Origin of the sequence: Stenotrophomonas testudinis (assembly GCF_024499815.1) — a bacterium.
GTDB lineage: Bacteria > Pseudomonadota > Gammaproteobacteria > Xanthomonadales > Xanthomonadaceae > Stenotrophomonas.
Window position 1 is genome coordinate 1 of record NZ_JAMOKY010000032.1, and the last position, 45,361, is coordinate 45,361.

Genomic DNA, 45,361 nt, shown 5'->3' on the forward strand with positions numbered 1-45,361 from the left:
CCCCCCCCCCCCCCCCCCCCCCCCCCCCCCCCCCCCCCCCCCCCCCCCCCCCCCCCCCCCCCCCCCCCCCCCCCCGCCCCCCCCCCCCCCCCCCCCCCCCCCCCCCCCCCCCCCCCCCCCCCCCCCCCCCCCCCCCCACTCTACAGAAAGAGCGCCGGGTCGTGCCCGGCGCCTCCTTTACTTCGCGATCAACGCATTGCGGCGGCTGTACAGGAAGTACAGCACCAGGCCGACCACGTTCCACACCAGGAAGTACAGCTGGGTGGTGTGCGGCAGGCTGAGGAACAGGTAGATGCAGCCCAGTGCGGCCAGCGGACCGACCACGAAGGCCAGCGGCGTGCGGAAGGTACGGGCACGGTCCGGTTCGCGCAGACGCAGCACCACCAGGCAGATGCCCACGGCGGTGAACGCGGCCAGGGTACCGGCGTTGGCCAGAGCCGCGATCTCGTCCAGGCGTGCCACGCCGGCCAGCGCCGACACCACCACTGCGGTGAACAGCGTGGTCGCCACCGGCGTGCCGGTGCGTGCGTTGACCTTGGACAGGCCACGCGGCAGCAGGCCGTCGCGGCTCATCACGAAGAAGATGCGGCTCTGCCCGTACAGGAAGGCCAGCAGCACGGTCGGCAGGGCGATGATCGCGATCACGCCGATCACCATGGCGGCGGTCGGATGGCCGAGCTGGCGCATGATCAGGGCGAGCGGTTCAGCGCTGTGGCCGAACACTGCGTAGCTCATCGCACCCACGGCGGCCAGCGCCACCAGCACGTAGACGATGGTGCAGCCGATCATCGAACCGATGATGCCGATGGACAGGTCACGGCCCGGGTTCTTGGTTTCTTCGGCCGCGGTAGAGATCGCATCGAAGCCGTAGAAGGCGAAGAAGATGATTGCCGCCGCCGCCATCACGCCATGCTCGACGCCATCAGGCCCCATCGATTTGGCGAACCCGTACGGCATGAACGGCTGCAGGTTGGCGCTGTCGAAGGCGGGCAGGGCGATGGCCACGAAGATCGCCAGCGCGATCAGCTTGAACACCACCAGGATGGCATTGAGCGTGGCGCTTTCCTTGGTGCCGGCCATCAGCATCAGCGCGACCAGCCAGGTGATGACGATCGCCGGCAGGTTGATGAAGCCACCGGCGACATGCGGGCCCGCAGCGAGTGCGGCCGGCAGCGTGATGTTCCAGCCGAACTGGGTATGCGCCCATTCGAGGAAGCCGACGAAGTAGCCGGACCAGCCGACCGCCACTGTACTGACCACCAGCGAGTATTCGAGGATCAGGCTCCAGCCCACCACCCAGGCGAACACCTCGCCCAGCGCGCTGTAGCTGTAGGTGTAGGCGCTGCCGGCGGCCGGCATCATCGTCGACAGCTCGGCATAGGACAGCGCCGCGCAGGCGCAGACCGCACCGGCGATGGCGAAGGAGATCAGCACCGCAGGACCGGCCAGGTTGGCGCCGACGCCGATGAGCGTGTAGATGCCGGTGCCGACGATGGCACCGATGCCCAGGGCGATCAGGTGCGGCCAGCTGAGGGTCGGCACCAGGCGCCGACCGGCTTCATGGACAGTGACGGAATCTAGCGACTTGCGCCGGAGCAGGGACATGCAGGCCTCGGAAGGGGATGACTTGGAACGACAAGTTCCCGAGTGTGACCGAACGCAGCGCAGCATTACCACTGGCGAGGGTCATACCCGCCGGGGCGCGCGCTTCGCCCCGACCAGGCTGCCGGAATCGGCACAATCCGGCCGAAGCCGCCCCTAGGACTCGATGTTGGCCATGCCACTGACCGAATAACGCTCGCCGGCCGCGGCATTCATCGGGAAGGCCGCATCCAGTGCGTCCAGCGTGGCCGCATCCAGTTCGACCTGCAGCGCACCGAGGTTCTCGTCCAGCCGTGCCTGCCGCGTCGTGCCCGGAATCGGCACGATGTGCTCGCCACGTGACAGCACCCAGGCCAGGGCGAGCTGCGAGGCGGCGATGCCGCGTTCGGCGGCCAGCGCCTGCACGGTGTCCACCAGCGCCAGGTTGCGCTGGAAGTTCGCGCCTTCGAAGCGCGGCGAGGTCCGCCGGTAATCGTCGGCCTCGAAATCATCCGGGCTGCGGATGGCGCCGGTCAGGAAGCCACGGCCCAGCGGCGAATACGGCACGAAGCCGATGCCCAGTTCCGCCGTGGTGGCCAGCACCCCGTTCTGTTCCGGCTCGCGCGACCACAGCGAGTACTCGCTCTGCACGGCGGTGATCGGGTGCACCGCATGCGCCCGGCGCAGGGTGGCTGCCGAGGCCTCGGACAGGCCCAGCCAGCGCACCTTGCCCTGTTCCACCAGGCGCGCCATCGCACCCACGGTGTCCTCGATCGGCACGGTGGGGTCGACGCGGTGCTGGTAATACAGGTCGATGTGGTCCACGCCCAGGCGGCGCAGGCTGGCCTCGCAGGCGGCCTGCACATAGTCCGGGTGGCCGTTGACCTGCCGCGCCTGCGGGTCGGAAGGGTCCAGGCCGATGCCGAACTTGCTGGCCAGGAACACTTGGTTGCGGCGGCCGGCAATCGCGCGGCCGACCAGCGCTTCGTTGGTGTGCGGGCCATACACATCGGCGGTGTCGAGCAGGGTCAGGCCACGGTCCAGCGCGTGCTGGATGACGGCAATGGCGTCATCCTCACTGCTGCGGCCGCCGTAGTAGGCGCTCATGCCCATGCAGCCCAGGCCGAGGGCGGACACGGTTGGGCCGGCGAGGCCGAGGGTACGGGTCTTCATGCGGATCTCCTTGGGGGAAGCACCTCGCCCGGATGGGCGGCGGCGTGGGGCTTAGCTTCCTCCTGTCGATCATGCGAATAAACTGCGTACAACCTGACTCACCTTGAAGGCTGGCTTCACAATGGATGCCTCCGCCCCGCTGACGGCCGTGGTCGCCTTCGTCCACGTGGCCGAGCATGCCAGCTTCACCCGTGCCGCCGATGCACTGGGTGTGTCGACCTCGGCGCTGTCGCAGAGCGTGCGCGCGCTGGAAGCACGGATGGGCGTGCGCCTGCTGCAGCGGACCACGCGGCGGGTGGGCCTGACCGAGCACGGCGCGCGTTTCCTGCAGCGGGTGCGTGGCGGCCTCGACCAGATCGACCAGGCCTTCGCCGAACTGGACAGCGCCCGCTCGGTGCCGGCCGGGCGACTGCGGGTGACCCTGCCGCGCATCGTCGCCGACCGCATGGTGCTGCCGCGGCTGCCGGATTTCCTGGCGCGTTACCCTCAGGTGCAGGTGGAACTGTGCGTCGACCCGGCACTGACCGATCTGGTGGGGGAGGGCTTCGATGCCGGCATCCGCCTGGGCGAATCACTGGCCCAGGGGATGATCGCGGTGCCGGTCGGGCCGCCCGAACGGCAGGTGGTGGTGGCGACGCCGGCCTACTTCGAACGCCATGGCGTGCCGCAGACCCCGCATGACCTGCAGGGCCACGCCTGCATCGTGCACCGCCTGGCCAACGGCCGGCTGATGCCCTGGGAGTTCAGCCGCGAGGGCCACGAGCTGGACGTGGAAGTGAGCGGGCGGCTGGTGTTCAACGATGCCGGCGTCGCCCATCGCGCCGTGCTGGCCGGGCTGGGCATGGCCCAGGGCTTCGCCTCGCTGATGGCCGACGACATCGCCGCCGGGCGACTGCAGAGCGTGCTGCAGGACTGGCAGCCGCCGTTTCCCGGTTTCCACCTGTACTACCCGGCGCGCGAGCAGATGGCGCCCAAGCTGCGGGTGTTCATCGACCACCTGCGCGCGGAACTGCACGATAGGTAGAGTCGAGCTTGCTCGACTGCTCCGCCGCCTTTGTAGAGTCGAGCCATGCTCGACTGCTCCTTGCATCAGTCGAGCAGGCTCGACGCTACGGTCAGCGGTTCGACACCCCGCCAATGGCAGCCGTCTTCCTGCCACGCCTCAAGGTCTTCACTGAACTCCGTGCGCCGCCCATCGCGCGCGTGCTCGTAGCTGAAACCGTAGACGCGCGCGCCCTGCGTGGTCAGGTAGTAGCGCCCGTTGCGGCGGCCCTCGATGCGCTCTTCCCACACACTGTCGAACCGGTAGGGCCGGTCTTCGGCAAGCACCGTGGTGTCCTGCGAGACCCGGCGCACACGCAGGCGCGTGGGCTGCCCGGCGTACTGGACATCGGCGCTCCCATCGTCGAGCCAGCGCCACAGCAGGTGCAGGCTGTCGTCGCGGCCGCCGGTCAGGCAGCGATGGTCCTGCGCCGTAGCCTCCGCCGCGGTGCCGGCCAGCAGTACGGCAAACACCAGCACTGCCAGCCGCCGGATCATCCGTTCAACCCCAGGCGGATGCCGAAGCCGAACAGGAACAGGCCGGCCACGCGGCGCAGCACGGTGCTGATGCGCGGATGCTGGATGAGATGGCGGCGGGCCAGGTTGCCCGCGCCGATCAGCAGCGAGCAGTACGCCACGCTGACCACGAAGATGATGCCGGCCAGCGCCGCGAAGGTCGCGATGCCGTGGTGCGCCTTCGGATCGATGAACAGCGGCAGGAAGGCCATGTAGAACAAAATCGCCTTCGGGTTGAGCAGGCTGACCAGGATCGCCTGCTGGAAGTAGCGGCCGGGCTGCATGCGGATCGGGCCGGCGTCACCGCCCTCGTTCTTCGGCGTGCGCAGCAGGCTGATGCCCACCCACACCAGGTACGCGGCACCGAGGTACTGCACCGCGTGGAACACCAGCGGGTTGGCCTTCAGCAGCGCGGCAACGCCGGCCAGCGCCAGCCACATCAGGATCTGGTCACCGAGCAGCAGGCCGGCCAGCGCGGTGTAGCCGCCGCGCATGCCGCCGCGGCCGGTGGCAGTAAGCAGGGTGAAGGTGCCGGGCCCGGGCAGGGCGAGGAACACCAGCACGGCGAGCAGGAACGTCCACAGGTCCTGGATGCCCATCCACGGCATGGCATGGCTCATTGTTGTTGCGGGGGGGCGCCATTGTCGGCCACCGCCGCGGCCGGCGACAGGGGGCCGCCCTCGCCACCGGGCAGGCCGGACAGCAGCGGTTGCAGGTGGTCGCGCAGCTGCGCGTGCAGCTGCCGCACCGCCGGCGAGAACTGCTTGCGGTGCGGGCACACCAGCTGCAGCGGGATGTGGCTGCCGACGCCGTCCAGCAGCACCTGCAGGCGCCCGGCCTGCACGTCCTCGCGCAGGTCCAGCCAGGATTTGTAGGTGATGCCTTCACCGGCCACGGCCCAGCGCCGCACCACGTCTGCATCGTCGCAGACCAGCGGGCCGCGCACCGGTACCACCACGCGTCGTCCCTCGACCTCGAACGCCCAGCGGTCGTGGGTGCGTCCGCCCAGCTGGTACGCCAGGCAGTCGTGCTCGCGCAGGTCCTCCAGCCGTGCCGGTACGCCACGCCGCTGCAGGTAGGCGGGCGACGCCGCCAGCACGCGGCGGTTGCCCTCCAGCAGCGGCAAGGCCACGTAGCTGGCGTCGTCGAAGTGTCCCAGGCGGATCGCCACGTCCACCGGGTCGCGGAACACGTCGGCCACTTCGTCGGACAGGCGCAGGTGCAGGCGCAGCCGCGGGTGCGCGGCGCGGAACGTGGCCAGCCACGGCAGCAGCAGGTTGCGGCCGAAATCCGACGGCGCCGACAGCTGCAGGGTGCCGTGCAGGTCGGCGTCCTCGCCCTGCACGCGGGCCTGGCCCTCGCGCAGGGTAGCCAGCACCTCCTGCGCGTAGGGCAGGTACAGCGCGCCCTCGCCGGTCAGGCGCAGGCTGCGGGTGGTGCGCACGAACAGGCGCAGGTCCAGCTCGCGTTCCAGCCGCGCCACCGCGGCGGCCACCTGGCCGGGCAGCAGGTCGGCCTCGCGTGCAGCCTGCGAAAAGCTGCCCAGCGCGGCGGTGCGGACGAACAGCTGCAGATCGTCGATACGGATCATTTTCATTGCCGGAGTGAAAGTGCTGACCGATTCTGCGCCTTTCCGGGGAGCCGCGCGCGGCGCACGCTGTGGATCCCTTTCCCCCTTGGACCGCTGCCATGCGCGCCATTGCCTACACCCACGCCGGCCTGCCGATCGATGACCCGCAGGCCCTGATCGACATCGACCTGGACCTGCCGCAGCCGGGCCCGCGTGACCTGCGGGTGGCGGTGCGCGCGGTGGCGGTGAACCCGGTGGATACCAAGGTGCGCCGCAACGCCGCCACCGAGGGCCCGCGCGTGCTGGGCTGGGATGCGGTGGGCGTGGTCGATGCGGTGGGCAGCGAGGTGACCCTGTTCCAGCCCGGCGACGCGGTCTACTACGCCGGCGTGATCGACCGCTCGGGCAGCAATGCCGAATACCAGCTGGTGGACGAGCGCAGCGTCGGCCGCAAGCCGGCCAGCCTCGACGATGCCGCCGCCGCGGCCCTGCCGCTGACCGCGATCACCGCTTGGGAACTGCTGTTCGACCGCCTGCACATCGCCGAGGGCGGTGGTGAAGGCCAGACCCTGCTGGTGATCGGCGCGGCAGGCGGCGTCGGCTCGATCCTGGTGCAGCTGGCACGCACGCTGACCAAGCTGACCGTGATCGGCACCGCCTCGCGCCCGGACACGCAGGACTGGGTGTACGCGATGGGCGCGCACCACGTGATCGACCACAGCCTGCCCCTGACCGAAGGCCTGGCCCGGCTGGGCATCCCGCAGGTCGAGCACGTGGCCAGCCTGACCCACACCGACCAGCATTACGCGCAGATCGTGGAAGTGCTGGCGCCGCAGGGCCAGCTGGGCCTGATCGACGACCCCGGCCAGCTGGACGTGATGGCGCTGAAGCGCAAGGCGCTGTCGCTGCACTGGGAACTGATGTTCACCCGCCCGCTGTTCAAGACCGCCGACATGCAGCGCCAGCACGACCTGCTGAACCGCGTGGCCGAGCTGATCGATGCCGGCGTGCTGCAGACGACGCTGGGCGAGCACTTCGGGCGCATCAATGCCGCCAACCTGCGGCGCGCACATGCGCTGGTGGAGAGCAATCGCGCGAAGGGCAAGATCGTGCTGGAAGGCTGGTAAGGATCCAGGCCAACGGCTGAGCCCCTCGTGGCTGGTCGCGGAAAGCAAATTCCTGCGCTTGGTCGGGCGGGTGGGTTGCGCGGGGGACGCCGTGAATCCGTCCATGGAGGCTTGTCAGCCGCATCCATGCGGCCGACACCCCCGCGCAACCCACCCGCCCGACCTCTGACAGTCTCCGTGCGCGTCCAGCCACGGAAAAGAAAAAAGAAGAGCAGAAGCCGGTCGCTTCGCTCGCGTGTCGACCAAGGTCGACACCTACCAGAGCCGGCCCCGTGCCGACCAATGGTCGGCACCCACCATCAGCAGCGGGAAACTGTCGAAGGCGGGGTGGGTCCGGTTGCGGGGGCGTGAGCGCCATGGATGGCGCGACCGAGCCTCCATGGACGGATTCACGGCGTCCCCCGTAACCGGACCCACCCCGCCATCCCACGGATAGCCTGCTTCTGCTGTTGCTCTGGCTTCGGCTTCTGCAGGTGCAGGGCTGCAAGCCCTGCAAAAAGACCCACCCCTCAGGCAACCCCGTTGTCGACGTGCACAGCAAACCCCGGCTGCCGCCGCAACCGCTCGAACCACGCATCGACATTCGCCAGCACCGGCTTCCCGCCCGGCGTGCTGCGCCAGCGCTGCGTGGACAGCCCCAGTACGATGTCAGCCAGAGTGAAGTCTTCACTGGCCACGTACGTGTGGCGCGCCAGCTGCGCATCCAGCATCGCCATCAGCCGGTTCCACTGCGCCAGGCCCGCCTCCGCCCGCGCATCGTCCGGGTAATCCGCATGCCCGCGCACGCGCGCCATGAACACATGGCGCCACGCCGTGTTCAGATCGGTCGCCTGCCAGTCCATCCACTGTTCCACCCGTGCCCGTGCCTGCGGTTCGACCGGCAGCAGATCGTTGCGCCCGGCGCGCGTGGCCAGGTAGCGGCAGATGCTGTTGGATTCCCACAGCACGAAGTCGCCCTCGCGCAGCACCGGCACCTGTGCGTTCGGGTTCAGCCCGCGCAGCAGCTCCGCATCGGGGGCGGCGTGGTGCTGCACCGCCAGGTCCAGCCCGGCGCACAGCCACAGCACCTTGCGCACGTTGATCGAGGTCGGCTTTCCGTACAGTTCGAGCATGGTCAGACGCAGCGTTTGAGACGGGGCCAGCCTACACTGGTGGCATGCAAACCGAATTCCTGCTCATCGGCGGCCTCCTGCTGGCCGTCCTCGTCCTGCAGCTGATCGCCCTGCTGCGCCGTCCGCCCCACGACCGCCTGGAACAGGCGGTGCGCGAGGAGGCGCGGGCCGGCCGCAGCGAACTGCGCGAACAGCTGGACGGCTTCGCCCGGGCGCTGACCGACCTGTCCACCCGCACCGACCAGCGCCTGGACCTACTGCGCGAAGCGCTTGGCGAAGACGCACGCAAGGCCCGCGCCGAAGCAGCCGAAAGCCAGCAGCGCAGTGGTGCATTGATGGGCCAGCGCCTGCAGGAACTGCGCGCGCAGCTGGAAGTGTTCGGCCAGCAGCAGGAGGCGCGCATCCATGCCTTCGGCCAGCAGCTGCAGGAACTGACCACGCGTACCGACACCCAGCTGGGTGCGCTGCGCCAGACACTGGTGGACGATGCCCGCAAGGGCCGCGAGGAAGGCGCGCAGTCGCAGCAGCGCCTGACTGAAAGCCTGGGCCTGCGCCTGCAGGAACTGACCCAGCGCAACGAACAACGCATCGCCGAGATGCGCGCGACCCTGGAAGAACAGCTGCGCGCGCTGCAGAGCGACAATGCGCAGAAGCTGGAACAGATGCGCGTGACCGTGGACGAGAAGCTGCAGACCACGCTGGAAACGCGCCTGGGCCAGTCGTTCAAGCTGGTCTCCGAGCGCCTGGAACAGGTGCAGCGCGGGCTGGGCGAGATGCAGCAGCTGGCCACCGGCGTGGGCGACCTCAAGCGCGTGCTGACCAACGTCAAGACGCGCGGCAGCTGGGGTGAAGTGCAGCTGGAGAACATCCTCGAGCAGACCCTGATCCAGGAGCAGTACGCGCGTGCGGTGAAGGTGCGCCCGGACAGCAACGAGATGGTTGACATCGCGGTGCGCCTGCCCGGCCGCGGCGATGATGCGCCGGTGTGGCTGCCGATCGATTCCAAGTTCCCGCGCGAGGACTACGAACGCCTGCTGGACGCGCAGGACCAGAGTGACGCCGAGCTGGTGCGCATCCAGGGCGTGCAGCTGGAGCGCGCGGTGAAGGTGCAGGCCAAGTCGATCAGCGAGAAGTACATCGTGCCGCCGCACACCACCGATTTCGCGGTGATGTTCCTGCCCACCGAAGGCCTGTACGCCGAGATCATCCGCCGGCCCGGCCTGGTCGACCTGCTGCAGCGCGAACACCGCGTGGTGGTCGCGGGCCCGACCACCATCACTGCGCTGCTCAACAGCCTGCAGATGGGCTTCCGCACGCTGGCCATCGAGAAGCGGTCCAGCGAAGTGTGGAGCCTGCTGGGTGCGGTGAAGAGCGAGTTCGGCAAGTTCGCCGGCATCCTCGAGAAGGCCGAGAAGCAGATCACCACGGTCGGCCGCAGCATCGGCGCGGCCAGCCGCAAGACGCGCACCATCGAGCGCCGCCTGCGTGGCGTGGAGACCCTTGCCAACGAACAGGTGCAGCAGCTGCTGGGCGACCTCGGGGAAGCCGAGGAAGAGGGCGGCGAGGACGAGGCCAGCGAGGGCGAAGAGACCTGAGTGCGCTGACACACCACCTGCACCACGCAATGCGTATGCTGGCGGCCTCGATCACCGCCTGCAGGTCCGACCATGCGCCTTCGCTTCCTTGCCAGCCTGGCCCTGGCCGCCCTGTTGGCGGCCTGCAGCAGCACGCCGCCGGCCGCCGATACGACCGCACAACCGGCCGCACCTGACACACCGGAAGCCACCGAGGCCTACCAGGAAGCGCGCGACGTGGATTGCCGCGCCGCCGGCGGCACCCTGCAGCCGCTGGGCCGCCTGCAGCGCGTGCAGTGCGTGATTCCCTATGCCGATGCGGGCAAGACCTGCAGCGGCAAGCGCGACTGCAGCGGCCAGTGCCTGGCCACCGGCGAAACCGAAGCCGGGGTGGTGGCGGCCGGCACCTGCCAGCGTGATGCCAGCCAGAACTTCGGCTGCCGCCAGCGCATCGAAGACGGCAAGGCACAGGGCACGATCTGCGTCGATTGAACGCACCTGACGCATACGCGCAGCGCTATGCTGGTGGACCTTTCCACGGCATAGCCGGAGCCCCCGCGTGAGCACCCCGATCCAGGACATTTCCCTCACCACCATCGACGGCCAGCCGTCCACCCTGGGCGATTACCAGGGCAAGGTCCTGCTGGTGGTGAACGTTGCCTCCAAGTGCGGCCTGACCCCGCAGTACGAAGGCCTGCAGGCGCTGTACGCGGAAAAGCAGGCACAGGGCCTGGAAGTGCTGGGTTTCCCGGCCAACAACTTCCTCGGCCAGGAGCCGGGCAGCGAGGCGGAAATCCAGCAGTTCTGCCAGCTGACCTACGACGTGACCTTCCCGATGTTCGCCAAGATCAGCGTGGCCGGTGAAGACACCCACCCGCTGTACCAGAAGCTGACCGCGGCCCAGCCGCAGGCGATCGGCGAAGGCCCACTGCGCGAGCGCCTGGCCAGCAAGGAGATCCCGATCCACGCTGCACCGGCGGTGCTGTGGAACTTCGAGAAGTTCCTGGTCGGCCGCGATGGCAAGGTGGTCGCACGCTTTGCCCCGGACGTGGCCGCCGATGACGCGCGCCTGCGCGAGGCGATCGACGCCGCACTGGCCGCCTGATAGCACGGGCCCGCGACCAAAAAAAAACCCCGCCAAGGCGGGGTTTTTTCATGCGCGGACCAACGCGATCAGTTGGTCCAGTTCGGCATCGGCATGGCATCCACCGGGATCGGCGAATTCTCATCGTCGCTGCCACGCTCGCGCTTGCCGCGCAGGTCGTTCTCGATCTGGTAGTTGCGGCGCTGCAGCCAGGCATCGCGCACCAGCGCGTACTCATCCACCGCCGAGCTGCGCAGGTCGTCGACCGCCATCAGCTGCGCGCGGGTATCGACCAGCTGCAGGCCCTGCAGCGCGATGCGGATCTTGTCTTCCTCGATCGTGCGGATCGGCGACAGCGGCATGTCACCGGCCAGGCCGAACACATCGCGCACGGTACGCGGGCCGAAGAACGGCAGTTCCACGTAACGCGAACGGCGCCAGCCCCAGGCACCCAGGGTCTGCCCGAAGTCCTCGCGGCGGTTGGGCACCATCGCCTTGCTGGCCGGATCGAACAGGCCACCGATACCCAGCGTCGAGTTCATCAGGAAGCGGCCGAAGGTGTCCCACGCATCATCCGGGCGGCCCTGCAGCAGCTGGTTGACGATGGTGACCGGCGAACGGATGTTGCTGAAGAAGTTGCTCACGCCGGTACGCGCGAAGCGCGGCACGACATGGGTATAGGCGGTGGCCAGCGGACGCGCGATCACGTTGTCCACGCCCACGTTGAAGCGGTGCACGCGGCGGTTCAGCGGCTCCCATGGGTCGTAGGCAGCGGTGGTGGCAGCGGTGCCGGCGTTGCCGTACAGCGCGTCGAAATCGTCGTCGCCACCTGGCGCAGCGGCGGCCGCGGCCGTGGCGGCATCGGTTCCGGCATTCCTGGCCGGCGGCGGCGTGGCCGTCGCGTCGTCCATGGCGGCCGCCGGTGCCGCGTCAACCGTGCCGGCATCGGCAGCAGGTGCATCGGCCGGTGCGCTGGCCGGAACCACGGTGTCGGCCACCGGCGCATCGCTGCGCGCGGGCTTGCCGGCACAGGCGCTGAGCGCCAGGGCCAGGATCATCAGGGGAAACGCGCGTACGACGTTCATGTCAGCTCGCAGCAGAAGGTGCATTGAAATCCAGATCGGGCGACAGCCGGTAGGCTGCGCTCAGTTCGTTGAAACCGGCCGGGGTGCCGGAAATCGACAGCGGGTGGCCCTGGGTGCGGGCACGCGCGGCCAGTTCGGCCAGCAGCGCCAGGCCGGCGCTGTCCACGCGCTCGACCTCGCCCAGTTCCAGCCGTGCCAGCTTTGCCGGCAACGCCTGCAGCTGCGGCCACAGGGCGATCACAGCGGCACGGTCGAGCACCCCGCGCAGGCGCAGGGCGTCGCCTTCCAGCAGCGCCAGCGGCTTACTTGCCATTGCCGGCCGGTCCGGCCTGCATGCTGCCGCTGCGCAGTTCGCTGGCCACCTGCTTGATGCCCTTCTGGCGCAGCGGGGCATCGAACTGGTTGCGGAAGGTCTGCACGTAGGAGATGCCTTCGATGTTGACGTCGAAGATCTTCCACTGGCCGTTGACGTTGCGCATCCAGTACTCGACCGGGGTCGGCTCGTTGCCGGCACGCACCAGTTCGGTGGCCACGCGCACGCCGCGGTTGCCCGGCAACGGGCTCTCGCCCTTCAGGCGGAAGCTCGGCTTGCCCTGGATGTTCAGCAGGGTCGAGCCGTAGCGCTGCATCAGGCTGTCGGCCATCGCATCGGCGAACAGCTTGATGTCGGCGTCGGAGGCGCCGCGGGCGTGCGTGCCCAGCACCAGGCGCGCGGCATAGTCGCGGTCGAAGGTGCGGGTCAGCTCGCTGTCGATGTAGCTGCGCAGGCTGGCGGGGTTGCTGGTGAACTCAGCGCGGCGCTGCTGCAGGGTCGACATGATGCGGCTGCTGGCGTCGATCACCACCTTGCCGGCCTGGCCCTGCGGGGCGGTCACGGCGGGGGCGGTGGACTGCGCCTGGGCCAGGAACGGGGAGGCCAGCAGCAGCGACGAGGCCAGCAGGGCCGGGATCAGTTTCATCTTCATGGTTGCGGTTCCGTTGCAGGCGACTGCTCGCCATCGTTGGGTTTCTGGCCAGCGCCACCGGCGCTGCCACTGAACATGTACTTGCCGACCAGCTGCAGCAGGTCCACCGCCGGCTGGGTGAAGACGATCTCCTCACCGGGCTTCAGTACTTCCGGATCACCACCGGGCTGCAGACCGATATAGCTCTCGCCGAGCAAACCGCTGGTGAAGATGCCGGCGGAGGTGTCGGCCGGCAGGTCCTTGACCTTGCTGTCCATGCGCAGGGTCACGATCGATTCGAACTTCACCGGGTCCAGTTCAATCGAGGCGACCTGGCCGACGGTGACGCCGCCGATCTTCACCGGCGCCTGCTTGCGCAGCTGGCCGACCTGGGAGAAGCGTGCCTTCAGCTCATAGCCCTGGCCGCCCCAGCTCCAGCGCTGGTTGGTCGAGGCCACGGCCAGCACCATCAGCGATGCCAGGGCCAGCAGCAGGAATGCGCCGACGGAGAATTCGAGTCTGGGACCGCGTATGGCCATGTGGATTACCTGATCGAGTCGTGGTGGCCGCGCGCGCTGCGCACCGCCGGAGGAGGGGTTAGGTGAACAACATTGCCGACAGCACGAAGTTGAACATCAGCACCAGCAGCGAGGCGTTGACCACCGCACGGGTGGTGGCCACCGACGTACCTTCGATGGTCGGCTCGGCGTGGAAACCGACGTAGGACGCGACCAGCGCGGCGGTGCCGCCGAAGATCGCCGACTTCAGCATCGCCACGCCGAAGTCATCCCAGAAGTCCACGCTGTTGCGCAGCGCCGACCAGAACACGCCATTGTCCAGGCCCAGCACGTGCACCGCTTCGAAATAGCTGGCACTGATGGCCAACGAACAGAAAATGCCGGTCAGCAGCGGCACGGTCAGCACCGCCGCCCAGAAGCGCGGGGCCACGGCCTTGGCGACCGGGTCGATGGCCATCAGCTCCAGCGCCTTGATCTGGTCGGTGGCACGCATCAGGCCCAGTTCGGCGGCGATCGAGCTGCCGGCGCGGCCGATGAACAGCAGCGCGGTCAGCACCGGTGCCAGCTCGCGGTACAGCGACAGGCCGAGCAGGGTCGACAGCGCGTCGGCCGCACCGAAGGTCGTCAGTGTGCGGTAGCCCTGCAGGGTCAGCACCAGGCCGACGAAGGCACCGCCGACGGCGATGATCGGCAGCGAACGCGCGCCGATCTTGTAGATCTCGCGGGTCAGCTCGGCGAGGAAATCACGCGTGGGCAGCGAACCGCGCAGCACGGTCAGCGAGAACAGGCCGGCGCGGCCCAGCGAACGGGTGGCTTGCACGAACGGCATCAGGCAACCCTCGCGCGCGGCGCGGCATCGAACGGAATGGGACCATCGGGCTGGCCGTGCAGGAACTGCCGCAGCAGCGGGTCCTCGCTTGACTGCAGCGCTTCGGGCGTGCCCTGGAACACGATGCCGCCATTGGCAATGGCGATCACCTGGTCGCAGATCGGCAGGGTCTCGTGCACGTGGTGGCTGACGATGATGCTGGTCAGGCCCAAGCTGTGGTTGAGGCGCTGGATCAGGCTCATGATGACCCCCGAGGCGATCGGGTCCAGCCCGGTCAGCGGCTCGTCGTAGATCATCAGCGGCGGGTCCAGGGCCAGCGCGCGGGCCAGTGCCACGCGGCGCGCCATGCCGCCGGACAGCTCGCGCGGCCAGGCATCGGCGGCGGCCAGCAGGCCCACCGCGTGCAGCTTCATCTGCACCAGCCGGCGCAGCACCGCCGCCGGCAGGCGGGTATGGGTGCGCAGGGGCAGGGCGACGTTCTCGGCCACGGTGAGGTCGGTCAGCAGGCCATTGCCCTGCAGCAGCACGCCCACGCTCTTGCGCATTTCCAGCAGCGCGCCGCTGTCATGCGGGATCGGCTTGCCGAACAGGGTGACCTCGCCGGCAACCGGGCGCAGTTCGCCGGTCAGTGCGGCCAGCAGGGTCGACTTGCCGCTGCCGGACGGGCCGAGCACGGCGGTGATGCTGCCCTGCGGAACCTGCAGGGAAACGTCACGCAGGATCGTGCGTCCGCTCCGGTCGATGCGGACGTTGGACAACTGCACCAGACTGGAGGCGGAAGCCGACATGGGCACCATTAACGTTTTTTAGACATCGAAGGGTGGGGTCAGCCGGCTGAACATAAGCAGACTGGACGGTCCAGTATTGTGGCACGTCGCGGCCGCTGGCAGGCCGGGACAATTTCCGGCGGCGCCGGAACAATCCATCGCAGCGCTCGCTGCGCGCCCCAGTGACGTGCGTCACCATTGAATACTGCCGGGCGTCCTGCACACTGTGCACGATGACCGACCCGTTCAGCGACTTCCGCCTCTACCACTCCAACTCGTTGGACGTGCTGGCCGCCCTGCTGGCCCGCAACGTGCGCACTCCGGTGCCGGGGCAGCCGCTGCTGGCGCCGGAGGTGGTGCTGATCCCGCAGGTGGCGATGCGTCGCTGGCTGCAGGCGACACTGGCGGCCGAATACGGGGTCGCCGCCAACCTCGAGTTCCTCACCCCGGGTGAGTTCGTCGCGCGGGCGCTCAACGCCAATGTCGATGGCGAAACCGACGACCTGGACGCTGCCGGCCTGCACTGGAAGCTGTACCAGGCGCTTCGCGACCCCGCGCTGCTGGCGCAGCCACCGATGCGTGCGCTGCAGGCCTATCTTGCCGGGGGTGACGCCCTGAAGCCGTGGGCGCTGGCCGGCGAGCTGGCCTCGGTGTTCGAGAAATACCAGGCCTGGCGCCGCGACTGGCTGCTGCGCTGGGATGCCGGCGCCGACCCGGCCGACCCGCAGGCGATCCTGTGGCGTGCCATTTCCGCAGGACGCGGCTACCGCGCGCGCCGCATCCAGGACTACCTGGACCGTTTCGAGGGCCCGGACAAGCCCAAGCCAAACGGCCTGCCGCCGCGCCTGTCGGCGTTCGCCACGCTGAACATCTCGCCCGACGTCCTGCGGGTGATGGCCACCCAGGCCCGGGTCGGCGAGCTGCACTTCTACATGCCGACCCCGGTGCAGTCGTACTGGGGTGACCTGCAGACCCTGGCCGAGCGCCTGCGCAGCGGCGCACCCGATCCCTTTGGCGAAGCTGCGGGCGAGAACCGCCTGCTGGAAGCCTGGGGGGCGGCCGGCCGCGACTTCATGGCCGTGCTGGGCAGTTACGAAGTGGTGCACCCGGCGGGTGAGATCGCCGCGTACTCGGATCCCGAAGACGACACCCGCCCGACCCTGGCCGAGGGCGGGCTGGCCGACAGCCTGCTGCACCGCCTGCAGCGCGACCTGTTCCACCGCCGCGCGCTGCCCTCGGGCGAGCTGCGCGAGGAACCGCGCAGTGACGACCCCAGCCTGCAGGTGCATGCCTGCCACACCCGCCTGCGCGAACTGCAGGTGCTGCACGACCAGCTGCGCAGCCTGCTGCAGGACCCGCGCTTCGACCCGCCGCTGCAGGCCCGCGAGATCGCGGTGCTGGCACCGGACATCGATCCCTACGTGCCGTACCTGGAAGCTGTGTTCGGCGGCCGTGGCGGCGACGAGGAACATATTCCCTATGCGCTGGCCGACAGCAGCCCGCTGGCGGGCGAGCCGCTGGCCGATGTGTTCGTGCACCTGCTGTCGCTGCCGGTATCGCGGTTCGGCCTGAACGAGATCCTCGACCTGCTGGCCAGCGCGCCGCTGGCCGAGGCGGCCGGGCTGGAGGCGGTGGACTTCGACCGCCTGCATGGCTGGCTGCAGCAGGCCGGTGCGCGCTGGGGCATCGATGCCAACCATCGCGGCCAGCTGCAGGCACCGCGCGACGACGCCTACACCTGGCAGTTCGCGCTGGACCGCCTGCTGCTGGGCCACGCCACCGGCAGCGATGTCGACCTGGCCGGCGTGGCACCATGGATCGAGCTGGAAGGCGGCGCGCTGGACGCGCTGGACCGGCTGCTGCGCCTGCTGCGCGTGCTGGCGGTGTACCAGCGTCGCCTCGGCGAGACCTTGACCCCGGCGCAGTGGCGGCAGCGCCTGCTGTCCCTGCTTGATGCGCTGCTGCCGGAGGCGCCCAGTTCGCCCAACAGCCAGCGCGCGCTGGAGCGCCTGCGCAAGCTGCTCAACCAGTTCGCCGACGACGCCCGCAAGGCCGGCTTCGAGGATGGCGTACCGCCGGAGGTGGTGCGTGCGCACTTCGCCGGCGCGCTGTCCGAGGCCGATACGCGTGCGCCGCTGCTGACCGGCGGCATCAGCTTCGGCCGCATGGTGCCGATGCGCCTGCTGCCGTTCCGGGTGATCTGCGTGCTCGGCCTCAACGATGGCGACTTCCCGCGCCGCGATCCGGCGGCTGGCTTGAACCAGCTGACCGCCGAGCTGGACACGCCTCGCCGTCGCCCGGGGGACCGCTCCACCCGCGAGGATGACCGCTTCCTGTTCCTGCAGCTGTTTGCCGCCGCGCAGGACGTGTTCTATCTGAGCTATCTCGGCGCCGACCCGCGCGATGGCAGCGTGCGCGAACCCTCGGTGCTGGTCAGCGAGCTGATCGACGCCGCCGCCGAATACCACCAGGCGCCGGACGCGGCCAAGCGTGCGTTCACCGTGCGCCACGCGCTGCAGCCGTTCTCGCCCGCCGCCTTCGGTGAAGGCGACCCGCGTCGTTTCAGCTACCGCCGCCAGTGGCACCCGGCCGCCGGGCGCATGGCCGGCCAGCGCGGCGGACTGCAGCCGTGGTTCGACGCCGCGCTGCCGCCACCTCTGGATGACGCGGTGGAAGAAGAGGTGGCCCTGGACACGCTGCGCCGCTTCCTGTGCGACCCGGCCGGTCAGTTCCTGGCCCAGGCGCTGGGCCTGCGCCTGGCCGACGATGTCGAGGAGGTGGACGACCTGGAGCCACTGGTGCTGTCCTCGCGCGGGCCGGAAAAACGCAGCGTGCAGGCCGCGGTGGTACGCGCCACCCTCAGCGGTGATGTCGAGCCGCTCTACCCGCGCCTGCGCGCCCGTGGCCTGCTGCCGTCGGGTGCGCTGGGTGAGCGCCAGTTCGAAGCCGAACAGCTCAAGACCCGACCCTACGCCAGCGCGATGCTGGGCTGGATGCAGGGGCAGCCGCTGGAAAGCCGCCGCTACGAAGTGGAGATCGACGGCGTGCGCCTGCACGGCCGCGTCGCCGACCGCCATCCTGAAGGCCTGATGCGCCTGCGCGCCGGCACGCTCAACGGCAACGCAGTGATCCGCCAGGGCCTGGACTGGCTGCTGGCCAATGCGGCCGGCGATGCGCTGCCGCTGGTGCAGTTCCACGATGGTGGTGATGCCGGCCCCGGCCCGCACATCCAGCCTGCACCGGGCGCGGCGGCCGCACGCAGTGCACTGCGCGCGCTGCTGCAGCTGCGCCAGCGCGGTCTGCGCGAGCCGCTGCGCTTCGCGCCATATACCGGCTGGGTGCTGTTCACCGCACCGGTGGAAAAACAACGCAGCGAAGGCTGGAAGCAGTGGCACGGCAGCGACCGCAGCTGGGGCGAAGCCAACAGCGATGCCTGGCAGCTGCTGCTGCGCGGCGCCGATCCCTTCGCCGATGACGACAGTTACGCCGACCTGCTGCGCAACAGCCAGGTGGTATTCCGCGCGGTGCGCGACGGGCGTGGTCCGGGTGGCACCGGCAAGGAGGCCGACGCATGAGCACCCCCGTGGATCCCTACCTGCTACTGCCACTGCAGGGCATCGGTCTGATCGAAGCCAGCGCTGGTACCGGCAAGACCTTCACCCTGGCCACGCTGTTCACCCGCCTGGTGGTGGAACAGGGCTTGCGCATCGGCCAGATCCTGGCGGTGACCTTCACCGATGCCGCCACCCAGGAGCTGCGCAAGCGCATCCGCGAGCGCCTGGCCTTGGCTGCGCGCCTGGTCGACCTGCCGCCGGCCGACGACGAGGCGCCCGATGCGCTGCTGACCCGGCAGGTGCTGCAGCGCCACCTCGACGAAGGTAGCGAAAGCGCTGCCGCGCTGAAGCGCCGCCTGCAGGTGGCCGCCGACGAGATCGACCTGGCCTCGATCTTCACCATCCATGGTTTCTGCACCCGTGTTCTGCGCGAACATGCGCTGGAAAGCGGGCACACCTTCGATCCGCCGGAACTGCTGGCCAGCGACCGCGAGCTGCTGGAGGAACTGGCCGCTGATCTGTGGCGCGTGCATGCCAACGACCCGGCCACGCTGGAGCCACTGCTCTGGCTGTGGTCGAACCCCGATGCGCTGGCCTCGGACCTGCGCGCGCTGCTGGGCTCACCACCGCTGTACCCGCGCCCGCAGCTGCTGGCGGTGGATGACCCGCGCCCGGCGTTGCAGGCCGCGGCAGCGGACCTGTCGATGGCCGTGCGCGAGCACGGCGAGCAGTTCTTCCTCGATCTGTGCGAGGCGGTGGACAACAAGTGGATCAACGGCGTTTCCTACAAGCTGGGCTGGCTGCACCCGCTGGGCCGGCAGCTGCTGGCCTGGGCCGCGCGCGACGATGCCGGCGAGCCGCTGAGCAGCGACCGCCTGCCGGCGCTGCTGGCGGATGCGCTGGTGTCCAAGACCAACAAGAAGTTCGCTGACCGCACGCCATCCTCGCCGCTGCAGGCACCGCTGGAGCGCTACGTGGCGTTGCTGGCCCAGCGCGAGCAGTGGCTGCGCGCGGCCGCGCTGAACTTCCTGCACAGCCTGCGCGAAGAAGCCACGCAGCGTCTGGCCATGCTCAAGCGCACGCGCCGGGTGCAGACCTACGACGACCTGATCGACGGCGTGGCGCAGGCGCTGGAGGGTTCGCAGCGGCTGGAGCTGGTGCGCAAGCTACGCCTGCAGTACCGTATCGCCCTGGTCGATGAGTTCCAGGACACCGACGATCGCCAGTGGGGCATCTTCCACACCGTGTTCGGCGATTCGCCGGAAGTGCGGGAACTCGGTCTGCCGCCGGCGCTGTTCCTGATCGGCGACCCGAAGCAGGCGATCTACGGCTTCCGTGGCGGTGACATCCACACCTATCTGAAGGCCAAGCAGGCCGCGCGGCCGGCACCGCCGCTGGACCAGAACTTCCGTTCGCGACCTTCGGTGCTGCGCGCGCTGCAGGCGCTGTACGACAACGGTGGCGAAGACGCTTTCCTGGAAGCCGGCATCGGCTTCGAGCCGGTCCGCCCCGGTGGCGTGCGTACGGATGAAGACTACCTGCGCGACGGCGCCGCGGCCCCGGCACTGACCCTGCGCGTGCTGCGCAGCGAAGGCGACAAGGCGATGAGCGCCGACGCCTCGCGTGCCGCCGCGACCCAGGCCTGCGTCGCCGCCATCCACCAGACCCTGCTGGATGCGCGTGCCGGTACCGCCGTCCTGCGCGGCCGCCCGGTGCAGCCCGGTGATATCGCCGTACTGGTGCGCTCGCACCGCGAGGCGACGCTGGTGCAGCGCGCGCTGGCGGCGGTGGGCATTCCGGCGGTGGCGGCGGGCAAGCAGAGCCTGTTCTCCACCAGCGAGGCACGCGACCTGCGCGCGCTGCTGCTGGCCCTGCTGCAACCGGCTGACGAAGGTCGCCTGCGTGCGGCGCTGGCAACGGTGCTGCTCGGCCAGCGGGCCAGTGCGATTGCCAACATGGAACGCGAGGGTGACCTGCAGCGCGCGTTCCAGGCGCAGCTGCTGCATTGGCGCGAGCGCTGGCAGCGCGGTGGCCCGTTCGCCGTGGTGGCAGATGTCTGCGCCGCACAGGGCGAACGCCTGTTGGCGCTGATCGATGGCGAGCGCCGGCTGACCAACTACCTCCAGCTGGGCGAACTGCTGCAGGAAGCCTCCGCGCAGGCCCTGGGCATGCATGGCCTGCTGGACTGGCTGCAGGGGCAGATGGCCAATGCCGACCAGAACGACGAGCAGCAGCTGCTGCGCCTGGAATCGGACGCGCGCCGCGTGCAGATCATCACCCTGCACAAGAGCAAGGGCCTGGAATACCCGCTGGTCTACCTGCCGTTCGTTGGCATCGACGGTGGAGCGCCGAACAACGCCGCGCACTGCACCGTGCACGTGGACGGCGAACGCCAGCTGCACTGGAAGCTGGACAAGGACGAGGCCTGGGAAGCAGCCAGCGGCCAGCGCGAACGCGAGCAGCGCGCCGAGGATGCGCGCCTGCTGTACGTGGGCCTGACCCGCGCCGAGCATGCGCTGTGGATCGCCATCGGCGATCTCGCCGGGCTCGGCAAGACCCGTCTGGCGCCGCTGCTGGGTGACCTGCAGGCGCTGCATCCGCACACCGATGTGCACATCGACGACAGCGAGCCTGTGCTGCGGCTGCCGCAGCTGCCGGTCGAACAGGATGGCGAACCGCCGGCCGTGCGCAGCCTGACCCGGCGCGTACCGCACGACTGGTGGGTGTACAGCTTCACCCAGCTGGCGCATGCCGATGCCGGTGACGACGTCGAAGCGGCGGCCACCGAACTGCCGGCACCGGCCGCCGACGAACCGGCGGGTGCGGAACTGCCGCTGGAACCGGCCCTGCCCGAACCCGCAGCTGCCGACGCCGCACCCCTGGACCCACGCTTCATGGGCAGCCGTTTCGGCAACGTCCTGCACGAAGCGCTGGAAAACGTTGACTTCGCCGCTTGGGGCGGCTGGACAGCCGACCAGCCCGCGCCGGAAGGGCAGGCCGACCTGCTGCGCAAAGCGCTGCACGACGAAGGCTACGCCGACGAGGACCTGGACGATGGCGTGGCGGTGCTGGTGCCGCTGGTAGGCCATACGCTCACCGTCGCGCTTCCCGAAGGCGGTGCCCTGCACAGCCTGGGCGAGGGCGACCGCCGCGCAGAAATCGAATTCCACTTCGCCATCGAACCGACCGCCGTGCCCGCGCTGCTGCAGCTGCTGCACGCGCACGGCATTTCCAGCGCGCGCCGCGGCTTTGGCCTGCGCCGCCGGCTGGAAGGGCTGATGACCGGCAAGATCGACCTCACCTACGTGCGCGATGGGCGCTGGTACGTGCTCGACTACAAATCCAACCGGCTGCCGGGCTACAGCCCGGACCTGCTGCAGATCGCCATGCGCCACAGCGAATACGACCTGCAGGCGCTGATCTACACCGTGGCCCTGCACCGTTGGCTGCGCTTCCGCCTGGGTCGCAGTTACGACTACGCGCGTGACATGGGCGGCATCCGCTACCTGTTCTGCCGTGGCCTGGATGGCAACGGCAATGGCGTGCACGAGGACCACTTCGCGCCAGAGCTGGTGGATGGACTGGACGCGCTGTTCGCCGGGGGCGACGCCGCCCATGCCGACCTGGTCGCGCGTGCCCTTGGAGCCAGCGCATGAGCACCACCCTGTTGCAGCAGCTGTACCGCGGTGGCCACCTGCGCACCCTCGACCACGCCTTGGCCACCAGCCTGCGGCGGCTGCGCGAGGACACCCCCGATGCCGTGGCGGTTGCTGCCGCGCTGGCCTCGCTGGCGGTGTCGCAGGGCCACGCCGCCTTCGATCCGTCACAGCCGCAGCGCCTGCTGGAAGGCTTCCAGGCCTGGCCCGCACCCGCGCAGTGGCTGGCCCAGCTGCAGGCATCGCCGTGGGTGGCGCAGCCGGCGGATCCCGAGGCGGCCGCCGATGAGGCACCGCTGGTGCTGGAAAACGGCCTGCTGTACCTGCGCCGTTACCGCGAATACGAGCGGCAGCTGGCCGCCGGCCTGCAGCGCATCGGCCGGCACCCGTTGCCGGCGCCGGACATGGCGGCGCTGGCGCCGTTGTTCGCGCGCCTGTTCCCCGCTGCCGCCACCCAGCAAGACCACCAGGCGCGCGCCGCCGGCGTGACCCTGCGCCACCCGTTGGCGCTGGTCACTGGCGGCCCTGGTACCGGCAAGACCACCACCATCGCGCGCCTGTTGCTGCTGCTGGCCGCGCAGGCCCTGCACGCCGGCGAACCGCTGCCGCAGGTGGCGCTGGCCGCGCCGACCGGGCGCGCCGCCGAGCGCATGGCTGAAAGCCTGCGCCTGGCCGTGCAGCGCCTGCAGGAAGAAGGCCTGGACCCGGCGCTGTGCGCGGCGCTGCCGAGCACCGGCACCACCCTGCATCGCCTGCTCGGTGTCATTCCCGACTCGCCGCGCTTCCGCCACCACGCCGACAACCCGTTGCCGGTGGACGTGGTGGTGGTGGACGAAGCCTCGATGATCGACCTGCCGCTGATGGCCAAGCTGGTCGATGCCGTCGCCAGCGGCACGCGGCTGATTCTGCTGGGTGACCCGGACCAGCTGCCCTCGGTGGAAGCAGGCGACGTGCTCAGCGCCATCCTGCGTGCCAGCGGCGATGGCAGCGGTACCCGTGCCGATGACGCGCAGGCCCTGCATGGACTGCTGGCCGCGCCGACCCTGCAGCCGCAGGCTGCGCCGCGCGCCTTCGCCGGCCGTCGCGTGCAGCTGCAGCGCGGCTACCGGCAGAGCGACGCCCTGCAGCTGGCGCCATTGGCGCAGGCGGTGCGCGAAGGTGATAGCGGCACCGCGCTGGCCCTGCTGCGCAGCGGCAGCCTGTCCGGGGTCAGCTTCCACGAGAACGACGCCGACCCGCTGCGTGGCCAGCGCGACCACCTGCTTTCGCACTGGCGCACGCTGGCCGAGGCCGAAGACCCGGGCCGTGCGCTGCAGCAGGCCGGCCGCCTGCGCGTGCTGACCGCCCTGCGCGAAGGCCCACAGGGAGCACGCGGGCTCAACAGCCGCATCGAACAGCTGCTGGCCGGCAACACTCCCGGCTACTTCCAGGGCCGCCTGCTGCTGGTGACCGAAAACAGCTACCGCCATCGCCTGTTCAACGGTGACATCGGCATCTGCCTGCGCGACACCAGCGGCGCGATGGTGGCCTGGTTCCCCGGCGACACCGCCGATCAGCCCCGCGCCTTCCACCCGGCCGCACTGCCCGCGCACGAGAGCGCGTTCGCGATGACCGTGCACAAGGCACAGGGCTCGGAGTTCGATGAAGTGTGGCTGCAGCTGCCACGGCAGGACAGCCGCGTACTGTCGCGCGAACTGGTCTACACCGGCCTCACCCGTGCGCGCCAGCGCCTGCATGTGGCCGGCAGCGAAGAGGTGCTGGTGGCCGCGTTGAAGCGGCATGCGAGCCGCCTGGGCGGCCTGGCTTGGCGGCTGGGCGCCGAAGCGGGCTCGGATCCCGTTCCCGACGGGAACGGGCTCTGACCCCCATCCACGCATGGCGTGGACCTACCGGCAACTGCGGCTGTTGGTAGGTGTCGACCGTTGGTCGACACACCTGTCAGACATCGATATCCGACCCCGTGCCGACCAACGGTCGGCACCCACCAAAGCAGAGCGCCGTTCCAACAGACGGCAGGAAATTGTCGAAGGCGGGGTGGGTCCGGTTGCGGGGGCGTGAGCGCCATGGATGGGGCGACCGAGCTTACAGGGACGTACTTGCAGCGTCCCCCGCAACCGGACCCACCCCGCCGTCCCACGGATAGCCCGCTGTTGCTTCGGCTTCGGCTTGAAGCTTCTGCAGGTGCAGGGCGCAGCCCTGCCGCCCCCTCACTCCGCGATCAACACCAGCCCATCCGGGAACACGATCGCCGCTTCATCCGCACTCAGATCGAAGAACCCCACGCCGTGCTTCTCGGCCAGGTCCTGCACGCGCCCGTGCGCGCGCTCCGCCACCGAATAGGCGAATGCGGCGTAGATCACCTCGCGGCCGATACTGTAGTCGGTCAGCCCGGGACGGTCGTCGTCATCGTTGCTCAGCGGGCCGCTCATCGGCGGGAACTCCTGCACCATCTCTGCGAACCACGCCTGCAGCACCGGGCTGCTCACTGCCGGATCGTCATAGTCGTGGTTCTCGCCCCACTCGGCCTGCTTATCGAACCAGGCGATGAAGGCCGCCGCTTCGCGTGGCGCAGCGCTGGCCTCGAACACCATCATGTCGTAACTCATTGAACCGTCCTGTTGTCGGAGCGAAAGGCCGCCGGGCATGGCCCGGCGCTACCGGGTAGCGATGGTAGCGCCGGGCCGTGCCCGGCGGATCGCATCACACCGACGGTGCTTCGGCGTCCGCCAACCCCGGAGCCAACGCCTTCGCCTCGGGGAACAGCGCGAAGCGCAGGCCGATCAGTCCCATCAGCGCCTCGTCGCGCGCCTTGCAGGCGCCTACGCCACCGACCCGGCCCAGCGACGTGTCCAGGCGCTCGCGCAGTGCTTCGGCGGCGGCAATCGGCCGGCGTGCGGCAATCTGCCGACGGTAGTGTGCGGCAATCTCTTCCAGGATGTGCTCGACCGCCTCGCGGCTGCGCTCCGGCAGGTCCAGGCGGGCACGGCGCAGCTGCAGGATGTTCAGGCCGATGCGTGCCTCGTTGAGCATGTCCACCGAGGCGATGTCGCTGCCTTCCGGCGTCGCTGCCAGGCGCGGGGCGAGCAGGCCCAGCAGGTCCAGCATGCGTGCGGCGAAGCGCTGGCGGTCCTGCTGGCCGCGCCCTTCGGCGGCCTCGGCCAGCGTGGTCCAGCCCTGCCGCACCAGCCGGCGCGCGGTCCACTCGGCACCCACCGAACGGAACAGGCGGGTCATCACCACCGCGAAGCCAATGCCGATGAACATTGCGATGGACGAGTTGAGGAAGCTCTGGATGTTGGCGCTGTAGGTGTTCTGAAGGCTCAGCAGCGCGGCCAGGTTCACCGTCAGCGGCAGCGCGAACAGCGCGCTCTTGGGGTGGTGCAGCAGCAGGCCCAGCGGCAGGAACGCCACCGCCAGCACCAGTGCCAGCAGGCCGAAGTCATGCACGGCCGGGAACACGCCGAACAGGTACACGCCGGCCACCAGCGAAGCGACGATGGCCCAGACCAGGAACGAGACCATGCTCGGTGCCGGGTCGTCCTGTGCGGCGAAGAACGCGGCCGTCACCGCCGCCATCATCGCGCCGTTGCCGCCACCCTCCCAACCCAGGCCGATCCACAGCACGCAGTAGCTCATCAACGCCACGCCGGCGCTGAGCGCGGAGAACAGCGCCATGCCGTAGTCGACGTGCTTGTCGGTGGCCACCCGCTCGGTACGGATGCGGTAATGGGCGCGGTCCAGCGGCGCGGTGCCGTGGTCGATCGCGTGCTGCAGGGTGCGGCAGTCCTGCCACAGGTCCACCAGCTCCTCCAGGCGCAGCAGCAGGCTGGCCAGCTGCAGGTGCTGCAGGTCGCTGTCCACCTGCGGCTTCAGCGCGCTGATGCGCGCACGCAGGCGGGCGTAGTCGCTGGCACTGGCGGGCGTATCGATCCAGTCGTGGATGTCATCGACCAGCGCCGGCAGGCCCTCGGGCAGCGTCTGTCCCTCGCTGCGCAGCGCGCTCAGGCGGTCGGCAATCGACGACAGCACCGGCAGCAACAGCAGCATGCGCTCGCGCAGGCGTTCCATCGAAACCGCAGAACCCGCATGGCGCGGATCATCGCGGCGCAGGAACTCGATGAGGGCTTCGAACTGCACCAGGTCGGCGGCCAGCCGGTTGCGCGGGGCGTGGGCGCGGCCACGCTCGAGGATCTGCCGGCACCACTGCGCGGCATCCTCCATCCAGTTGCCGATGCGGGTGCGCAGCATCGGCTGCACCGAGGCCGGGAACAGCAGCGACGCGGCCAGCACCGCCACCACCGTGCCGAGGATGATCTCCTCGCTGCGCGCCACCACCGTGTCGAAGATGGTTTCCGGCGAGGTCACCGCCGGGAAGCCGATGAAGGCGGTGGTGTAGCCGGCCAGCAGGAACGCGTAGCCGCGCGGGCCACGGTTGAGCAGGGCCAGAAACAGGCAGCCCGCCAGCCAGATCGACATCGCCGCGCTCAGCACCATCGGCGTTTCCACCAGCGCCGGCAGCACCAGCAGGGTGGCCAGGCCGGCCACAAGGGTGCCGACGATGCGGTACACGCCCTTGGCCCGGGTCGGGCCCAGCAGTGGCTGGCTGACGATGTACACCGTGCCCATCGCCCAGTACGGGCGCGACAGGTTGCCGGCCATGGCGATGTACAGCGCGGCCACCGCGGCCAGGTAGGTCTTGATCGAGAACAGCCACGCCTGGCGGTCGGTCAGCGCGTTCATGGCTTACTTCGCCGTGGCCTGCGCGGTGGCCGGGGCCGCCGCCGCGACCGTGGTCTGCCAGCCGCCACCCAGCACCAGGAACAGATGGATCTGGTCGCGCGAGACCTGCGCCTCGGCCGCGGCCAGGGTGGCATCACTGGTCACCAGGCTGCGGTCGGCATCCAGGCTGGACAGGTACGGGGTGCGCCCGGCCTGGTACAGCCGGCGGTTCTGCTCGGCGGCCAGCGCGGCCTGCTGCTGGGCTTCGCGCAGCGACTGCAGGCGGCGCAGGTCCTGCGCGTAGCGGTCCAGCGCGGTCTGCGTCTCGCGCAGGGCCTGCAGCACCGCATGGTCGAACTCGGCCAGCGCGGCGTCGGCACCGGCCTCGGCGGCGTGGATGCGGGCGTGGGTGCCCGAGGACGGCAGCGTCCACGAGATCAGCGGGCCGATCGACCACTGCTGGGTCATCGGCTGGCCGAAGTCCTCCAGCAGGCCGGCGGCACCCAGCGAGGCACCCAGACGGATGTCCGGGTACAGCTCGGCGGTGGCCACGCCGATGCGTGCGGTGGCCGAGGCCAGCTTGCGCTCGGCCTGGCGGATGTCGGGGCGACGCTGCAGCAGGGCGCGGCCATCACCCACCGGCAGCGGCTGGGCCAGGCGCGGCGCGTCGGCGCAGTCGATCACGCCGGCCGGCAGCTGGCCGGGGGTCTGCCCCAGCAGCGCGGCCAGCGAATAGGCGGCGGCCGAACGCTGCGCGCGCAGCGGCGGCAGTGCGGCTTCCAGCAGGGCGACCTGCGCGTTGGCGCGGGCCAGCTCCGGCGGCGTGCCGCGGCCGGCATTGATCAGGCGCTGGGTGACCGAGCGGCTGCGCTGCTGCAGCTGCAGCGAATGCTCGGCCACGTGCAGTTCGTGGTTGGCGTGGCAGATTTCCAGGTAGCTGTCGGCCACCTCGGCCACCACGCTCACCTGCGCCAGGTCGCGTGCGGCGGCCACCGATTGCTCGTCGGCGCGGGCCGCTTCGGCACCGCGCTTGAGCTTGCCGAACAGGTCGAACTGGTAGCTGACCGCGAACTTGCCGTCGGCCAGGTTGATCACCGGCAGCTCGTGTTCCTGCAGGAAGGCTTCGGCCGACAGCTGCGCACGGCTGACGCCGGCTTCGGCTTCGTACTCGAAGCCACCGGCATCCATCGCCTGTTCGTACACGGCGGCGGCGCGGCGCAGGTGTGCATCGGCGGCCTTCAGTTCGACGTTGTCACGCAGCGCCTGGGTGATCAGGCCATCCAGCACCGGATCGTTGTACAGCGACCACCAGCGGTCGGGAAGCGCCTGGTTGGCGGCGACGTCCGGGTTCTGGGTGTCGATGAAGGCGGCATTGGCCTCCGGGCGCTTGAAGGCCGAGCCTTCCGGCAGGGCGTAATCCGGGCCGACGGTCCTGCAGGCCGCCAGGCTGGCCAGCGCAACGATCAGGCCGAGGCGGGGCAAGGTGGTGTTCACAGGCCCGCCTGTGTCGGCGTGGTGCCGGCCTTGCCTGGGTGCTTCATGCTGTTGGTTTCGACGGTCACCGTGGCGGTACGGCCGGCGATCAGTTCCACGCCCTGAGGCACGTCATCGATGGCGATGCGCACCGGGATGCGCTGCGCCAGCCGCACCCAGTCGAAGGCCGGGGTCACGTTCGGCAGCAGGGTGCTGCCGTTGCTGCGGTAGCGGTCCTCGATGCCGGCGGCAATGCTTTCGACGTGGCCGCGCAGCGCGGTCGATTCGCCCATCAGGCGGATGTCCACGGCCTGCCCCGGGGCCACGCCGCGCAGGCGGGTTTCCTCGAAGTAGCCATCGATGCGGAACGAGCCGGTATCCAGCAGCGCCAGCACCGGCTTGCCGGCCACCACGTAGTCGCCCACGCGCATGGTGCGGTCGTTGACCCGGCCGTCGGCCGGTGCGTGCACTTCGGTGCGGGCCAGGTTCAGATCAGCCAGGTCGACCGCCGCCTGGGCGGTGGCCAGCGACGCCTGCGCGGCCTGCAGCTTGGCGCGGCGCACTTCGGCGTCCTCGGCGGCCACCAGGTCCTGCAGGCTGCGGTCACGGCCGATTTCGCGGCGCAGCTGCGTCACCGAGGCCTGGCGCTCGGCCAGGCTGGCCTTGGCCTGTTCCAGCGCGATGCGGTAGCGCGCGCGGTCGATCACGAACAGCACGTCGCCCTTCTTCACCGCCTGGTTGTCGGCCACGTTCACCGATTCCACCAGGCCGGACACATCGGGGGCCACCTGCACCACGTCGGCGCCGACATGGGCATCGCGGGTCCACGGCTCATCCATGTAATAGATCCACAGCTGGCGCAGGACCAGCAGGGCCACGATCACCGCCGCGCTGGTCAGCAGTATGGGAAGGGTCTTCTTCACGATCTTGTTCACGATTGCATCCAACGCAGGAGGTGGAACAGCAGGCCCAGCACGATCCCGTACAGCGCCAGGTTGAACAGCGCCGGATGCCAGACATGGCGGTAGGCACCGGCACGCTGCAGCAGCGCGTGCAGGCCGCTGTTGATCAGGTAGGCCAACAACATCAACCCGAGCAGGGTCGGGACGAACACTCCGTGGAGACTGAATTCACCGGGCATCGGTAGGGGGGCGAGATGGTGGAGGGGAGGGCAACACACAGGACAACGGCAACGGGCAAAAGCCGCTGGCGCCTGCACGGCAGCGGCGGTGTTTCAAGGACAACGCGCTTACGTGATGCGGTCGGCCGCCTCGGCCAGCAGGCGCCATGCCTTCAGCACGGCCTGCAGTTCATCCATGGAAAGTTCACCGAACACGTCCTGGCGCAGGCCGATGAGCTGTTCCTCCAGCTCGCGCACCAGCGCCTGTCCCTCGTCGGTCAGCCACAGCAGGTTGGCGCGGCGGTCGCTGGCGTCGCTTTCGCGGCGGACCAGGTCGCTGGCGCACAGCTTGTCCAGCAGGCGTACCAGGGAGGGGCCTTCCATGCCCAGCTGCTGGGCCAGTGCCACCTGGCGGATACCGCCGCCGGAGCGGCCGATCATCAACAGGGGCATGGTGCAGGCGGTGGAGATGCCGTAGCTGCCGAGCCGGCTGTCGGCCAGGCGCTGCCACTGACGTCCCGCATAGAGCAGGCCGGAGCTGAGCTGCATCTGCAGCCGGGTGCGGTCGTCGAGGGGTCGGTCCATAAGAGATAGATAGGGTACTACTAATTTGATTCCTATCAATAGTTTTTGCTGAATGGGTGATTGGGGTGGGTGTACTGAGGAAAGCGTTGCGCGTGCTGGTTGTCGGTGGGGCTGCGGGGTCCGGCCTGGCCGCTGGCGGCTGGGCGTTCGGGCGCTTGCGAGGCATGCCTCGCGAGCAAAGCGCCCTCGCCCTTGGGAGCTCGGCCGCGGCATCCATGCCGCGGACGGTCCTGCCCCGCCCGGCCCCCGCTGCCCTCCCATCACCCCGCGAGCGCGGTGGGTTGGCTCCTTGAAGGCAGGAGCGGTAGCGCCGGGCCATGCGCGGCGAGCGCAGCGGCGGCACAAACAGCCGCCGGGCATGGCCCGGCGCTACCAGAGCACCCACCACAGCAGCGGCGCGCGGTGCTTCCGAAGCCTGCTTTCGGGCGGTCCGGCCGCGCCCGCAGGAAACTGTCCGGGAGGGGGAGGGGAGCTGCGCAGGACCGTTGGCGCCATGGATGGCGCCATCGAGTCCCCAGGGATGGGTTCACGGCGTGTCCTGCGCAGTCCCCTCTCCCCCTCCAGCCCAGTACCAGACAAGGCGCCCGAAAGACCCCCGATGAACCCGACCCACAGGACGACCCACCCCGCGGTCGGGTACGATGCTCGCCCCCCGTTCGGGACGCTGTACGCAATGAGCAAGAACAACGAAAAGGCCGCCCCGCAGGGCGATGTGACCCAGGACCAGGCCGAGGATGCGGTACGCACCCTGCTGCGCTGGGCCGGCGAGGACCCGTCCCGTGAAGGACTGCTGGATACCCCGCGCCGTGTCGCCGAAGCCTATGGCGATTGGTTCAGCGGCTACCGCGACGACCCGCGCGCCTACATGGAGCGGACCTTCGAGGAAGTGGCCGGCTACGACGAACTGATCGTCCTGCGCGACATCGAGTACGAAAGCCACTGCGAACACCACATGGCGCCGATCATCGGCCGCGTGCACGTCGGCTACCTGCCGGCCGGCAAGGTGGTGGGCATCAGCAAGCTGGCCCGCGTGGTCGAAGCCTACGCCCGCCGCTTCCAGGTGCAGGAAAAGATGACCGCGCAGATCGCCCAGTGCATCCAGGATGTGCTGCAGCCGATCGGCGTCGGCGTGGTCGTGGAAGGCGCCCACGAATGCATGACCACCCGCGGCATCCATAAGCGCGGCGTCAGCATGGTCACCTCCAAGATGCTGGGCAGCTTCCGCGACGACGCGCGTACCCGCGCCGAGTTCCTGCGCTTCATCGAAGTGGGCGGCAGGCGCTGAGCCGCTTGCCCGCACCGCGCCGGCCCCGCGTGGCCGGCACGTCCACGGCTGCCCCCGCGGCGGCCGTGCTTGGCTGCCCGCAGCCTTCTGCGTCCATGACTCCCTTCGCTGCATGAAGCACCGCGAACGTATTGCCCGCTACCGCCATCTGCGCGAACAGCCCCAGTGGAAGCTGCTTGCCGCCGACCACGCCCCGGAAATCATCGGCCTGCTGCAGGGCCTGCTGATGGACGGCGAGCGCACGTTGCCGTCCTCGGTACTGAACGAGCGCCTGCAACGCGCGCTGGACCAGCTGGCCGGCGACGAACTGTCGCGCGAGCTGCCGCGTACCGCCCAGGCCTACATCGCCCACTGGCTGGCCCAGGGCTGGCTGGAACGCCGCCTGCCCGAAGGTGCCGACCAGGAGCAGTACGAACTGTCGACCCAGGCGCTGCAGGCGATCCGTTTCGCCGACAGCCTGGAGCAGGCCCGCGTGGCCGCCACCGAAAGCCGCCTGGCCCTGGTCATCGAGCAGCTCTCGGCGCTGGCCGCGCAGACCGAAGCCGATCCGGATGCGCGCCTGTCGGCGCTGCACGACGAGCGCGACCGCATCGATGCCGAGATCGCCCGCGTCGGCGCTGGCCGCGTGGTCGCCCTCGACGGCAAGCGCGCGCTGGAACGCACCCGCCAGATCATCGGCCTGGCCGACGAACTGACCGAGGACTTCCGCCGCGTGCGCGATGACTTCGAGCAGCTCAACCGCGATTTCCGCGAACGCATCATCGACGATGAAGGCGAGCGCGGCGACGTGCTGTCGCAGTTGTTCGAAGGCGTCGACGTCATCGGCGAAAGCGATGCCGGCCGCAGCTTCCAGGCGTTCTGGCGCCTGCTCAACGATGCCGAACAGAGCGCCCAGCTCGACGCCGCGCTGGAGGCCGTGCTCGCGCGCGGCTTCGCCCGTCGCCTGGACCGCAACGAACGCAACTTCCTGCGCGGCTTCACCAGCACCATGCTGGAACGCGGCGGCCAGGTGCACGACGTGCTGCAGAACTTCGCGCGCAGCCTGCGCGGCTTCGTGCAGAGCCGTGGCTACCTGGAACAGCGCCGCCTCAACCAGCTGCTGAAGCAGGCGCAGTCCGAAGCCCTGGCCCTGCGCGATGATTTCCCCGCCCAGCGCAGCATCGGCCTCGACCTGCAGCTGACCACCAGCCGCCTGCGCTCGTGGTCGCAGTGGAAGCTGCACGACCCGCGCAGCGCGCAGGTCGATGGCAACGTCGAATACAACGATGCGGCCGCCATCAGCCTGGAAAGCGTGGGCGACCTGGTGGCCTCGTCGGAAATCGACTTCCGTACCCTGCGCCGCGACCTGCACGAACTGCTGGACGCGCAGCCGCGCCTGAGCATCGCCGAAGCCCTCGCCCAGCGCGAAGCGCCGCAGGGCCTGGGCAGCGTCATCGGCTACCTGTCGCTGGGCACGCGCTTCGGCAACGTGGTCGCCGGCGAGCAGGAGCTTGCGCAATGGCGCGGCGGCGACGGCCAGGTGCGCCGCGCACGTATTCCGCTGGTTTGGTTCACCCAGGAGAGACGCCATGAGCTGGCATGAAGATCCCATCGAAGCAGCGGCGCCCGACCTGGTCGAAGACGCCTACGAGGCCGAACCGGCACCGGTTGCCGCACCGCCGCGCCGTGGCAACGACGTCTATTACATGGGCGATACCGGCCGCCTGCCGCTGGATGCGCGCCGCGCGCTGTGCCAGCTGCTGATCGGCCCCAGCATCGACCAGCTGCGCCACGCCAAGCTGTGGCCGGCGCTGATCCGCAGCGAAGCCGCGATCCGCTCGGCACTGGCCGACCTGTTCCTGGAACTGGTGCTGGACCGTGACAGCGGCGTGGCCTTCACCCGCCAGGCCGACACCGAAGACGTCGACGCGCCGGTGCTGCTGCGCACCTCGCCGCTGACCTTCATCGATTCGGTGCTGCTGCTGTACCTGCGCCAGCAGCTCGCCGAGGCCGATGCGCGCGGCAACCGCGCCGTCGTCGCCGACGCCGAGATGGCCGAAGCGCTGGCCATCTACGAGAAGAACCTGTCCACCGACCGCGCCGGCTTCAACCGCCGCGTCGCCTCGGCCGTGCAGAAGATGAAGGACAACCACATCCTGACCCGCCTTGGCGGCCAGGAAGACCGCCACGAAGTCTCGCCGGCGCTGAAGCTGATGTTCTCCGCCGAAGACGTGTCCCAGCTTTCGGCGGTGTACCGCCAGCTGCGCGAAACCCCGGCTGCAGAAGCCTGAGAGTCCCGAGCACCGCATGGCCATTTCCAAGCACACTCCCGCCCTGTTCAATGAAGGCCTGCCGGACCCGCGCCTGCAGCAGTTCCGCATGCGCCGCCTGCAGGTGCACAACTGGGGCACCTTCAACGGCCTGACCGAAGTGCCGATCGCCGAGCGCGGCTTCCTGTTCGTCGGCCGTTCCGGCTCGGGCAAGTCGACCCTGCTCGATGCGATGTCCGCGCTGCTGACGCCGCCGGCCATCGTCGACTTCAACGCCGCCGCGCGTGAAGCCGAGCGCAGTGGCCGCGACCGCAACCTGGTGTCCTACGTGCGTGGCGCATGGGCCGACCAGCAGGACAGCGGCACCGGCGAGATCGCCACCCAGTACCTGCGCAAGGGCGCGACCTGGACCGCCTTGGTGCTGGAATACCGCGCCGGCGATGGCCGAGTTGTGTGCCTGGTACGCCTGCTGTGGATCTCCGGCAACGGCACCTCGGCCGGCGACGTGCGCAAGCACTACATGATCGCCGAGCGCCCGTTCGACATCGCCAAGGACCTCGGCGGCTTCGACCTGGACCTGCGCAAGCTGAAGCAGAAGCTGGCCGACATCCACCACTTCGATACGTTCTCCGGCTACGCCGAGCGCTTCCGCCACCTGCTGGGCATCGACAACGAGATGGCGCTGCGCCTGCTGCACAAGACGCAGTCGGCGAAGAACCTGGGCGACCTCAACGTCTTCCTGCGCGACTTCATGCTGGACACGCCGCGCACTTTCGATGCCGCCGAGCGCCTGGTCAGTGATTTCGCCGAACTCGATGGCGCGCACCAGGCGGTGGTCACCGCGCGTCGCCAGGTGGAAACCCTGCTGCCGGCGCGCGCGCACTACACCGAACTGAAGCACATGCATCGCCAGCGCGGCGATGACGAGACCCTCAAGCTGGGCATCGACAGCTTCCGCGAAAGCCGTCGCCAGCTGCTGATCGAAGCGCGCCTGCGCGAGATGGACGTGCGCGACCGTGGCCTGCTGGGCGAAGAAGCCCAGCGCCGCGCGGCGCTGGACAACCACACCGAACGCCTGGCCGAGCTGGAACTGCAGCGCCGCCAGCAGGGCGGTGAGCGCATCGAGGAACTGGAACGCGAGCAGGGCCGCGCCGAAGCCGAGCGCGACCGCCGCCTGGCCAAGCAGGCGCAGGCCCGCGAGGCCGCGCGCCACCTGCAGGCCGAGCTGCCGGAAGACGCGCACGGCTTCTCCGAACTGGTCGAACGCGCGCAGAACGAACTGCAGGACCGCCAGCGCGCTTCGGCGGCGCTGGACGATGCGATCAGCGAACGGCTGGGCGGCAAGCGCGATGACGAACGTCGCTTCGGCGAAGTGCGTGGCGAACTGGAAGCGATGCAGCGCACGCCGTCCAGCATTCCCGCACCGATGCAGAAGCTGCGCGCACGCCTGGCCGAGGAAACCGGCATTTCTGAAGCCTCGCTGCCTTTCGTGGGCGAACTGATCCAGGTCCGTACCGAGGAGCAGAACTGGCAGGGCGCCATCGAGCGCGTGCTGGGCGGCTTCGCGCAGTCGCTGCTGGTGGACGACAAGCACTACAACGAGGTAGCCGGCTGGGTGAACCGCACCCACCTCGGCATGCGTTTCACCTACTACCGCGTGCGTCGCAACGACGATGCGTTCGCCCGCGAGCCGTCCGCGCGTTCGCTGCTGCACAAGCTGGAACTGCGCGACCACGCCTTCGAAGGCTGGCTGCGCCGCGAGTTGGGCAAGCGCTTCGACTACGAATGCGTCGATGCCAAGCAGCTGCGCAACGTCGACCGCGGCATCACCCGCGAAGGCCAGGTCAAGCATCCGGGCGACCGCTTCGAGAAGGATGACCGCAGCGCGGTAAACGACCGTCGCCGCTGGATCCTGGGCTTCAACAACCGCGACAAGCTGGTGGTGTTCGAGCGCGAAGCGCAGGAACTGGCCAAGCGCATCGCCAGCTGCGATACCGATATCGCCAGCCTGCGCGGCCAACGTGACCGCGACAACGAACGCCGCCTGGCCTGCCACGAGCTGATCGGCATCCAGTGGAACGAGATCGACGTGGCCGCACCGCAGCAGCGCCTGGCCGACATCGAAGCCACCCTGCGCGACCTGCGCGAAGGCAACGCCGACCTGGCCCGCCTGGCCAAGCAGATCGACGCCGTGCGCGCCGATATCGAGCAGGCCCGCCGTACCTATGAAGACACCCGCGTCGAGCGCGGCCAGCTGGTGCGCGAACGCGACCGCCTGGACCGTGCCCGCCAGCAGAGCCGCGCCCTGGTGCTGCCGGCGCTGGCCGAAGACCAGGAAGCGGGCCTGGCCGAGCGCCTGCAGGAGCAGGGTCCGCTCAGCCTGGAAACGCTTGAGGCGCACATGCGGCAGGTCAGCAACGCGCTGAACGAACAGCTGTCGTCATCGCAGCAGGACGTCAACCGTGTCGAGAACCTGCTGCTGGGCTGCTTCCGCCGCTTCATCCAGCAGTGGCCGGAGGAATCGGGCGACTTCACCGTGTCGGTGGCCTCGGCCGAGGATTTCCTCGCCCGCTTGGAGCGCCTGGAACGCGATGGCCTGCCGCAGCATGAAGAGCGCTTCTTCGACCTGCTGCAGAACCAGAGCAAGAACAACCTGCTGGCCCTGCAGCGCCACAGCGCCGAGGCCCGCAAGTCGATCGGCCAGCGCCTGGACGAGGTCAACGCCAGCCTGGAACAGGTGCCGTTCAACCGCGGCACCCTGCTGACCATCGAGCTGAGCGACCGCCGCCTGCCGGAAGTGGGTGAGTTCCACCTGCAGCTGCGCGAGGTGCTGTCGCAGCAGCAGACCGAACAGCGCGAGCTGGCCGAATCGCAGTTCACCGTGCTGCGCCAGCTGGTCAACCGCCTCGGCTCGCAGGAAGGCGAGGACAAGCGCTGGCGCGAACTGGTGCTGGACGTGCGCATGCACGTCGAGTTCATCGGCGTGGAGCTGGATGCGCAGACGCGCCAGCAGGTCGAGATCTACCGCAGCGGCGCCGGCAAGTCCGGTGGCCAGCGGCAGAAGCTGGCCACCACCTGCCTGGCCGCGGCACTGCGCTACCAGCTCGGCGGCGCCGACAGCCAGCTGCCCAGCTATGCCGCCGTCGTGCTCGACGAGGCCTTCGACAAGGCCGACAACGAGTTCACCGCGCTGGCGATGAACATCTTCGACAACTTCGGTTTCCAGATGGTGGTCGCCACCCCGCTGAAGTCGGTGATGACGCTGGAACCGTTCATCGGTGGCGCCTGCTTCGTCGAGATCAGCGGCCGCCATGATTCGGGCGTCCTGCTCATCGAGTACGACGAAGAAGGCAAGCGCCTGAAGCTGCCCGAGCGCAGCCGCCAGCAGGCCAACGAACCGGAAGAAGCCGAGGCCTGACCGCCCTCCCTGTAGAGCCGAGCCATGCTCGGCTGCTCTGCGCGACCGGCAACAGCGTGCCAACCAAGGTTGGCACCTACCAGATCATTTCGCGCCCTTACGCTCCGCGGAACGTATCCAACGCCATCCGCGCGATCAGCACCACCACCAGCCCCACGAACAGCTTGCGGATGAACGGCGTGCCGCCCTTCAGCGCCAGCCGCGTGCCCACCACCGAGCCGAAGATGTTGGCCGCCGCCATCGGCAGCGCGAACAGCCACAGGATGTTGCCGGTGGGGATGAAGAACGAGATCGCCGCCACGTTCGTCGCCAGGTTCACCACCTTCGACGCCGCCGAGGCGCGCAGGAAATCCAGACCGAAGAAGCGCACGAACAGGAAGATCAGGAAGCTGCCGGTGCCCGGCCCGAAGAACCCGTCGTAGAAACCGATCGCCGCACCGATGGCCAAGGCGATGGCCAGCTCGCGGCGACCGATCTCCTGCGGCCGGTGCAGTGCACCGAAATCCTTCTTCCACAGTGTGTAGCCCAGCATCGCCACCAGCAGCACCAGCACCAGCGGCCGCACCGCCTCCTTGGGCAGCAGGCTGACTGCGGTGGCGCCGGCGAAGGAGAAGATGAAGGCGGTGCCGGCGGCGAACAGCACTGGCTTCCACGGGAAGCGCACGTTGCGCGCATAGCGCCAGGCCGCCGCGCCGGTGCCGAACATCGAGCTGAACTTGTTGGTGCCGAACAGCATCGCCGGCGTCTGCTGCGGCAGCACCGTGAACAGGCCCGGCAGCTGCACCAGCCCGCCGCCGCCCACTGCCGCATCGACCAGGCCGGCGATGAAGGCAATCACCACCAACCACCACAACTCAGGGGGAACCAGTTCCAGCACGGCGATCGACACTTGGATGGGGGGCGACAGCATACGCCTATCGCCGATGGATGCCGGGGGCGTCCCGCGCGACAATACCGGCATGACCCGCATACCCGCCGATCCCTGTCCCTGCGGCCTGCCCGCCGACTACGCCACCTGCTGCGGCCGCTACCACGCTGGCGAGGCCGCCCCGGATGCCGAGCGCCTGATGCGTTCGCGCTACAGCGCCTACGTACGCCAGCTGGCCGACTACCTGCGCCAGACCTGGCACCCGGACACGCGCCCGGCCGAACTCTCTCTGGATGAGGCACCGGGCCAGCGCACCCAGTGGCTGGGCCTGACCGTGAACGATCACACCGTCACCGGCACGGACAGTGCCGAGGTCCGCTTCACCGCCCGCTACCGCATCGGCGGTGGCAGTGCGGTGCGGATGACCGAGCACAGCCGTTTCCTGCGCATCGATGGCTGCTGGTACTACCTCGACGCCGTCTGAACCCTTGATCTTTCAAGCATCCACCTGGCCATGACATCGCGCTCACTCCCAGCAGCCGAAGCTGGTCCGCATGGACAGCGCAACCCTCGCCGTCGCTGCCCCGCAGCGTGAACTCGCCAGCCACTTCGCCCACGTGCGTGGACGCAGCCAGCAACTGGCCGCACCGCTCAGCGCCGAAGACGCGATGCTGCAGAGCATGGACGATGCCAGCCCGGCCAAATGGCACCTGGCCCACACCACCTGGTTCTTCGAGCGCTTCGTGCTGGCCAGCGTACGTGGCCACCAGCCGTGGGATCCGGCCTGGGATTTCCTGTTCAACAGTTACTACAAGAGCCTCGGCCCGGCCCATGCCCGCCCACGCCGCGGCCTGCTGTCGCGGCCCTCGCTGCAGCAGGTGAGCGACTATCGCCGGTACGTCGATGAGCAGGTGCTGGCGCGCTTGGCCGATGGCGACCTTGGTGAAGAGGCGCTGCAGCACCTGCAGCTGGGCCTGCAGCACGAACAGCAGCACCAGGAACTACTGCTGACCGACATCAAGCACGCCCTGTGGTGCAACCCGCTGCAGCCGCCCTATCGCGAAGACCTCGCAGCGGTCACCAGCGCGGCCAGCGCACAGGGCTGGGTTGCACGGGAAGAAAGCATCGTCAGCGTCGGCGCAGCGCGCTGGCCGCAGCACGCGCCCTTCGCCTACGACAACGAATCGCCGCCGCACCGCGTACTTGTTCCCGCACACGCCATCGCCGAGCGCCCGCTCAGCAACGGCGAGTACCGTGCTTTCGTCGATGCCGGCGGCTACCGCGATCCACGCTTGTGGCTCAGCGAAGGCTGGGCCCTGTGCGAGGCCGAAGGCTGGCAGCACCCGCTGTACTGGCACGACGACCTGCAGCGCGAGTACACCCTCGGCGGCTGGCGCGCGCTCGATCCACATGCGCCGGTCTGCCACCTCAGCTATTACGAAGCCGACGCCTGCGCGCGTTGGCATGAGGCACGGCTGCCGACCGAATTCGAATGGGAAGCGGCGGCCGCCACGCAGCCGCCCAGCGGCCACTTCGCCGATGACGACCAGCTGCATCCGCATGCAGGGCAGGGCACGGGCCTGCGCCAGCTGTTCGGCGATGTCTGGGAATGGACCAGCAGCGCCTATGGCGCCTACCCCGGCTTCCAGCCCTTCGGCGGCAACCTGGGCGAGTACAACGGCAAATTCATGTGTGGCCAGTGGGTATTGCGCGGCGGCAGCTGCGCCACCCCGCGCGGCCACGTACGCAGCAGCTACCGCAACTTCTTCAATCCACCGGCGCGCTGGCAGTTTTCCGGCGTACGCCTGGCGAGGGATCTTCCATGAGTACCGTGCAGGACGCGCTGCAGGCGCTGACCGACCTTACCCCCGGCCGCCAGCAGATCATGGCCGACGCCGTGGCCGGCCTCTCGTGCGCCGCGCGCCAGCTGCCGTCCAAGTATTTCTACGACGCGCGTGGCTCGCGCCTGTTCGAGCAGATCACCCACACCCGCGAGTACTACCCTACGCGCACCGAACTGGCCCTGCTTGACCGGGTCCTGCCGGAAATCGCCAGCGCGGTCGGCGCCCATGCCCACGTGGTCGAACTGGGCAGTGGCAGCGGCCGCAAGACCGCCCTGCTGCTGGCCGCCCTGCACGATCCGGTGGCCTACACCCCCATCGAGATCTCGCGCGCCGCGCTGCTGTCCAGCATCGACCACCTGGCCCCGGCGCTGCCGCAGGTGGAGATGCTGCCGGTCTGCGCCGACTTCACCCGCCCGGTGCAGGTACCCGAACCGGAGCGCGCGGCGGCGCGGCGCCTGCTGTTCTTCCCCGGTTCCACCCTGGGCAACTTCGACGGCGAAGAGGCCATCGCCCTGCTGCGCGCGATGCGCCAGACCATGGGCGATGACGGCCTGGCGCTGGTCGGCATCGACCTGCACAAGGACCCGGCGCTGATCGAGGCCGCCTACAACGATGCCGACGGCATCACCGCCGCCTTCACCCTCAATCTGCTGGCCCGCCTCAACCGCGAGGTCGGCAGTGATTTCGACCTCGATGGCTTCCGCCACCAGGCGCGCTACAGCACCGCGCGCATGCGCATCGAAACCGACCTGGTCAGCCAGCGCGAGCAGGACGTGCACCTGGATGGGCAGACCTTCCACTTCCAGGCCGGCGAACCGATCCGGGTCGAGTACAGCCACAAGTACACCGACGCCAGCTTCAACCACCTGCTGCAGCAGGCCGGGCTGGAAACCATCGCCCACTGGAATGCGTCCGATCCGGCCTACGGCCTGCGCCTGCTGCGCGCCTCCGCTGCGCATCGGTAGTGCCGGGACATGCCTGGCGCCTGCCAGACCGTCTGCCCGCGCTAACATGGCCCCAGCACCGGCAACACGGAGGACGCCATGCCCTTGATGACCACGCTCGGCCTGGCCGCCGCGCTGGCCGCGCCGTTGACGGCGCCACCGACACCCGCCGCTGACCCGGCCTTCGCCCGCTGCATGACGCAGCTGCAGGCCACGGCCGGCAAGCAGGGCATCGCCGAGGATCGCTTCGCTGCCATCACCACCGGCCTGCAGCCTGACCCCAGCGTGTTGCCGCTGCTGGATGCGCAGCCGGAATTCACCACGCCGATCTGGGATTACCTGGCTGCCCTGGTCGATCGCCCGCGGGTGGACGATGGCCGCGCCATGCTGCAGCAGCATCGCGATCTGTTGCAGCGGGTATCGGCGCAGTACGGCATCGATCCGGCCACCATCGTCGCGGTATGGGGCGTGGAGAGCGACTATGGCCGCGTGTTCGGCAAGCGTCCGCTGCTGCAGTCGCTGGCCACGCTGTCCTGCGCCGGCCGTCGCCAGCCCTTCTTCCGTGGCGAACTGCTGGCGCTCATCAAGCTGATCGAGCAGGGCGACCTGCAGGCGCAGGGTCTCACCGGTTCCTGGGCCGGCGCCTTCGGCCACACCCAGTTCATGCCCAGCACCTATGCGCGCATCGCCGTCGACGGTGATGGCGATGGCCGCCGCGATCTGGTGGCCAGCATTCCCGATGCACTGGCCTCCACCGCCAACTATCTCAAGCGCGCCGGCTGGCGCAGCGGCGAGCCGTGGGGCATGGAGGTGCGTATTCCCGAGGGTTTCAAGACGGCGCAGGCCGGGCGCACCCAGCGTCGGGCGCTGGCCGACTGGCGCGCACTGGGCATCACCGGCCTGGATGGCAGCGTCCTCGCGCCGCAGGGCCTGCCGGCCGATGCCCGCGTGGCCCTGCTGCTGCCGGCCGGCAGCAAGGGCCCGGCGCTGCTGGTGTTCCGCAACTACGATGCGATCTACAGCTACAACGCCGCCGAGAGCTACGCGCTGGCCATCGCCACCCTGGCCGACCGCCTGCGCGGCGGCAACGGCCTGACGACCGCCTGGCCCACCGATGATCCCGGCCTCGGCCGCGACGAGCGCCGCCAGCTGCAGACCCTGCTGCTGGCCCGTGGCCACGATATCGGCAGCGCCGATGGCATGATCGGCAACGCCAGCCGGCGCGCGATCCAGGTCGAGCAGCGCCGCCTGGGCTGGGCCGATGCCGATGGCCGCCCCGGCCAGCGCATCCTGCGCGCGCTGCAGGCCGAGCCGCGCACGCCGGCCACGCCCACCCGTTTCAGTCTTCCCGCCAACTACAGTGCCGCGCAGTCGCCGGCCTTACGGAGTCGATCCACCGTGCAACAGATCCAGGGTGTCAGCAGCGGCCAGTTCCAGGGACTCGATGCCTGGCTGGTGGAAACCCCCGAAGCCACCGCCGCCATCAGCGTGTTCGGCGGCCAGTTGCTGTCCTTCGTGCCCAAGGGCCAGCCCGACGTGATGTGGCTTTCGCCCAAGCGGGCCGAGCTGCCGACTCCGATCCGTGGCGGCAGCCCGGTGTGCTGGCCATACTTCGGCCGCCAGGGCCAGGGCAATGACGTGCCGGCGCACGGCTTCGTCCGCACCCTGCCGTGGGAACTGCAGCAGGCGCGCCGCCTCGACGACGGCAGCATCGAGCTGACCCTGGCGCCGCCGGCGCTGCAGGATCTCGGCCTGCGCCTGACCATGACCGTGCGCGTGGGTCGCGAGTTGCGCCAGCAGCTGATCACCGAGAACACCGGCAGCGCACCGGCCACCTTCACCCAGGCCCTGCACAACTACTTCCGCGTGGGCGATGCGACCCGTGTGGAGGTGGACGGCGTGGACGGGGTGACCTACCAGGACAAGTACGAGAACTACGCCCAGACCCGCCGCCAGCAGGGGCCGTGGTCGCTGAGCGATCCGCGCGACCCGGGCCGCAGCGACCGCATCTACAGCCCGGCCGGCGGCCGCTACGTGCTGCGCGACCCGGTGCTCAAGCGCCGCATCGAACTGCGTACCGAAGGCAGCCGCGCGCTGGTGGCCTGGAACCCCGGTGCTGAGGCGGCGGCGAAGATGGCCGACGTTGGCGATGGCTGGCGCGAGTACGTCTGCCTGGAGGCCGCCAACGCCGGTCCGGATGTCGTGACCGTGGCCCCGGGCGGCCGCCACATGCTGGTGCAGGTGCTGTCCAGCCAGCCCCAGCCCTGAGCGGGCCCCGTTACAGACAAGGAGCGATGCATGCAGGAGGCACAGTGGTTCTACGCCAACAGCAGCCAGCGCGAGGGGCCGGTCGACCTGGCCGGCCTGCGGCAGCTGCAGGCCGAGGGCAGGGTAGGGGCCGCCACCCTGCTCTGGTGCGAGGGCATGCCGATCTGGCGCCCGCTGGCCGAACTCGACGCGCCGCCCCAGACGGCCGACGTCGCCGCCCCGGCGGTTGTCGTCGACCGTGGGATCGATGACCCCTACCGAGCGCCCGATACGGCGCCGGGGATGCCGGCGGGCCCCACGCAGGACAGCCAGCCATTGGAAGGCGAGATGGCGCTGTACGCCGCGGTGGTCGGCCGCAACTTCGCCCTGTACCGGCGGCGCTGGCGGCTGGACCAGGGTGTGCCCCATGCGTCCGGCACCTGGCACTGGCCCGCGTTCCTGTTCGGCCTGCCGTGGATGATGTACCGGCGCATGTACCGGGTGGCGATGCTGTGGATCGCCGTGCTGGTGGTCAGCAGCGTGGCCGAAGCCCTGCTCGACGTGCCGCAGGCCTTCTCGTCCATCTCAAGCCTGGCGCTGGGCGTCACCGCCGGTGTGTTCGCCAACCACTGGTACCTGCGGCACTGCCAGCGCCAGATCGCCCAGGCCCGCGCGCTGAAGGGCAGCGACCCGGCCGCGCTGCAGGAGGAACTGGCCCGGCGCGGCGACGTCAGCTGGCTGGGCATGGTCCTCAGCCTTGCTGCGGTACTGGCGCTGGTGGTGGGCCTGGCGTTCCTGCCGACGTCCTATTGAGCCTGCAGCCGTGGGCGCAGCACCAGCAGGCACAGCGAGCCGGCCACCAGGCCCCAGAAGGCCGAACCGATGCCGGCCAGTGACACGCCTGAGGCGGTGACCAGGAAGGTGACCAGCGCGGCCTCGCGGTCGCGTTCCACGGCCAGTGCGCTGGCCAGGCTGTTGCCGATGGTGCCGAACAGGGCGATGCCGGCCACGCAGGCGACCAGTTCCTTGGGGAAGGCGGCGAACAGCGCCGCCACGGTCGCGCCGAACAGGCCGATCAGGATGTAGAAGGCGCCGGCGGCCATCGCCGCGGTGTAGCGGCGTGCGGGGTCCTCATGGGCATCGCGGCCCATGCAGATCGCCGCGGTGATCGCCGCCAGGTTCAGTGCATAGGCGCCGAAGGGCGCCAACACGGTGTTGAGCACGCCGATCCAGCCGATCACCGGCGAAATGGGCGCGCTGTAACCAGAGGCGCGCATCACCGCCACCCCGGGAATGTTCTGCGAGGCCATGGTGACCACGAACAGGGGCACGGCGATGCCGGCCACCGCCTGCCACGACAGCGAGGGCGTGACCCAATGCGGGGTGGCCAGCTGCAGGTGCAGGTCCTGCGCATGCAGCTGGCCACGGCTGGCGGCGATGATGATGCCGACCAGCAGGGTGGCGATCACCGCATAGCGTGGGAACAGGCGTCGCCCGGCCAGCCAGGTGGCGAACATCGCCAGGGCGAGCACGACCTGGGTGTTCATCGCCACGAATACGTCCAGGCCGAAGCGCAGCAGCACGCCCGCCAGCATGCCCGCCGCCAGCGCCATCGGCACCCGCTGCATCAGCCGGGCGAAGATGCCCGAGAAGCCGGCGATCATGCCCAGTACCGCGGCGAGCAGGAATGCACCCGTGGCCTCGGACAGCGAGGCGCCACCGGCACCCACCACCAGCATTGCCGCACCCGGGGTCGACCAGGCGGTGACCACGGGCACCCGGTAGCGCAGTGAGAGACCAATACAGGTGATGCCCATGCCCAGGCCAAGCGCCCACATCCATGACGCGATCTGTGCCTGATCTGCGCCGACGGCCTGTGCGGCCTGGAACACGATCACCGCCGAACTGGCGAAGCCCACCAGCACCGTGATGAAGCCGGCCACGACTGCCGGTACCGAAAGATCGCGCCACCACACCTGTCTGACCTGCGTGCCCATCGTTGCCTCTTCTACATGCATCCGTACATACATAGCGCTTGCGGCGTTGACCGCGCAACGCGCGGGCAACGCCGCAGGGATGCCGGCACGCGCGCCTTGCACGGAACAGGCGATGCGATTGTCATCTTCCTGAAAAAAAGGGTTGACGAATTCTGCAGGATCTCTAGAATTCGCTCCCTTGCTGCAGCGTGGCAACTTCCTCGGAAGCGACACGCCAACAGCGACGCCACACCGGCGAACGAGTTGATCGAACGAAGGTGTTGACGGACTCGAAAAGTCCGGCATAATAGGCGGCTCGCAACGACGAAAGACCTTCGGGTCCAACGACGAAGCAGCATCGGCAACAACGTCCACTTCGGTGAGGCGGCCTTGAAAAAGGTGTTGACGAAGCGGAAAAGCCGGCTATAATGGGCGGCTCGCTACGAAGGAAACTTCGCAGCACACGGGAACGGCGCTGAGGCCGCTTCCCCTGATCTTTGAA

Annotated in this window: 37 protein-coding genes; 17 read left to right on the forward strand and 20 right to left on the reverse strand. The window is 69.4% G+C overall.

Translation table 11 applies throughout. The features are described 5' to 3' along the window. Nucleotides 1–177: 177 nt before the first annotated feature. Both NQ204_RS15115 and NQ204_RS15120 read right to left on the reverse strand, forming a co-directional pair. Nucleotides 178–1,605, reverse strand: coding sequence for an amino acid permease (locus NQ204_RS15115; RefSeq protein WP_116864014.1), 1,428 nt, complete (start codon nucleotides 1,603–1,605; stop codon nucleotides 178–180). 153 nt (nucleotides 1,606–1,758) lie between these two features. Continuing rightward, nucleotides 1,759–2,754: an aldo/keto reductase gene (locus NQ204_RS15120; protein WP_256644307.1), complete on the reverse strand. Its 996-nt coding sequence runs from the start codon at nucleotides 2,752–2,754 to the stop codon at nucleotides 1,759–1,761. Between the two features lie 121 nt (nucleotides 2,755–2,875). Between NQ204_RS15120 and NQ204_RS15125 the strand changes: the two genes are divergently transcribed. Then, nucleotides 2,876–3,778 carry a LysR family transcriptional regulator gene (locus NQ204_RS15125; RefSeq protein WP_256644308.1) on the forward strand — a complete coding sequence of 301 codons (903 nt, stop codon included), beginning with the start codon at nucleotides 2,876–2,878 and terminating at the stop codon, nucleotides 3,776–3,778. A 65-nt stretch (nucleotides 3,779–3,843) separates the two neighbouring features. On the opposite strand, the gene NQ204_RS15130 is transcribed toward NQ204_RS15125, so the two are convergent. The 3 genes from NQ204_RS15130 to NQ204_RS15140 are packed head-to-tail and all read right to left on the reverse strand — an operon-like array spanning nucleotide 3,844 to nucleotide 5,908. Next, a complete protein-coding gene (locus NQ204_RS15130; RefSeq protein WP_256644309.1) occupies nucleotides 3,844–4,293 on the reverse strand; it encodes a glycoside hydrolase family protein in 450 nt (149 codons plus the stop codon). Beyond that, nucleotides 4,290–4,919, reverse strand: a complete 630-nt coding sequence (gene leuE, locus NQ204_RS15135; RefSeq protein ID WP_343238528.1) for a leucine efflux protein LeuE — start codon at nucleotides 4,917–4,919, stop codon at nucleotides 4,290–4,292. Before leuE ends, NQ204_RS15130 begins: the two co-directional genes overlap by 4 nt. An 8-nt stretch (nucleotides 4,920–4,927) precedes the next feature. Beyond that, nucleotides 4,928–5,908, reverse strand: coding sequence for a LysR family transcriptional regulator (locus tag NQ204_RS15140; protein ID WP_256644311.1), 981 nt, complete (start codon nucleotides 5,906–5,908; stop codon nucleotides 4,928–4,930). A gap of 92 nt (nucleotides 5,909–6,000) precedes the next feature. Between NQ204_RS15140 and NQ204_RS15145 the strand changes: the two genes are divergently transcribed. Next, nucleotides 6,001–7,008 (forward strand): zinc-binding alcohol dehydrogenase family protein, encoded by a 1,008-nt coding sequence (locus NQ204_RS15145; protein WP_256644312.1) that lies wholly within the window; start codon nucleotides 6,001–6,003, stop codon nucleotides 7,006–7,008. A 509-nt stretch (nucleotides 7,009–7,517) separates the two neighbouring features. Here the strand turns inward: NQ204_RS15145 and NQ204_RS15150 are convergent. After that, the gene (locus NQ204_RS15150) at nucleotides 7,518–8,120 is read right to left on the reverse strand and encodes a glutathione S-transferase family protein (RefSeq protein WP_256644313.1); all 603 of its coding nucleotides are present in this window, start codon (nucleotides 8,118–8,120) and stop codon (nucleotides 7,518–7,520) included. A gap of 44 nt (nucleotides 8,121–8,164) precedes the next feature. Here NQ204_RS15150 and NQ204_RS15155 point away from each other — a divergent pair, with 44 nt between their 5' ends. The 3 genes from NQ204_RS15155 (at nucleotide 8,165) to NQ204_RS15165 (ending at nucleotide 10,799) form a co-directional block, all read left to right on the forward strand. Beyond that, nucleotides 8,165–9,715, forward strand: coding sequence for a DNA recombination protein RmuC (locus NQ204_RS15155; RefSeq protein WP_256644314.1), 1,551 nt, complete (start codon nucleotides 8,165–8,167; stop codon nucleotides 9,713–9,715). 72 nt (nucleotides 9,716–9,787) lie between these two features. Then, nucleotides 9,788–10,186: a hypothetical protein gene (locus tag NQ204_RS15160; protein ID WP_256644315.1), complete on the forward strand. Its 399-nt coding sequence runs from the start codon at nucleotides 9,788–9,790 to the stop codon at nucleotides 10,184–10,186. Between the two features lie 67 nt (nucleotides 10,187–10,253). Beyond that, nucleotides 10,254–10,799 carry a glutathione peroxidase gene (locus tag NQ204_RS15165; protein ID WP_108766897.1) on the forward strand — a complete coding sequence of 182 codons (546 nt, stop codon included), beginning with the start codon at nucleotides 10,254–10,256 and terminating at the stop codon, nucleotides 10,797–10,799. 68 nt (nucleotides 10,800–10,867) lie between these two features. Here NQ204_RS15165 and NQ204_RS15170 read toward each other — a convergent pair whose 3' ends face one another. From NQ204_RS15170 to NQ204_RS15195, 6 genes are read right to left on the reverse strand one after another with little or no spacing between them, the layout of a single operon-like run. Continuing rightward, on the reverse strand, nucleotides 10,868–11,863 hold the full coding sequence (locus NQ204_RS15170) for an MlaA family lipoprotein (RefSeq protein ID WP_116864895.1): 996 nt from the start codon (nucleotides 11,861–11,863) through the stop codon (nucleotides 10,868–10,870). A 1-nt stretch (nucleotide 11,864) separates the two neighbouring features. Next, entirely contained in the window at nucleotides 11,865–12,176 is a 312-nt protein-coding gene (locus tag NQ204_RS15175) for an STAS domain-containing protein (protein ID WP_116864896.1), read from the reverse strand. Then, on the reverse strand, nucleotides 12,166–12,828 hold the full coding sequence (locus NQ204_RS15180; protein ID WP_108770538.1) for an MlaC/ttg2D family ABC transporter substrate-binding protein: 663 nt from the start codon (nucleotides 12,826–12,828) through the stop codon (nucleotides 12,166–12,168). Before NQ204_RS15180 ends, NQ204_RS15175 begins: the two co-directional genes overlap by 11 nt. Then, nucleotides 12,825–13,346, reverse strand: a complete 522-nt coding sequence (gene mlaD / locus NQ204_RS15185) for an outer membrane lipid asymmetry maintenance protein MlaD (RefSeq protein ID WP_079224410.1) — start codon at nucleotides 13,344–13,346, stop codon at nucleotides 12,825–12,827. Before mlaD ends, NQ204_RS15180 begins: the two co-directional genes overlap by 4 nt. A 58-nt stretch (nucleotides 13,347–13,404) precedes the next feature. Further along, the gene (locus tag NQ204_RS15190; protein WP_079224408.1) at nucleotides 13,405–14,154 is read right to left on the reverse strand and encodes an MlaE family lipid ABC transporter permease subunit; all 750 of its coding nucleotides are present in this window, start codon (nucleotides 14,152–14,154) and stop codon (nucleotides 13,405–13,407) included. Continuing rightward, the gene (locus NQ204_RS15195) at nucleotides 14,154–14,942 is read right to left on the reverse strand and encodes an ABC transporter ATP-binding protein (RefSeq protein WP_116864899.1); all 789 of its coding nucleotides are present in this window, start codon (nucleotides 14,940–14,942) and stop codon (nucleotides 14,154–14,156) included. Before NQ204_RS15195 ends, NQ204_RS15190 begins: the two co-directional genes overlap by 1 nt. A gap of 212 nt (nucleotides 14,943–15,154) precedes the next feature. Here NQ204_RS15195 and recC point away from each other — a divergent pair, with 212 nt between their 5' ends. The 3 genes from recC to recD are packed head-to-tail and all read left to right on the forward strand — an operon-like array spanning nucleotide 15,155 to nucleotide 23,993. Next, nucleotides 15,155–18,496, forward strand: a complete 3,342-nt coding sequence (gene recC / locus NQ204_RS15200) for an exodeoxyribonuclease V subunit gamma (protein WP_116864897.1) — start codon at nucleotides 15,155–15,157, stop codon at nucleotides 18,494–18,496. Then, nucleotides 18,493–22,131 (forward strand): exodeoxyribonuclease V subunit beta, encoded by a 3,639-nt coding sequence (gene recB, locus NQ204_RS15205; RefSeq protein WP_256644316.1) that lies wholly within the window; start codon nucleotides 18,493–18,495, stop codon nucleotides 22,129–22,131. The genes recC and recB overlap by 4 nt, the downstream gene beginning before the upstream one ends. Then, nucleotides 22,128–23,993, forward strand: coding sequence for an exodeoxyribonuclease V subunit alpha (gene recD / locus NQ204_RS15210; RefSeq protein WP_256644317.1), 1,866 nt, complete (start codon nucleotides 22,128–22,130; stop codon nucleotides 23,991–23,993). Before recB ends, recD begins: the two co-directional genes overlap by 4 nt. A 345-nt stretch (nucleotides 23,994–24,338) precedes the next feature. On the opposite strand, the gene NQ204_RS15215 is transcribed toward recD, so the two are convergent. The 6 genes from NQ204_RS15215 to NQ204_RS15240 all read right to left on the reverse strand — a co-directional run bounded on the left by NQ204_RS15215 (nucleotide 24,339) and on the right by NQ204_RS15240 (nucleotide 30,028). Continuing rightward, complete coding sequence (locus NQ204_RS15215; RefSeq protein ID WP_256644318.1) at nucleotides 24,339–24,737, reverse strand: hypothetical protein; 399 nt, start codon at nucleotides 24,735–24,737, stop codon at nucleotides 24,339–24,341. Between the two features lie 94 nt (nucleotides 24,738–24,831). Continuing rightward, a complete protein-coding gene (locus tag NQ204_RS15220) occupies nucleotides 24,832–26,871 on the reverse strand; it encodes an FUSC family protein (RefSeq protein WP_116865377.1) in 2,040 nt (679 codons plus the stop codon). A gap of 3 nt (nucleotides 26,872–26,874) precedes the next feature. After that, nucleotides 26,875–28,344: an efflux transporter outer membrane subunit gene (locus NQ204_RS15225; protein WP_256644319.1), complete on the reverse strand. Its 1,470-nt coding sequence runs from the start codon at nucleotides 28,342–28,344 to the stop codon at nucleotides 26,875–26,877. Further along, nucleotides 28,341–29,258: an efflux RND transporter periplasmic adaptor subunit gene (locus NQ204_RS15230; protein ID WP_165835761.1), complete on the reverse strand. Its 918-nt coding sequence runs from the start codon at nucleotides 29,256–29,258 to the stop codon at nucleotides 28,341–28,343. Before NQ204_RS15230 ends, NQ204_RS15225 begins: the two co-directional genes overlap by 4 nt. Then, nucleotides 29,255–29,464: a DUF1656 domain-containing protein gene (locus NQ204_RS15235; RefSeq protein WP_256644320.1), complete on the reverse strand. Its 210-nt coding sequence runs from the start codon at nucleotides 29,462–29,464 to the stop codon at nucleotides 29,255–29,257. The genes NQ204_RS15230 and NQ204_RS15235 overlap by 4 nt, the downstream gene beginning before the upstream one ends. Before the next feature lie 108 nt (nucleotides 29,465–29,572). Next, entirely contained in the window at nucleotides 29,573–30,028 is a 456-nt protein-coding gene (locus NQ204_RS15240) for a MarR family winged helix-turn-helix transcriptional regulator (protein ID WP_108770529.1), read from the reverse strand. Between the two features lie 673 nt (nucleotides 30,029–30,701). Here NQ204_RS15240 and folE point away from each other — a divergent pair. The 4 genes from folE to NQ204_RS15260 all read left to right on the forward strand — a co-directional run bounded on the left by folE (nucleotide 30,702) and on the right by NQ204_RS15260 (nucleotide 36,980). Then, nucleotides 30,702–31,313 carry a GTP cyclohydrolase I FolE gene (gene folE, locus NQ204_RS15245; RefSeq protein WP_079224393.1) on the forward strand — a complete coding sequence of 204 codons (612 nt, stop codon included), beginning with the start codon at nucleotides 30,702–30,704 and terminating at the stop codon, nucleotides 31,311–31,313. A gap of 112 nt (nucleotides 31,314–31,425) precedes the next feature. Further along, a complete protein-coding gene (locus tag NQ204_RS15250; protein ID WP_256644321.1) occupies nucleotides 31,426–32,895 on the forward strand; it encodes a DUF3375 domain-containing protein in 1,470 nt (489 codons plus the stop codon). Then, nucleotides 32,882–33,583 carry a DUF4194 domain-containing protein gene (locus NQ204_RS15255; protein WP_116864647.1) on the forward strand — a complete coding sequence of 234 codons (702 nt, stop codon included), beginning with the start codon at nucleotides 32,882–32,884 and terminating at the stop codon, nucleotides 33,581–33,583. The genes NQ204_RS15250 and NQ204_RS15255 overlap by 14 nt, the downstream gene beginning before the upstream one ends. A gap of 16 nt (nucleotides 33,584–33,599) precedes the next feature. After that, the gene (locus NQ204_RS15260; RefSeq protein ID WP_256644322.1) at nucleotides 33,600–36,980 is read left to right on the forward strand and encodes an ATP-binding protein; all 3,381 of its coding nucleotides are present in this window, start codon (nucleotides 33,600–33,602) and stop codon (nucleotides 36,978–36,980) included. A 97-nt stretch (nucleotides 36,981–37,077) separates the two neighbouring features. Here NQ204_RS15260 and NQ204_RS15265 read toward each other — a convergent pair whose 3' ends face one another. Beyond that, nucleotides 37,078–37,857 (reverse strand): sulfite exporter TauE/SafE family protein, encoded by a 780-nt coding sequence (locus NQ204_RS15265; protein WP_165835733.1) that lies wholly within the window; start codon nucleotides 37,855–37,857, stop codon nucleotides 37,078–37,080. Between the two features lie 82 nt (nucleotides 37,858–37,939). Between NQ204_RS15265 and NQ204_RS15270 the strand changes: the two genes are divergently transcribed. From NQ204_RS15270 to NQ204_RS15290, 5 genes are all read left to right on the forward strand, one after another. Then, nucleotides 37,940–38,332, forward strand: a complete 393-nt coding sequence (locus tag NQ204_RS15270; RefSeq protein ID WP_256644323.1) for a YchJ family protein — start codon at nucleotides 37,940–37,942, stop codon at nucleotides 38,330–38,332. A gap of 70 nt (nucleotides 38,333–38,402) precedes the next feature. Beyond that, nucleotides 38,403–39,674, forward strand: coding sequence for an ergothioneine biosynthesis protein EgtB (gene egtB / locus NQ204_RS15275; protein WP_256644324.1), 1,272 nt, complete (start codon nucleotides 38,403–38,405; stop codon nucleotides 39,672–39,674). Further along, nucleotides 39,671–40,657 carry an L-histidine N(alpha)-methyltransferase gene (gene egtD / locus NQ204_RS15280; protein ID WP_116864643.1) on the forward strand — a complete coding sequence of 329 codons (987 nt, stop codon included), beginning with the start codon at nucleotides 39,671–39,673 and terminating at the stop codon, nucleotides 40,655–40,657. The genes egtB and egtD overlap by 4 nt, the downstream gene beginning before the upstream one ends. Before the next feature lie 87 nt (nucleotides 40,658–40,744). Beyond that, a complete protein-coding gene (locus NQ204_RS15285) occupies nucleotides 40,745–42,904 on the forward strand; it encodes a lytic murein transglycosylase (RefSeq protein ID WP_256644326.1) in 2,160 nt (719 codons plus the stop codon). A 30-nt stretch (nucleotides 42,905–42,934) separates the two neighbouring features. Beyond that, nucleotides 42,935–43,696 (forward strand): GYF domain-containing protein, encoded by a 762-nt coding sequence (locus tag NQ204_RS15290; RefSeq protein ID WP_116864641.1) that lies wholly within the window; start codon nucleotides 42,935–42,937, stop codon nucleotides 43,694–43,696. Here NQ204_RS15290 and NQ204_RS15295 read toward each other — a convergent pair. After that, a complete protein-coding gene (locus NQ204_RS15295) occupies nucleotides 43,690–44,880 on the reverse strand; it encodes a benzoate/H(+) symporter BenE family transporter (RefSeq protein ID WP_256644325.1) in 1,191 nt (396 codons plus the stop codon). The two genes, NQ204_RS15290 and NQ204_RS15295, sit on opposite strands and share 7 nt — an antisense overlap. Nucleotides 44,881–45,361: the final 481 nt, after the last annotated feature.

Excerpts from the sequence above, each read along its gene's own strand:
- NQ204_RS15160 (WP_256644315.1), top strand. The coding sequence starts at position 9,788 with ATGCGCCTTCGCTTCCTTGCCAGCCTGGCCCTGGCCGCCCTGTTGGCG.
- NQ204_RS15290 (WP_116864641.1), top strand. The coding sequence starts at position 42,935 with ATGCAGGAGGCACAGTGGTTCTACGCCAACAGCAGCCAGCGCGAGGGG.
- egtD (WP_116864643.1), top strand. The coding sequence starts at position 39,671 with ATGAGTACCGTGCAGGACGCGCTGCAGGCGCTGACCGACCTTACCCCC.
- leuE (WP_343238528.1), bottom strand. The coding sequence starts at position 4,919 with ATGCCGTGGATGGGCATCCAGGACCTGTGGACGTTCCTGCTCGCCGTG.
- NQ204_RS15170 (WP_116864895.1), bottom strand. The coding sequence starts at position 11,863 with ATGAACGTCGTACGCGCGTTTCCCCTGATGATCCTGGCCCTGGCGCTC.
- NQ204_RS15175 (WP_116864896.1), bottom strand. The coding sequence starts at position 12,176 with ATGGCAAGTAAGCCGCTGGCGCTGCTGGAAGGCGACGCCCTGCGCCTG.
- NQ204_RS15150 (WP_256644313.1), bottom strand. The coding sequence starts at position 8,120 with ATGCTCGAACTGTACGGAAAGCCGACCTCGATCAACGTGCGCAAGGTG.
- NQ204_RS15155 (WP_256644314.1), top strand. The coding sequence starts at position 8,165 with ATGCAAACCGAATTCCTGCTCATCGGCGGCCTCCTGCTGGCCGTCCTC.
- mlaD (WP_079224410.1), bottom strand. The coding sequence starts at position 13,346 with ATGGCCATACGCGGTCCCAGACTCGAATTCTCCGTCGGCGCATTCCTG.
- NQ204_RS15195 (WP_116864899.1), bottom strand. The coding sequence starts at position 14,942 with ATGTCGGCTTCCGCCTCCAGTCTGGTGCAGTTGTCCAACGTCCGCATC.
- NQ204_RS15125 (WP_256644308.1), top strand. The coding sequence starts at position 2,876 with ATGGATGCCTCCGCCCCGCTGACGGCCGTGGTCGCCTTCGTCCACGTG.
- NQ204_RS15130 (WP_256644309.1), bottom strand. The coding sequence starts at position 4,293 with ATGATCCGGCGGCTGGCAGTGCTGGTGTTTGCCGTACTGCTGGCCGGC.
- NQ204_RS15295 (WP_256644325.1), bottom strand. The coding sequence starts at position 44,880 with ATGGGCACGCAGGTCAGACAGGTGTGGTGGCGCGATCTTTCGGTACCG.
- NQ204_RS15240 (WP_108770529.1), bottom strand. The coding sequence starts at position 30,028 with ATGGACCGACCCCTCGACGACCGCACCCGGCTGCAGATGCAGCTCAGC.
- NQ204_RS15115 (WP_116864014.1), bottom strand. The coding sequence starts at position 1,605 with ATGTCCCTGCTCCGGCGCAAGTCGCTAGATTCCGTCACTGTCCATGAA.
- NQ204_RS15235 (WP_256644320.1), bottom strand. The coding sequence starts at position 29,464 with ATGCCCGGTGAATTCAGTCTCCACGGAGTGTTCGTCCCGACCCTGCTC.
- NQ204_RS15190 (WP_079224408.1), bottom strand. The coding sequence starts at position 14,154 with ATGCCGTTCGTGCAAGCCACCCGTTCGCTGGGCCGCGCCGGCCTGTTC.
- recC (WP_116864897.1), top strand. The coding sequence starts at position 15,155 with ATGACCGACCCGTTCAGCGACTTCCGCCTCTACCACTCCAACTCGTTG.
- recD (WP_256644317.1), top strand. The coding sequence starts at position 22,128 with ATGAGCACCACCCTGTTGCAGCAGCTGTACCGCGGTGGCCACCTGCGC.
- NQ204_RS15120 (WP_256644307.1), bottom strand. The coding sequence starts at position 2,754 with ATGAAGACCCGTACCCTCGGCCTCGCCGGCCCAACCGTGTCCGCCCTC.
- NQ204_RS15255 (WP_116864647.1), top strand. The coding sequence starts at position 32,882 with ATGAGCTGGCATGAAGATCCCATCGAAGCAGCGGCGCCCGACCTGGTC.
- NQ204_RS15215 (WP_256644318.1), bottom strand. The coding sequence starts at position 24,737 with ATGAGTTACGACATGATGGTGTTCGAGGCCAGCGCTGCGCCACGCGAA.
- NQ204_RS15250 (WP_256644321.1), top strand. The coding sequence starts at position 31,426 with ATGAAGCACCGCGAACGTATTGCCCGCTACCGCCATCTGCGCGAACAG.
- NQ204_RS15140 (WP_256644311.1), bottom strand. The coding sequence starts at position 5,908 with ATGAAAATGATCCGTATCGACGATCTGCAGCTGTTCGTCCGCACCGCC.
- egtB (WP_256644324.1), top strand. The coding sequence starts at position 38,403 with ATGGACAGCGCAACCCTCGCCGTCGCTGCCCCGCAGCGTGAACTCGCC.
- NQ204_RS15180 (WP_108770538.1), bottom strand. The coding sequence starts at position 12,828 with ATGAAGATGAAACTGATCCCGGCCCTGCTGGCCTCGTCGCTGCTGCTG.
- recB (WP_256644316.1), top strand. The coding sequence starts at position 18,493 with ATGAGCACCCCCGTGGATCCCTACCTGCTACTGCCACTGCAGGGCATC.
- NQ204_RS15270 (WP_256644323.1), top strand. The coding sequence starts at position 37,940 with ATGACCCGCATACCCGCCGATCCCTGTCCCTGCGGCCTGCCCGCCGAC.
- NQ204_RS15220 (WP_116865377.1), bottom strand. The coding sequence starts at position 26,871 with ATGAACGCGCTGACCGACCGCCAGGCGTGGCTGTTCTCGATCAAGACC.
- NQ204_RS15260 (WP_256644322.1), top strand. The coding sequence starts at position 33,600 with ATGGCCATTTCCAAGCACACTCCCGCCCTGTTCAATGAAGGCCTGCCG.
- NQ204_RS15145 (WP_256644312.1), top strand. The coding sequence starts at position 6,001 with ATGCGCGCCATTGCCTACACCCACGCCGGCCTGCCGATCGATGACCCG.
- NQ204_RS15285 (WP_256644326.1), top strand. The coding sequence starts at position 40,745 with ATGACCACGCTCGGCCTGGCCGCCGCGCTGGCCGCGCCGTTGACGGCG.
- folE (WP_079224393.1), top strand. The coding sequence starts at position 30,702 with ATGAGCAAGAACAACGAAAAGGCCGCCCCGCAGGGCGATGTGACCCAG.